Raw genomic sequence first — 57,671 nt, 5'->3', positions numbered from 1 at the left:
TAAAAAGAATTTTAGTAATATTTTTTAGTACAACTAAATAAATTGGAACAATTCTAAAAATAATTGAATATTTTTAAAGTACTAATTGACAGCATCATCCAATGTGGTCTACTATATTACTAACAAAAAGTTTACCTTAGGAAACTTTTTAAACTTAAACTAACAATATAGAGATGAGGTAACTTTTATGGTATCGGCTAATACAAAACCACTTTCTGAATTTAAAACAGGAGAGTTTGTACAAATCGAGAAGATACAATTAGAAGGAACTATGAAACGACGTTTATTAGACTTAGGATTTATCCCTGGGGCAACGATTAAAGTATTACAACGCAGCCCACTTGGAGATCCGGTCGCTTATCAAGTAAGCAACACAACTATTGCACTACGTAAGGAAGAAAGTTCCCTTATTTTCGGGGTATTAATAGGAGATGATTTCAGATGAGCAAACATCGCATTGCTTTAGCTGGCAACCCGAATACCGGGAAAAGTACATTATTTAATACTTTAACAGGCTTAAAACAACATACTGGAAACTGGACGGGAAAAACTGTTTTAAAAGCTGAAGGGGAATATGAACATAACGGAAGTAAATATACATTAATAGATTTACCTGGAACCTACTCACTGTATTCAAATTCTGCGGATGAGGAAGTAGCAAGAGATTATATTATATTTGAAAAGCCCGAAGTAACTGTAGTTGTTATAGACGCAACTGCCATGGAAAGAAATTTAAATTTAGCACTCCAAGTAATGGAAATGACAAATGATGTAGTCATTTGTATTAACTTAATTGATGAAGCGGAGAAAAAAGGCATTGTTATCGACGAAAAGAAATTAGCAAAATCACTTGGTGTACCGGTAGTTAAAATTTCAGCCCGAAACCGAGTTGGTATCGGACATTTACTAAGCGTCATTGCTAAAGTAGCAACTAAAAAACTCATTCCAACACCAATTAAAATTACTTACAGCGAAAAAATTGAAAGTATGATTCAGGAATTAGAACCACAAATTTATAAAGTGTTCGGTGATACGTATCCAGCACGTTGGATTGCGTTACGTATATTAGATGGAGATAAAAATTTCTTAACTACACTTCAAAAACACCATAATGAACCACTTGTAAGGGAGGTCGTAATTAATGGAATCTCACTCAGCCAGTAAAGCTCTTCCATTAGACTATATTATTCAACATGCACAAACACTCTCAAAAGAAGATATACGAGATGATATTGTCGGAGATATTTATCGAACATCTGCAAGCATATGTAAAGAATCCGTTCAATATACAAATACAGACAAATTGTATCGTTCCGAAAAGCTAGATAAAATTTTCACATCTCCCATCTGGGGATTCCCAATTATGCTCGGTATTTTATCTATCATTTTTTATCTTACAATTGCAGGCGCTAACGTACCGTCTGATATGATTGCTGAATTCTTCGGATGGACCGAAGGATATTTAACATCTTGGTTCCAAGCAGCGCATGCACCTGAATGGTTACATGGCATTTTAATACTTGGTTTATTCCGTGGTATCGGTGCTGTTATTAGCGTTATGTTACCACCTATGGCAATCTTCTTCCCTATGTTCGCACTATTAGAAAACTACGGATACTTACCACGTGTTGCATTTAATATGGACCGCTTATTCAAACGCTCCGGTGCACATGGCAAACAATCTTTAACAATGGCAATGGGCTTTGGTTGTAATGCAGCCGCTATTATGTCAACACGTATTATTGAATCACCACGTGAACGTATGCTTGCAATCTTAACAAACAACTTCGTTCCTTGTAATGGTCGTTGGCCTATGTTAATTTTAATGGCTTCATTATTTATGGCTGCTGGTTATACAGGTAGTATGCAAACATTAGTTACTGCTGGCGTTGTAGTTGGGATGGTTGTAATTGGTGTTATTATGACATTAACTGTTTCTTGGGTACTATCAAAAACAGCTTTAAAAGGTGTGCCAACTCACTACACCCTTGAGTTACCACCGTACCGTAAGCCAAAAGTTTGGAATACAATTGTACGTGCAACACTCGATAAATCTATTTATGTTTTAAAACGAGCTGTCGTTGTAGCTGCCCCTGCGGCTGCATTAACTTGGTTACTTGCTAACATTTTCATCGGTGACACAAGCTTACTTATGTATTTTGTAAACTTCCTAGATCCATTCGCTAAAATGTTAGGGCTTGACGGCTTTATTCTAGCTGCATTCATTCTTGGACTACCAGCTAATGAAATTGTTATACCTATTTTATTAATGTCTTACTTATCAACTGGTGCTTTAACTGAAATAGATGATTTTAATCAAATTAAAAATCTATTCTTAGAACACGGTTGGACTTGGTTAACTGCGTTAAATACAATGTTGTTCTCACTTCTTCATTTCCCGTGCGGTACAACACTAGTTAACATATATAAAGAAACCAAAAGTGCAAAATGGACATTCTTATCGTTTGCAATCCCTACCGTTATCGCCATTGTTGTTACATTCCTCTCTACACAATTAGTACATTGGTTAGGGCTTGTATAAAGTGAAAATTTACTCAGTAGAGGGCTCTTTCCTACTGAGTACACGCCCTCACCAATCGGGCGTGTACGGGCAGTTGACTTCCTATCTAACTACCTTGTTTTCACCGAATTTTTTAGGTAGGATTCTTACTGCCCGTTAACGTGGGATAAAAACAAAGCATACATAGAAGGTATCCTCCTTCACATATGCTTTGCGCGAAAGAAACCTTAAATTATTCAGGTTTCTTTTTTTCTTTCCATGGCTGCGCTCCATACGTCGTAATTTTTTTATGGATAAAGTATATAACTCCTGGAAGAACCGCCATTAATATCGTGCAACTAATTCCTAGTCCAGTAAACAACTTAAATCACCTTATTTCACTCTCTTTGGTAAAGCTGAACCTGAATGCTCAATTGTCGGATGAACATGAACAGTAACCTCAGCATCACTAAAATAATTTTCACCTTGATCCCAATTCTTATCTATCTTCTTCCATTCTTTATAATTATGCCGCTTATATACTTCTCCTAATGCTAATACATCTACCTTATATTTTTTTTGAACAAGCTTAATCGATTTTTGGATACGCTTCTCCATTTCCTCCGCAATGGTTTTCTTTAATCGCTTTTCATTCATAATTTGTTTATGATCACTAAAATGCAACTCTGCTAAGGTCCCTTCCAAATATAAATGGATATCAAACTTCGGTTTTGTAGCATTTTCCGTAGATACTTTAATCTTTCGGCGCATCTTATGAATTTCGTATGTAACAAGCTGACCTTGTTTACGGATAGTATAGAACCCTCCAATTTTTTTACCTATTACATAATTCATTCCTAATGTTTCTTCTCCATTCAAACTGCCTACACACTTATTATCTTTTCCACGAAACAACGCTGCCCCGTTCATTTGTACCCCCTGCTTTGTTAGTTCGAGAATAGGTAATACGAAACTTTGGTTAGAAATCATCTTTTCCTGTACTTCACCAATTCTTGCAGCCTCAATCATTTGGGCATTTTTCGGTGGGTGTTCAGCTAACATATCTATATACTGCGCCGGCAAATTTTCAGGCTTGGCACTCTGCTTTAAAATAGCTTCTGCATTTTTCTTAGAAACGAACAAACGAATATTTCTTCTCATCTCGTGATCACGAATATATACATCTAACGTATTTTGTAAAACATATGGATTCGCTAGTAAATCTTTAGAAAAAATTATCACTTGTATATGTGGAAAGAATAATGAGCGACTAACTTTTTTAGCAATAATTCGTATTTGCTCAAAGACACTATCTGCTTTCGCACTAACATTAATATAATTTTCACTATCTCCACCGCCTTGGCCACCTTGTTGCGCTAACTTACTAGGAAGTACCATCTGATACGTCCCTTTCATAATTGGATTTGATTTCTTTGCCTTCACAATATCGTAAGCTGCGCCTACTACAAATCCTCTTTCTTCTATTTCTTCTAGCTCAGAGCACCCACTTATAGATCCAGCTAAAACCATCACCATTATAATTTTAAGAAGGTGTTTCATTTCTACCATTCCTTCTTTTTATTTTATATACAATAAAAACTAACAAAGGTGCTAGCACGACAAACCCCATATCTATCCAAGCTAAATAAGTCCCATAACTTGACAAAGTATTCAAATTACTGGGTATCATATTCACCATAAAAATAATCGGGGCACTTACAAAAATGAAAATATGTTTCTTCACTTTCGGAAACATAGCACAAAATAATAAAGATGCGACGTCATAATACATTGCTGTAGTGTTATAAATAGTAATAATCCAAGTAGTAAAAAAAATGGCATCAAATCTTTCTAAAAAACCTCCACCAATTTCAATTTCTTTACCCAATTCAATTGTTGGATACGTCAATCCACGGGTTGTCATATACGTAAAAACGCTAATACAAGTTACATAAATTAAAATGTATGACAACACATTTACCATCACTGCTTTTGCAACTGCCATTGGTGCTTTTTTCGCTGTCTTATCGTTCAACATCGCAGCATAAAACAGAGCTACCTCAAATCCGATAAATGTGAAAATAGAATTTTTAACTCCTACAGCATATTGACTTGCGTTCGTTTGAAAAGCCGGTAGTAAATTGTTTATTTCCATTAAATTCACATTCAATAAAGAAAGCAACACTATCGCAATGAACACGATAGGTAAGAATAGAATATTTAACCTTACTAAAGCCGCTCTCGATCCCGCTACTCCATAAATAACAACTAATAAGAAGAAGAAAGAGAGTAGCTGTATTGGTGTATCACTAAATAAATATGTTTGTGAAATAATTGCAATCATTCGCGATTCATATGCGGTCAAAGCAGCAAATGTTAATACTAAAATGCTACTAATTGTGTATGCAACAGGTTTCGTCAAATGTGCACTTGTATATTGAACAAAGTTTTGTTTTGGGAATAAAATAGCTACCCTCGTTACAAACCAACCTAAAACCGCACATATCAATCCACCCAAAAGCAAAATAATCCAACCGTCTGAAAATAAAGTTTGCATAGCGATATCTCGAGGCATAGATAATGCACCTATACCGATAATTGTTGACGATACCGCAAAACCAAGTTCCCGAGATCCAATTTCTTCATCCCCATACTCAAATGGTTTCAATTATTTTCGCTCCTTTGGACGTAATGTAGAGTCTTCCGTTTGTAAATATTCCGGTCTCTCTTTCAACATCGATTTTGGCATACGAATAAGTTCTTCTTTCCAATCTTTATAAAATGCAGGAGCAATAGGCGTTGTATATGGCACACCAACACTCTTCAAATTCGTAATATGAATCGCAAGTGCAATAAGAGCTAAAATAATTCCATACAGCCCAAAAGCAGTTGCCGCTAACACAAAGACGAAAAGTAAAATCCGAAACGTAATCGTAATACTATATACAGGCAGTGAGAATGTAGCAATTGCAGTAACTGCAATAATAATTACTAAAAACGGATTTACAATCCCTGCATTTACTGCCGCTTCTCCAATTACAAGACCACCTACAATGCCAATTGTTTGTCCCATTGGTTTCGGAAGCCTAATCCCGGCTTCTCGTATTAATTCCATCGTTAATGCCATCATTAACGTTTCAATATAAGCAGGAAACGGCACCCCTTCTCTCGCTCCCGCAATGGAATAGGCTAGTTTAGATGGAATAAGCCCTTGATGATACGATACAAGCGCTACGTACATGGCAGGTAATAAAACAGCAGCGATACCTGATCCCATACGTAAAATTCTTAGTAACGTTCCAATTACCCAACGCTCATAATGATCTTCTACAGATTGAAAAATATCAACAAACACTAGTGGAGCTATAAGAGCAAATGGTGACCCATCTACTAAAATGGCCGCTTTCCCTTTCGCCAATGCAGCCACTATATTATCTGGTCTTTCCGTATTTAAAAACTGCGGAAACGGCGATAAATTATTATCTTGAATTAATTGCTCAATCGTTCCTGTCTCAAAAATGACATCTGTCACTATTGATTGAAGACGCCGATCTAGCTCTTTTACGATGTAAGGGTTAATAATATCCTCTATATATACTAGGGTTACTTCTTTCTGCGATCGCTCCCCCATAATATAAGATTGAAACCGTAACTTCGGATCACGTAAACCACGGCGAATTAACATTTTATTCACATTAACATCTTCATTTAATCCAACCCTCGGTCCACGAATTAAATCTTCTGTCACTGGCGGTTCTAGACTTCTTTTCTCCCAAGCCCTACTGTTAACAACAATAGCCGTTTGAATATTATCAATTAATATAACTGTGTCTCCCGCTAGAATCGCATTTATAATATCCGGAAACGTTGTCTTCATGCCGACTTCTGCGATAGAAATAAAACGATCCAATAACGTTTGAACAACAGCCGCTTCTTTTTCTATTTCTTCATATTGAAGCGTACGAACTACATATTTATAAACATTATCCTTATCTGTTAACCCACATAAAAAAATGACAGCGCAGCGTGTAAAACTACCAGCAAGAGCAACTTCTCTAATTGTTAAATCATTAGGTGAACCTAACTCATCTCTAATTTCCTTCATAACTTCAAACAAGTTACCTTTTAGCTCTAACAATTTCCCCACCTAACTTCCTTTTCAACAAGTTTTTAGTTAGATTCCGCTAATAGAAGAAAATATATACAAAAAAAGAGCTATCTCTTTTCGAAGATAGCTCTAACACACGAATTACTTTTCTACTATTATATTGTCGGTCTTTACAGATACATTTCTTGTGAATCCACTAACTACAAACATCACAATAATGTTAACTAACAACGCGACTATACCTACATTCAAATCTTTCATATACTGCGGGACACCCGGGAACATCGTAGCTATAGTAGAACCAGATAAGGTGATATATGCGACAATTAACAACCCAATCCCCATCCCCGCAATCGCACCTTGTTTCGTAATAATTTGACGAGGAAACAAACTACATACAAGCGCAGGGAAAAGTTGCGTAACTATACTGTATCCCATTAAAAGAAGAGCCCCTATCGTTTCTCCCCCTTTAAATGTAAACAATACTGCAACAAGCGTTACAACAGGTACAAATAACTTAGCTACTTTTGCAACTTGTCTATCTGAAGCAGATGGCACCATTGTTCGGTAAATATTTTTTGCTAACAACGTAGATGCCGCCATAACAAGCATGGAACCTGGAACTAATGCCGTTAACACTCCTGCACTACCAATAATACCAATAAACCACGGATCAAACGTTTGAAGAGCCAGACGGAATAATGAAAGATCTACATCCGCTCCCTTTAACCCTGGAACTTGCAAGATAGCAGCAAACCCTGCAAAGAATACGAAAAGCAACACTAAAGAATAAAGAGGCATAATCGCCGCGTTTTTCCTAAATACTTTTTCATTTTTTGCAGAGAAGGCCGAGGCGAATGTATGGGGCCACATATAGAAACCAAGAGCCGTTAATATAATAGTAGAAACAAACCAAGAAATACTCATTCCTTCTTCAGGTAAAAATAAAAAACCTGGTTTCGCTGCTTCTACAGCTTCAAACATCGGCTGAAACCCTCCGTAATAATGGTACGGTAAATATATACCTAAAAACATAACGATAAATAGTATCATAATATCCTTCAAAGCAGCTGTCCAAGCCGATCCATGTATACCTGAAACCATTACATATATAGTTATAACAATAGCACCAATCCATACCGCAATAACTGGCGATACTCTTCCATAAGATGCTTCCGAAACGATGATCCCTAATCCCTTTAGCTGCAAAACGAGATATGGGATGATAGAAATTACACCAATAATTGAAACAATTATCCCAAGCGTCTTACTACTATATTTTTTCGCAAAAAAATCGGACTGCGAAACGAGGTTATGCTCTTTTGCATATTTCCAAATTGGAGGCAATAAGAAATACGATAAAATATAAGCTAATGCACCATACCCTAAAATATAAAAAGTAGGGGCTCCTTTACTATACGCCCAGCCACTTCCTCCTAAAAATGTGAATGTCGTATAAATTTCGCCTGCCATAAGGAGAAAAACGAAAATAGTTCCAAACCCTCTTCCTCCAACTGACCATTGCTCTAAATTCATATCTTTTCCACGTTGTGCTCGAATCCCTAAAAATAGTGCTGAAAATAAGAATAAAATAATAATAAGTAATGCTATCATTTCACATCCCCCTTATTAGCAGGGTCGAATACGTACACAAGCCCCATACAAAGAGACGTAATGAGCACTGATAATAATATCCAAAATAATAGAAATGGCATCCCAAGTACGTAAGGAGTGACCGAATTTGCAAATACTGGTCCAATCACTAAACAAAGAACTGGAATAAGTGCTAGCACGTGTATTTTCTTCATCTCATTCTCCTTTACTTATAAAATTCATAATGGATGATACAAAGACTTCCATTCCAATTGGTAATGCATCTTCGTCAATTGTAAAACGAGGATGGTGATGCGGATATATAATTCCCTTCTCTTCATTGCCTGCCCCTATAAAAAAGAACGTCCCTGGTGCCTTTTGTAAAAATGCCGAAAAATCTTCTCCTGCCATCGTCGGTTGTAAACGAACAACTCTTTCTCTTCCATACAGCTGTAATGCTGTATGTTCAATAAGCTCTGTAACTTCATAATCATTTACAACTGGTCGATATCCATACTCATAAGAAAATGTATACTTAGCACCGTAGGATTCTGTAATATGTTTGACAATCCGTTCAAGCTTCTTCTTTGTTTCCTCTCTTAATTCATGCCTTAAACTTCTCACTGTCCCCTCAATCTCCGCCTGTTCCGGTATAACATTATGGGTTGTCCCAGAATGAAATTGCGTAACAGATACTACGAGAGAATCTAACGGGTTCGTGAGGCGAGATACAATTTGCTGGATTTGCGAAACAACTTGCGCACCAATGGCGATACTATCAACTGTTTCGTGCGGAATTCCAGCATGCCCACCTTTTCCCTCTATCATAATTTTAAAAACGTCCGGTGCCGCCATCGCCGGACCATAAATTACACCTATTTTCCCAACCTCTAATGACGCCCAAAGATGAGCACCAATAATGTAATCCACACCTTCCATCACTCCCGCTGCGACCATTTCTTCTGCACCACCCGGAAAGTTTTCTTCTGCATGTTGAAATAAAAAGCGAATCTCTCCTTTAACTTTCTCTCTTTCCTCTACCAACTTATGTACTACACCAAGCAATATTGCCATGTGACCATCGTGACCACACGCATGCATCACACCTGGATATGTAGAAATAAAATCAAACTTATTTTCTTCGTGAATAGGAAGAGCATCCATATCAGCACGAACCGCGATGGTTTTACCAGGCTGCTTACCAATTAACCTTGCCATTACACTATATTTAGTAGGTCGCGAAACTTCTAAATACGGGATTTTCCGAAGTATGTCGAATACAAATTGAGATGTTTTTTCCTCCTGAAAAGATAACTCTGGATACTTATGAAAATGCCTTCTCCACTCAATCAACTGATTCTTTAATAAAATAAGTTCCTTTGCGACATCCATTTCTCTTCTCCCCTTCTTCACCAAGTTAAATGTTATTATAGCGTGAACTGTTAACTTTTAAAAGAATATTCCGAATTTTCTATCTCTGCAATTTAAAAATAAAAAGCCATCAAAAAGATGACTTTTTCATTATTATAAAATAGTAATTGCTTGTTTCCCCATTTGCTCCCAAGCTTTCTCAAACTCTGCTCGCGGAACAGCGAAACGTGGATTGTTTTTTAGAGGATCATTTACATATACAAAGTTTTGATCGTATCCAACCACTACTACACTATGCTCAAAATATGTAATTTTCACTTCGCCAGAGCTTGTATTCCATGTTTCAAAACTACTCTCAGCTAGTGGCTTAAACGTTGTATTAATAATAACCCATACTGGCGAACCGGAACTAACTACTTTATATGTATCTTGCACGTCTCTACCTGTTAAATTAACTACTTTTTCAGGAGCATATTTTTCTGCTAAATTAAAAATGGGTTGATTATATACACCATAGCCTCGCTCTGCCTTAGTATAAATATTTCCAACGAACCCCTCATAAGGATTTCCACGTAAACCATTTTGTTCAAATGGAACACGATGAATTTCGCTAGCAAGTTGCATCTTATCTACTTGTATACCTTTGTATTGCAGCAACATAGCCAAACTTGTAACTTCACATCCACGAGGTAATTCTGGTAACTGCTTTATAAACGGAACATTTTCAATCATAGCCGCTTCTTTCATTTCAGATAGAAACTCTAAACGGAACACTTGCGCCTTTTGTATAATTTTATCTTTCCCTATAAAAAACGCGGCAGCAAATATAATTCCAAAAACAAAAAGATATTTTAACTTTTTCATTTTAAACAAAACTCCATTAATTATTATTTTACAGATATACCTCCTATCATTGTACCTTTCTTCTTACTAGTTTGCTAGAAAGATTCGGTGAATTATTATTCATCGATATCGTTTTAAAATTCTAATTATTTTTAATAAAAAGAAAAAACAATATACTTTTTCAGAATATTTTGCTAAAATCAAAATTATTAACATGGTGAAGATATCACCTTGTTAATAAACATTCTTAGAGTATTTAGTCATAGTTCGTTTTTACATACTCCATTCATTTCACAACAAATAAACTGAGTATGTGTCACATCCCCCACTAATGATTAAAACTCAGAATGAAAACCAGTTAACACATACAAGAAACTAACGGGGTGAGGGCATATGAATCAACAAGTAGAACAAACAGATTTAAAACGAACAATGAAAAGTAGACACCTATTCATGATCGCACTTGGTGGAGTCATTGGAACGGGATTATTTATGGGTTCTGGGCAGATCGTCCATAATGCAGGACCAGGCGGAGCTATTCTCGCATTTTTAGTCGGTGGTTTCGTTATGTATTTAACAATGTTATGTCTTGGCGAATTGTCAGTAGCTATGCCAGAAGCGGGTTCCTTCCAAAGTTACGCAAGCAAATTTATTTCACCTGGTTTTGGATTTGTTGTCGGTTGGATGTATTGGTTAAATTGGGCTGTTACAGTTGGAGTAGAGTTAACGACTGTTAGCATTTTAATGAAACGTTGGTTTCCAGACGTTTCTTCTTGGATTTGGTGTGTTACTTTTGCAATAGTACTCTTTCTTGTGAACGCTTTATCAGCAAAAGCATATGCAGAAGCTGAATTTTGGTTCGCTAGCGTAAAAGTGGCAACAATTGTTATCTTTATCGTTCTTGGAGGAGCGGTTATGTTCGGTCTCCTCGATTTTAATGGAAAGCCAGCTCCAATGCTTCACAATTTCACTGAAAATGGCGGGCTATTTCCAAACGGTGCATTAGCTGTTCTTCTTACGATGATCACAGTTAATTACTCATTCCAAGGAACAGAATTAATCGGAATTGCTTCAGGAGAAAGTGAAAATCCTGAAAAAACAATTCCAAAAGCAATCAAAAATACCATTTGGCGAACTCTATTCTTTTTCGTCCTAGCGATATCAGTTGTTGTAGGTTTACTCCCGTGGCAAGAGGCTAATCTAGTTGAAAGTCCATTTGTACTTGTATTTGATGTGGCTGGTATCCCTTATGCAGCGGACATTATGAACTTTGTTATTATTACAGCTGTATTATCCGTAGCTAACTCTGGTCTATACGCAAATTCTCGTATGCTTTGGGCGATGGCAAAACAAGGAATGGCTAGTCCAGCTTTTACGAAGTTAACTAAAAGAGGTGTACCATTAAATGCGTTAATTTTCAGTCTAATCTTCGCAAGCCTTTCTTTATTAACAAGTATATTTGCAGCAGATACTGTCTTTTTAATTTTAACTTCTATTGCAGCAATGGCTGCTGTTGTTGTTTGGATGTCGATTGCAGCTTCACAGTTTTTCTTCCGTAGAAATTTCGTGAAAAACGGCGGCGACATAAATGATTTAAAATACCGTACACCACTTTATCCAATAGTTCCAATTGTAGCTTTCTCACTCAATTTCATTACATTTGTTAGTTTAGCTTTCATTCCAGATCAGAGAATTGCTCTTTATTGCGGGATTCCATTCATGATCATTTGTTATATTTTATACCAAGTTAAATATAACAAAGTTGTCACATCTGAGCAGAAAATAAATATAATTCAGGAAATAAACTAAATATATAAAATATTCAGCTATCTTTCTTATGATAAGATAGCTTTTTTCTATTTCTTGGATATGTTGGTATAACTTTATTTATCTTAAAATTCCCACAATCACGTTTTCATCTGGAAAATAGTTTACAATGTTATCAAGTTACAAATGATATTCACCTTAAAAAGTGTGCATTTGTGTCTATTTTTTAACAATATGACAAAAACTATTGCCTTCTATAAATTAATAGGTTTATATTGTTTTATTGGCATAGTTTCAATCCAAGGAGAAAGGAGATTTTCAATCGTGCAACTAAAGAAAACGTTTTGGAAGTTGGCTTCACTTCTTCCGTTATCATTACTTCTGTTCCTCGGTGGCTGTGATAAAAAACTCGCAGTATTAAATCCGCAAGGACCTGTTGCAAAAGCACAGTATGATTTAATTGTTTGGTCATTCTTGCTTATGTCATTAATTATCGCAATTGTATTCATCTTGTTTACAGTCATCTTGATTCGTTATCGTGAAAAACCAGAGAATATGGACTATGAGCCACCTGATCAACACGGTAACACATTATTAGAAATCATTTGGACGGTTATTCCTGTTATTATCGTTATCGCATTATCGATTCCAACAGTTAAGGCAACTTATGCTTCGGAAGAGGTTCCGCAAGAGTCCAAACATATTAAACCAGTTGAAATTTATGTTACATCTGCGAACTGGAAATGGTTATTTAGTTACCCGGAGGAAAAAATTGAAACCGTTAACTATTTAAACATCCCAGCTGGTGTACCAATTCAATTTAAGCTTACTTCTGTAGGTCCAATGAATGCATTCTGGGTTCCAGAACTTGGTGGTATGAAGTACACTATGGATGGCATGATTATGGATTTATATTTACAAGCTGATAAGCCTGGTTCTTACCTAGGCCGTAGTGCGAACTTCTCTGGTGAAGGATTCACTCATATGGAGTTCGAAGTTGAAGCAAAAACAAAAGAAAAGTATGACAAGTGGGTAAAAGAAGTACAAGAAACTGCTCCTAAACTAACAGAAGATAAGTACAACGAAATTGTTAAACCTGGTGTAGTTGGTCGTATGACATTCTCTAGTCATCACTTAAGTTATGTAGATCCAAAATCACTTGAATATTGTGATTACAACTACTACAAAAATAAAAAATAATAGCTATTATTCCAACAGATTGGAGTGAACACAGTGAAGCTTGATGAATTCTTTGTCACAGGTGACCCGATAATTTACGGTGCAGACGCTTCTATCGTTCTTGTGACATTAGCAATCATTTTCGTACTAACAAAGTATAAAAAATGGAAGTGGCTTTGGGACGAATGGTTGACAACTGTTGACCATAAAAAAATCGGAGCCATGTATATTATTTCTGCGGTTATAATGTTATTCCGTGGTGGTATGGATGGTTTAATGATCCGTGCACAGTTAACATTCCCAGAAACAACTTATTTAAACGCTGAACACTATAACGGAATCTTTACAACACATGGTACAGTAATGATTCTTTTCATGGCAATGCCATTCGTTATGGGATTAATGAACCTTGTAGTACCATTACAAATCGGTGCTCGTGACGTTGCATATCCGTTCTTAAATGCTTTAAGTTTCTGGTTATTCTTTGTCGGAGCAATGTTATTCAACATCGCTTTCGTAATCGGTGGTTCTCCAGACGCTGGGTGGACTTCTTACTTCCCAATGGCAGGTACAGAGTTTACTTCTGGTGTAGGAAATAACTACTACGCAATTGCATTACAGATTTCAGGTCTCGGTACGCTAATGACCGGTATTAACTTCCTTGTTACTATCTTAAAAATGCGTACACCTGGTATGACGTTAATGAGAATGCCAATGTTTACTTGGTCAATCTTAATTACAACAGTTATCATTATTTTCGCTTTCCCAGTATTAACAGTTGCTCTTGCATTAATGACATTTGACCGTCTATTCGATGCTCACTTCTTTACGATGGCGAGCGGCGGTATGCCGATGTTATGGGCCAACCTATTCTGGGTATGGGGTCACCCTGAAGTATATATCGTTATTTTACCGGCATTCGGTATTTTCTCTGAAATCATTAGTACATTCTCACGTAAACGTCTATTCGGTTACAGTGCGATGGTGTACTCGATGGTTGCAATTTCTTTACTAAGTTTCGTCGTATGGCTTCACCATTTCTTCACTATGGGTGCAGGTCCAGCGGTTAACTCATTCTTCTCGATTTCGACAATGGCGATTTCGATTCCAACCGGTGTTAAGATCTTTAACTGGTTGTTTACACTGTATAAAGGACGTATTCGTTTTACAGTTCCAATGCTTTGGTCATTGGCATTTATTCCAAACTTCGTAGTTGGTGGAGTTACAGGGGTTATGCTTGGAATGGCAGCAGCTGATTATCAATACCATAACAGCTACTTCCTAATTGCTCACTTCCACTACGTATTAATCGCAGGTACAGTCTTCGCTATGCTTGCTGGATTCACATACTGGTATCCAAAAATGACAGGTCATATGTTAAATGAACGCCTAGGTAAATGGACATTCTGGATCTTTATGAGCGGATTTAACATCTGTTTCTTCCCAATGTACTTCTTAGGTTTAGACGGTATGACTCGTCGTATGTACACTTACTCTGAAAGTCTTGGATGGGGCTGGCTAAACCAAATCGCATCTGTTGGTGCTGTAATGATGGGTATTGGCTTCCTAATCCTTTGCTATAACGTAATTTGGAGTGCACGTCACGGTGAGCGTGACACAACTGGAGATCCATGGGACGGCCGTACACTTGAATGGGCAACTCAATCTCCTGTACAACATTACAACTTCGCGAAACTTCCTGAAATTAAAGAAGCTGATGCTTTCTGGTTCATGAAAAAACGCGGAGAAACAGTTACACCAGCTGCAGAAGAAATAAAACCAATTCACATGCCAAGTAACTCTGGTGTGCCTATTATTGCGTCTTTATTCTTCGGTCTTGCAGGTTTTGCATTAGTATTTAGTTGGTTCTGGCTTGCAGCAATCGGCGGAGTTGGTATTTTAAGTTGCTTAATCTATCGTTCATTCGATTATGACGATGGTTACTACGTAAGTGTTGATGAAATTAAAGAAACAGAACATATAGCATGAGAGGTGAAATGACATGGCGGCTTTAGATAAAAGCTTACCTTTGGAATATCAATCCGAGCAAAGCAGATTGAATATCCTAGGATTCTGGATTTTTCTTGGGGCTGAAATTATGCTGTTCGCAACACTTTTCGCCTCTTATCTAGTCCTTGCTGGTCGTACGGCAGATGGCCCAACACCAGCGCAACTGTTTGAACTTAAAACGCTTTTAATTCAAACACTACTACTTTTAACAAGTAGTTTCACATGTGGTATCGCAATTCATGAAATGCGTAAACACAATCAAAAAGGGATGTTAGCTTGGTTTATCCTAACTTTACTTTTAGGTGCAGGCTTCCTATTCTTCGAGATTGAAGAATTCATTTTATACGTTGGTGAAGGCGCAACGATTCAAACAAGTGCTTTCCTATCTGCATTCTTCGTTCTTCTTGGAACGCATGGTGCCCACGTAACAGGTGGTATCATTTGGGCAACTTGTGTTATTATCCAGATTTTAAAACGAGGTTTAACACCAGTTACAGCTCGTAAAGTATTTATTATCAGCTTATACTGGCATTTCCTTGATCTTGTTTGGGTCTTTATTTACACACTAGTTTACTTGAACGGGATGGTGGCGTAAATGGGTCAAAATAACAATCAAGCAAATGGGCATGCACATAGCGGATTCCCATGGTCACACGTTTTTGGATTTATTTTATCGCTTGCACTAACGTTTCTAGCTTTATACGTGGCACTTTATACAACCCTGCCACTTTCAACGATTTTAACAACTATTATCATAATGGCTGTTGCGCAAGCGTTGTTACAATTAATTATGTTCATGCATTTAAAAGAAGGAGAAGGAAGAGTTCAAATTCTTACAATGATATACAGTTTCTTCGTTGCAACTGCAACAGTTGGTTTAACTGTATGGATCTTCTTCTCAATGTAATTTGCATGAAAAAGACTGCTGAGATTCCTCAGCAGTCTTTTTTTATGCCCCTCCCCTATTACATCCACATTACGGAATTCACAACAGAATCATGAAAAATATACTTATTATGACAAATGTTAAGAAAACTCTTTCTTTATGAAATCGAATCCATATGCGTTGATTTTCTTCCTATTATATGGCTAAATAGGTACTATATTTATTCGAAGGGAGAGAACGCAATGGAACATCATACTTCTGTTCTATCACTTATGGTTGTCGTTGCAATCGCGTTTTTCGTTCCCCTTTTGTTACAACGCTTTAAATTAAAAGCACTTCCTGTCGTTGTTGCAGAAATTATTGCAGGAATCTTTGTAGGTAAAAGTGGGTTTAACATCATTGAGCCAGATATGTGGCTTCAAGTCTTATCGACACTAGGATTTATCTTCCTAATGTTTTTAAGTGGGTTAGAAATTGATTTTTCGATTTTTAAACAAAAAGGGAAAAAGAATACGACAAACGAACCAAACACATTCCAAGCAGCAAGCATTATCTTCTTATTTATTTTCATATTATCTTATGCCCTATCATTAATATTCGTATGGCTAGGATTTGTAGACAATGCAATGTTCATGACTTTAATTATTTCAACTATTTCTTTAGGTGTTGTCGTACCAACATTAAAAGAAAATAACTTAGGAAAGACTGCAATCGGGCAAATCATTTTATTGGTCGCTGTTATCGCAGACTTAGTTACAATGATTTTACTCGCTGTATTCGTCGGATTAAATTCCGAAAGTGGCCAAAGCATGTGGCTTCTACTTCTTCTATTCGGTGCTGGTATTGTAATTTACTTTGTCGCAAGACGCTTTAAAAATATTCCATACCTAGAAAGCTTAAAAGCCGGTAGTGTACAAATTGATACACGAGCTGTTTTCGCACTCATCTTAATATTAGTTGGATTATCTGAATCTGTTGGGGCAGAAAACATTTTAGGAGCCTTTTTAGCAGGTGTACTCGTATCTTTATTATCACCAAATGAAGATATGGTTGAAAAACTTGATTCCATCGGATATGGTTTCTTCATCCCTATTTTCTTCGTAATGGTTGGTGTAAATCTAGAAGTATGGTCTATTTTTAAAGAGCCTTCTAGCATGCTAATGATCCCAATTTTAATTGTGGGACTATTTATCTCAAAACTGTTACCATCACTCGTCTTACGAAAATGGTACCCACACAATATCGTACTCGGAAGTGCTATTTTGTTAACATCAACACTTTCTTTAGTTATTGCGGCTGCACAAATCGGTGAAAAGCTAGGCATCATTAGCCCAAGTTTATCAGCATCTCTTATTTTAAGTGCAGTTATTACTTGTATTTTTGCACCTATATTATTTAACAAGATGTTTCCAAAAGTGGAAACACCAAAACCTAGAGTATCTATTATTGGCGCAAGCAGAATTACCCTTCCGTTATCACTTGATTTAAAACGTGAAGATTATGACGTAACACTATATATGATGCGTCAAAATAAAATAAATGATGATGAAGCGAAATCTCATGACTTTCCTATTGTAAAATTAGATGAGATTACTATTCAATCTTTAATGGAACAAAAAGCTTTCGAAGCAGACCGTGTTGTTGTTGCGACAAGTGATGATGAACAAAACTTATCATTAGCAGAACACGCCAAAGAATTCGGTGTTGAACACGTCATCGCAAGTGTAGAAGATCCACTTCTACAAGAAAAAGCGACTCAAGAACATATCGCTGTATTCTCGACTATTAACTCTACACGTATTTTATTACGTGCACTTATTGATAAACCAAGTCTCGTTCGCTTAATTACAACAGCAAATGAAACGGTACGTGAAGTTGAACTACGAAGCAATAAATATAACGGCTTAGCACTACGGCGCCTTCCGTTTTTAGGTGATGTACTTGTTATTCAAATTTACCGTGGTAATAAAGCATTAATTCCACATGGTGATACGAAGTTACAGCATGGCGATACTTTACTTGTAACAGGTTCAAAAGAACATATTGATACAATGAAAAGCATATTAGAATAGAAAATGCCCCTCACATAATTGAGGGGCATTTTTTCATTTCCATATGGTAAAATGTTACTATCATATATTATGGGGATGAATCACATTATGTCTATTGTAACTTTAGCTCTCTTATTATTAGCGGAAGTACTCATTGCCATTATTCTTATCGGTGTTAGCATTGAAATTTGTAGTTATGGCTGGAAAAAATCAAATGGAGTCAAATACACTTGTCTCTTACTTTCGCTTCTTCTCGGAACTGCTAGCATACTAGGCCTTCTCATTGCACCCGCATATTTCTTCTTACAACTTATAGAAAAGGGCCTATAAGAAAGGATGATATTATGAATACAGTGAAACATATTGATGCATCTGAAACATACTTATTACGCCAAAAAATTTTACGTCCTAATCAGTCATTAAAAAATTGTAAATACCTTTCCGACTACGAAATAGACTCCTTCCACTTAGGTGCATTTCTAAACGATAAACTTATTAGTATCGCTTCCTTTTCAAAAGAACTATACCCAGACTTACAAACTGGTATCCATTATCGCCTACGAGGAATGGCAACATTACCTAACTTCCGAAACCAGCGTGCTGGCACTTCTTTAATCCGTAAAGCCGAACAAATCCTCCAAGAAAGTGGTGCAAGTACTTTATGGTGTAATGGCCGAATCACTGTAACAGACTATTACAAACGATTAGGTTTCCATGAGCATGGTGAAATCTTTGAAATTGATACACTTGGACTACATAAAGTAATGTATAAAGAAATATAAGAAAGGCTTTTCCTAATATGGGAAAGCCTTTCTTATATTTCAATCTTCACTTTTTATCTTTTTCATATATATGTATATAAACAAACTAGGAACTAAAAAACAAGCAAACATAATAAGTGCTGTCAAACTAATTTCCTTTATCGAAATATCAGGTGTTGCCACGATACAAATAGCTAAAATTCCAATAACAATACCTACTGGAATTAATAATAGCTTCATAAAATAACTACGCGATACTCCCCCTGTATGTTCATACACTTCCACCGAATTTTTTAAGTTTAAAAAGTTAATAACTACTATCCCGCCCATAAATACCATTAATAAATCTGAAACACTTTCATATCCTGCACCTTGCAAAACATAGCGATAAAAAACAATACCTAGTATGACGATATTTTGTAAGATGAAAGCTAGTCTAATATGTTTTAACCCCTCAATCATTAAACGTTCATCTTTCACGATTTTCACCCTATCACTCCTTTTTCTCCCAGAACAAATCATTCAATGTTTTATCTACTGCATAACAAATTTTCAAACATAAATCTAAAGACGGATTGTATTTCCCCTTCTCAATTAAACTAATCGTTTGCCTTGTAACGCCTACTTTTTCTGCTAATTGTTGCTGTGTTAAATCTAACTGAACACGCGCGACTTTTATTTTACTTACAGCCATTCATGTTCCTCCTCTACCTTTATTGTAACATATATATTCCATTAAGTAATTTATATTTTACATAACTGATTTAATTTTCACCTTACCCTACATTAACGGATAGTAAAACACCCGATTGGTAAGGGCTGATAAGCAGTGGGAATGAACAAAAGCCCCACCGTTTATAGTTTCACTTTATTATACACAAAAAGGGGCCTCTCATGAGAAGCCCCCTTTCTATATCTATATTATAAGAATAAATGACATCCAAATAAAATTGTAAATAAGTATAGTAACGGATGTACTTCCATCCCTTTTCCCTTCGCAATTTTTAAAATTGGATACACTAAAAATCCGATTGCAATTCCATTCGCAATACTAGATGTTAACGGAATACCAACGAAAATTAAAAATGCCGGTAATGCATCTTCGAATTCATTCCAATTAATATCACGAATGCTTTGTGCCATTAAACTACCTACTATAATTAAAGAAGGAGCTGTAATAGCTGCTACACTTGATAAAGAGGCAATAACAGGGCTAAAGAATGCCGTTATAATCGTTAAACAAACGACTACAATACCTGTCAATCCAGTTTTACCACCTGCAGCAATTCCTGCTGACGATTCAATTGTCGCTGCTGTCGGGCTTGTCCCAAAGATAGAACCTGTCGTCCCGCCAATTGCATCCGCAATGAACGCCTTACCAAAGCGCTTTTCGGTGTTATCTGTATTTAAACCTGCTTGTTTAATTAAACCGAGTAAAGCACCTGTTGTATCAAATAAAAGTACAAGTAAGAATGAAAAAATAACTCCATATAACCCGTATTGAATTACATCCGAAAATGCATTGATAGGGTTTGAAACAATGATGCCTTCTGGCAAATGTGGCATTGCGACAATGTTATTTTCAAACTTTAATTGCCCTGTAAAGAAAGCAATAATCCCTGTCACAATCATACTAATAAACAATGCTCCACTAACACGTAATACCATTAATACCGCCGCTAATATTAAACCAATTAGAGTTAAAATAACGGCTGGAGAATGGAAGTCACCAATCGTAACTAAGTTAGATGGATGATCAACGATAATTCCAGATAGACGTAATCCAATAAAAGCAATAAATAACCCAATTCCACCTGCAATCGCATGTTTTAAACTGTCAGGAATTGCGACAATTAGCTTTTGCCTAAATGAAGTGAACGATAATAAAAGAAAAATGATACCTGTTACAAATACTGCCGAAAACGCAATGACATATGTAATCCCCTCTGCCTGTTGAACAACAGAATAAGCAAAATACGCATTCATTCCCATAGCTGGAGCAATAACAATTGGATAGTTAGCTAAAAACGCCATACATAGCGTTCCAACAACTGTCGCAATAATAGTTGCCGTAAATGCTTGATCAAATGGTACACCTGCATCAGATAATATTTTCGGATTGATGACAAGAATATACGCAAATGTAAAAAAAGTTGTGATGCCAGCCAAAATTTCTTGCTTCACAGAAGTGTTATACTTTTGTAATTGAAACATACTTATGTACCCTTCCTACACCTGAATTATTATCACACATTCTTTTCTTATTAGTATGTGAGAAAATGTAATACTTAATCTTAACAATCAATAAAAAGAAGAGTCAATATATTCTCTAATAGTTAGAATTTTAAGTTTAAGTCTGACAAACTCAGATGTAGTACAGTGTATTATGATTATTTTTGTAGCATAACAGATAGAAATGTTTTATAATTTGAAATAGTTAAATATTTAGTAAACGCATTCAAATATCGTTCACTCTACAGGGGGTATTCTTCTTATGCAGCAAACAAACAAATCTGAAACTTTAAACCGCGGTTTAAAACAGCGCCATATTACTTTAATGTCTCTCGGTTCAGCAATTGGCGTTGGACTATTTTTAGGATCAGCTTCCGCTATTAAACTAGCTGGACCATCCATTTTACTAGGTTACATGATTGCCGGACTCGTTATTTTTTTCATTATGCGTGCACTCGGAGAAATGGCAATTGAACAACCGGTTGCTGGCTCTTTTAGTAAATATGCAAATGATTACATCAGCCCACTAGCCGGGTATATTACAGGCTGGAATTATTGGTTTTTATGGGTTGTTACTTGTATGGCGGAAATTACAGCGGCAGGAATTTACATGCAGTACTGGTTCCCAGATATCCCGCGTTGGATCTGGGCGTTACTAGCTCTTTTATTAATGAGTGCTTTCAACTTCTTATCTGTAAAAGTATTTGGAGAACTTGAGTTTTGGTTTGCTCTCATTAAAATTGTCACAATTATCTGTATGATAGTAGTCGGTGCTGGGATTATTTTATTCGGATTTGGAAACGGAGGCGTTGCCACTGGCATTTCAAATCTTTGGGAGCACGGAGGCTGGTTCCCAAATGGATTCTCTGGATTACTACTTTCCTTACAGATGGTATTATTCGCTTATTTAGGAGTCGAACTTATCGGGGTTACAGCTGGTGAAGCTCAAAATCCGAAAAAAACACTTGCAAAAGCAATTGATAACGTATTTTGGAGAATCTTATTATTCTACGTTGGAGCTCTATTCGTTATGATGGCAATTTATCCATGGAACGAATTTGGTGAGAAAGGAAGCCCATTCGTATTAACATTCGAGCAAATCGGTATTGCAAAGGCAGCAGGTATTATTAACTTTGTCGTTTTAACAGCTGCTCTTTCTTCTTGTAACGGTGGTTTGTTTAGTACAGGCCGTATGCTATTTACATTAGCACAACAAAAGAAAGCTCCTGAACGATTCGGCCGTTTAAATAAAAATGGTATTCCAAGTCAAGGAATCGTCGCAACAGCAATCGTTTTACTCGTTGGCGTTATATTAAACTATCTTGTTCCTGCAAAAGTGTTTACATGGCTAACTAGTATTTCAACTTTCGGTGCAATTTGGACTTGGGGAATTATATTAGTCGCGCAAATTAAATTCCGTAAAGGATTACAGACTAATAAAAAGGATAAACTAGCATATAAAATGCCTTTACACCCATTAAGTTCATATTTCTCACTCGGCTTCCTTGTACTTGTACTAGGTATTATGGCCTATTCAGAAGATACACGAATCGCATTAATCGTCGGTCCAATTTGGCTTATCGGCTTGGCTATCGTGTATTATATGAAAGGTTTTCATAAGATTGATCAATCATCTAATTCAAAAATTAGTTAAGTCCACGATCTCTTCCTAATTTACTAGGGAGAGATTTTTTCATTATTCGCGCAAATATTTCTCAATTTAATTAACGTTATCTTTGCACTATTTAATATTTTCTATCTTTATTTTCATAGAAAAATCAATTACATTATTAAAGCACATATATTTATTTTTAGGGGGATTCTTCTATGAAGAATAAAAAATGGATTCAATTTTCTTTAGCAACAGCAATCACACTTAGTATAGGGAGTTCCTACATTCCGTCTACTTATGCCGAAAGCTCCGTAGACCCAGCTCCTGAAATTGCTGCAAAAGTTGTAAACCAAAACAATGGGAAGAAAGTATTATTCGATAATACGCACGGTCAAACGGCTGGGACAGCTGACTGGGTTATTGATGGCGGTTTTTCTGATTTCGGAAACGGCATTGCCCAAAACGGATATTATGTAAAAGAACTTCGTAAATCAACATCTATTACATACGACGATTTAAAAAATTACAATGTATTTATCGTTCCAGAAGCAAATATTCCTTATAAAAAATCTGAGCAAGATGCGATGTTACAATACGTGAAAAACGGTGGCAGTATTTTCTTCATTGCCGATCATTATAATGCAGATCGTAATAAAAACCGCTGGGACTCCTCAGAGGTGTTCAATGGATATAGGCGCGGGGCATGGGATAATCCAGCAAAGGGTATGTCTAATGAAGAAACAACATCACAAGCTATGCAAGGAGTAGAAAGCTCTGATTGGCTATCCGATAATTTTGGCATTCGCTTCCGTTACAATGCACTTGGTGATGTTTCAGCTAAAAATATCGTCTCACCTGCACAATCATTCGGAATTACAGAGGGCGTTTCATCTGTAGCAATGCATGCTGGCTCTACTCTTGCGATTACAAATCCAAAACTAGCGAAAGGTCTTGTGTATCTTCCAGAAAATCCATCAAAATGGAATAACGCTGTTGATAGCGGCGTTTATAACGGCGGTGGTGTTGCAGAGGGGCCTTATGCTGCTATTTCAAAAGTTGGTCTTGGAAAAGCAGCCTTTATTGGTGATTCTTCCCCTGTTGAAGATGCATCGCCAAAATATGTTCGTGAAGACTCCGGTCAAACGAAGAAAACTTATGATGGTTATAAAGAAGAAAACGATGCTGTTCTATTAAAAAACATAGTGAATTGGTTAGCGAAGCAAGAAACATTTACAAGCTTAGATCAAGTAAGTGGTTTACAGCTTGATGCACCTACAGCTCTACAAACATTTGAACAGCCAAGTTTATCAACAGAACCACAACCAGAACCTTGGAGCGCACCAAATCAAGGTTACCAGTGGTTCAATACAAATACTTTTAAACCAGGTTCATATGGCTATAACGGTGCAGTGACAACGAGTGATTACGTAATTACACACCCTAGCACTCTACCAAACAATGAAGTGTTCCAAATGAAGATTCAAGTAAATAACTTATTACCAAATACAACGTACAATAATTATTCTTTAGGTATTTTCACAACTGGCGGAACACAGGTAGCAAAAGTTCAAAATACAAATGGCACTTGGCCGTCTTCTTTCGGATATAGCAGTACATTCTCTTTCATAACAAATAACCAAGGATCTGCTGAAAAAATTGTGAACGTACAACTTGATCCAAATACAACTGGACAAGCAACACTTCGTCTACGTCAAAACACGACAGCGAAATATAGTGAAACTGTAACGATTAATAAAAAATAATGAAAAAGGCAATCCACATATGGATTGCCTTCTTCTCACTTCTCTTCTTTTGAGAAAAACATTCTTGAGATAACAATGCCTATACTACCGACAATTAAGAATAATACTGCCCTAATCATCATAGACACCTCTGGTAAGTCGAGAAGGAATAACTTCCCTACTGTTACTACTAACACGACTAATCCCGCATATAATATTTCATTCATCTGTCTATAACGGCCAAACCAAACTGCAAATAAAGCATATACCATCCATAATAATGATACAGATACGCTAATGATACTTCCATCTGTAGAAAGAACTTCACCGATTCTAGTAATTGTAATAAATACAATGATCATTAACGAGTAGAGCGCTATAGAATAAACATATTTACCTAAACTCACTAACACTTCTTTCGCTTGTCTCATGCAATAATAGAACGTTCCTATTAATATAATATGAGCAACAAACCCTGCTGAAATGAACTCATCAAATGTGCTAAAAATCGTCTGTACCATTCCAATCGCATAAATCGTTGCACTTACATACAATTTAATATTTTGCTTTACTTTAATAGCAGTCACCATACCGAGGAAACCTTGTAACAATAATACGATCGCTGCATTCACCAAACTATACTCATATAAAATCGCTAAACTAAATGATCCCATTGCAAAACCAAATAACAAATCTGTAAAGATATATTGCTTATTCTTCCTATATTCAAGTACGAACATAACAGCATGCACAAATGCACTTATAACTAATCCCCACGTTGTAAATTCAGGAATTTGGGAGATGGCTAAAATAAAGAAAACTGCATTCGCACTAAATATCGCCGATCTTGCTTCTTGTATGAATGTTCTTTCCGAAAACATATGCCAAAATAACAGTAAATGAATGGCACCGTATACAACTGTTAACTGCACTTGCACGTTTCCTACTAATATTGACATAACAGCAAAGAAGACAAATAGGACAATTGCCGCAACCACATAAGAAATCATATACAGGTACTTATAACGGTTTCTCAATGCATACCATAATAAACTAATTGTTAATATCGTCTCATAACTAAAGAAAATATACGTATTAGGAGTCGTACTATTTAACAAGAAAGGTACGAAGAAAGCTCCTACCGCGACGAAAATAGCGAGGTATTCCGATCTATACCTTTTCGCTAAATAAATCCCTAAAATAACCCATACAATATTACAGATAAACGCAATACTTGCAGGAATAAATTCATATAAATAATGTGCCGCAAACGTTGTTAAAACAATTCCCGTAATACTTCCTCCAGCTAATACTAACCCTAACGCTTGCCGCTCTCTTTTAATTTGTATATCTCCTACGTAATACAAACCGGCAGATAGTACTATACCAAACACAACCCGTATCGCTGGTGTTAATAATCCAGCATCTACTCCTGCTTTAAATAACCAAATAACGCCGAGTAACATAATACCGACAAATATGCGTGGTAACCATGTTTGACAAAACTTTATAATATTAAATGGTTCCGGCTTAAATGCAGATATATCTACTTGTTTCACCTTTGGCTCTAGTATGGACTCCCTCGTCTTAACTACATCTTCTTGTAACTTTTTATTACTTACCGTCTCAATGTATTCTTTCTTTTCCTTATTAACATTTTGCTGAACCTTTTCAATTTCCCTTTGCTTCGCTTTCAAATCATAAAGTGTCTCTTGCATCGTTTCAATTGCCGTTTCGAGTGCTTCTATTTTCTTATTTAAATCTCCCTTCATACGCTCCCCCCTCATTACCGATCATTATTAAACCTATATATTACCAATTATCCTTATCATACTATTAGTCTATTCATGTTCGATACCATTTTTCCAAAAAAAGAAAGGTGTTTTCCGAAATAGGAAAACACCTCTTACTTATTTCTTCTTATTTATAGCAATACTAACAATAACACCAATACAAACACCGAAAATAGCTGGAACAATCCATCCAACACCTTCTGTATAAAACGGAATGTATTTCAATACTGGTGTCCACTTATTCATCATCACATTTTTATTTAAAATATCAATCGCACTAAATAACGCTACGATTCCAATCGATACCGAATATACATATACATACTTTCCAATATACTTATGGAATAACCCTAAAATAATAAGGGTTAGTGCAACGGGATAAATAAATCCGAGAATTGGTACTGATACTTTTAAAATTTGTGTTAATCCTAAATTAGCTAAGATCATACTAACAAGACTTAATATAAACGCCCAAACTTTATAAGATACTTTCGTAAATACACTAGCGAAAAATTGACTACAAGACGTAACGAGTCCAATCGAAACACATAAACACGCGATAGTAAAAATAAGACCTAATAAAACTACTCCACCTTGTCCAAATAATGCCGTCATAACTTGCGCTAACACTTGCGCACCGTTATCAAATGTCCCCAACGAGCCACTAATTGAACCAACATATCCGAGGACGACATAAATAACAGATAGTAATAGTCCTGCCCCGATTCCAGCAATACTCATATATTTCGCTAAACCTTTATCATCTTCAACACCTTTTGCACGTAGGGCATTTGCAATCACAATCCCAAAGATTAAAGCCGCTAGTGCATCCATCGTTAAATACCCATCTAAAAAACCTTGGAACATAGGAGCTTGTCCATAATTTCCTGCAGACTCTTTCAAACTGCCTACTGATGTAAACATACTTTTTATAAATATAATGGCAATCATACATAATAATAAAGGGGTTAAAACCTTTCCAAACAAGCCCATTAATTTAGATGGTGATAAACTTAACCAATATACAATACTAAAGAAAATAACTGTGTAAAACAATAATACAACGCTTCCCGCTTCTGGGAGTAACTGCCCTGGACCCATTTCAAAAGCTAAACTTCCTGCACGCGGTATACCAAGACCAGGTCCAATAAATACATATACAATACACGGAAAAATAATGGCAAATGAAGAATGAACTCTACCCGCTAACGTTTGAAAGCTTCCTGCCTTCGCAATAGCAATAACACCTAATATCGGAAGCCCTGTTGCTGATATAATAAAACCTAGCAATGCAATCCACACATGTTCTCCCGCTTCGTATCCGAGGAAAGGTGGGAATATAAGATTCCCCGCTCCAAAGAACATCGAGAATAACATAAGACTAATAAGTAAAATTTCTTTTTTCTGTAACAATTTCATTTCTTTCTCCTTCTTCAATTTCATCATGTATGAAATCTATTCCACACGTAGGAAAAACGCAATAATCCGCTCCCTTACAAAGAAAACATAGTCCATAGTCTACCACAAAAGAAACACCCATTCTATAGACATTTCCCTTTTCCAATTTCTTCTGAAAAATCAACCTTCATTGACTTTCAATAGTTAATAAAGTAAAATATTAAATATACAAAACTATTAACTTTGTTTTTTGTTTGTGTCAGGAGGAAAAATCACATGGAATCAACGATACAACTAGAAAGAGAACAACAAAGAAAAAAGAAACATCCTCCCGGTTTATACTTACTCTTCTTTACAGAAATGTGGGAAAGATTTAGTTACTATGGATTACGAGGATTATTAACATTATATTTAACAACAGCTTTAGTAAGTGGTGGTCTTGGGTTTAGTCCCGCTTGGGCACTCTCTATTTACGGATTTTATACTGGAGCTTGTTATTTCACACCATTGATCGGTGGATACTTAACAGACCGTTTTCTAGGTAAACGAAAAGCCATCACAATTGGTGGTATAACAATGGCAATCGGTAACCTTACACTATTTGCCTTGCAAAACCAAGTCGGCCTATACCTCGGATTAGCGCTTATTATTATCGGTAATGGATTCTTCAAACCGAATATCTCTACACTTGTTGGAGAATTATACGAAGAGCACGATCCAAAACGTGATAGTGCATTTACAATTTTCTATATGGGTATTAACGTCGGTTCATTTTTAGCTCCACTTGTTTGCGGATTTTTATCAGAAAATTTATTCAAAACAACAGTAGATGGCGTTGTTCATTACGGATTCCGTTACGGTTTCTTAGCGGCTTCAATCGGAATGATCATTGGACAAATTTTATTTACAACACTATCTAATCGCTTCCTTGGTGATATCGGTAAAAAACCAACTCGCGATTTACAAACGGCTGCTGGACAACCAACAGTAGGAGATACACCGTTAACAAAAAAAGAAAAACAACGTACCGCAGTTATCGTCATTTTAACATGCTTCGTTGTCTTCTTCTGGGCTGGCTTCGAACAAGCTGGTAGCTCGTTAACATTATATACAAACAAATTTGTAGACCGCTCTGTGTTCGGATGGGAAGTTCCAACATCTTGGTTCCAATCGGTCAATCCGTTATTTATTATTTTACTTGCTCCAATCATTTCAGCATTATGGGCAAAACTTGCAACTAGAAAAAAAGGTGATTTAAAAATCCCAACAAAAATGGGACTTGGTATGATCCTACTCGGTATCGGTTATATCATTCTCGTTATCGCTACATTAAAAACAGGTAGCGATGAACATAACATTACAGAAAAAGCAAACCTACTATTTATCGTCTTTACGTATCTTTTCCATACGTTAGGTGAGCTATTCTTATCACCTGTTGGACTATCAATGGTTAGTGCACTTGCTCCAGTAAAACTTGCTTCTTTATTAATGGGAGTATGGCTAGCAAGCTCAGGAATCGCCAACATTTTAGGCGGACAACTTGCGAGCTTTACAACTTCACTTGGATATTCTGAAGTATTTACAGTAATCGGAGCTGCAGCGATTGTTTTAGGTTGTGTTTTATTATTAATTTCTAAGAAATTAGTGAAATGGATGGATTAAAAAGATGAGGAATTTCTCCTCATCTTTTTTTATGCTTTCTCGCCCTTTTCTATTGCTTGTTCATACAGATTTTTGTGCTCTTTATATTCACTTGGTACGAAGTTTTTATAGAAGAATGACAGCCAGCTATCTCCTTTTTTATATCCTTCTTCTCGGATTTCTGCTGCCTTTTTATTTGATTTAAATCCTTCCGTAAACCATTCCTTTAATGATTCGTGTTTTTCATACTTAGCAGGAACTTTCAAATCATAATTTTCAAATGCATATGTATATCCGGCTTTTTCCGTCATTTTTTTGGCAGACTTATATCCTGTTTCATACGCGGTTTCATATGCTTTCACATATGTATCCTTTTCAGTATTTCCAGGTTTCTTTTCAGCTAATTCTTTACCAGCCTTTTCACCAAGTTCCGCTTGTTCTTTTTCAATCTTTTCGGTTCTCTCTTTATTACCTACTTGGAAACCTTCTGCAAAGTTCACCTTAAACTCAGGAGTAATTTGACTATCGTCCATTGCTTCTTGTGCTAACCCTTGCTCTTTACCTTTTTCAAAATGCGCTTTTTTCTGTTCTTCTAAAGACCATACCGTAGCATACGCAGTTGTAAATGCTTGTTTATATGCATCTGACTTTCCAGCTACATGTCCTTCTGCATTATTCTTTCCTGCATTATTCTTTCCTGCTTTAAAATCTATCTCTCCGCTTTTTTGCCCTTCAGCTTGTCCCTTTTCAGATTCTGCTTTGCGTTGTTCTTCTGCTTTGCGTTGTTCTTCTGCAACTCGCTGTCTCTCTTCCTCTGCTTTGCGCTGTTCTTCTGCAGCACGCTGTCTCTCTTCCTCTGCTTTGCGCTGTTCTTCTGCAGCACGCTGTCTCTCTTCCTCTGCTTTACGTGCTTCTTCTGCTTTACGTTGTTTTTCAGCCTCAGCATTGCGCTGCACTTCCGCTTGTCTTTCAGCTTCTACGGCACCATTATTATTTTGACTAGGAGCTGGATCCGTTGCACCACTACTAGAAGCTGGTTTATTGTGATAATGATATTCCCCGTACTGTAATCCCCATTTTTCACAATTTGTACGACACGTATGTCCACCGTTAGCATCCGTACGTCCTGGATGTGCATAAGCAGAAATTGGTGCTACCAATAACGCTACACTTGTTGTTAAAAGAAGTTTCTTCACCTGTTGTCTCACTCTTGTTCCTCCCAAAATCTAGAATTCTAACTTTATTATACATAAATAGAAGGATTTTTAAATACGAACTAAAATATTCTATTATTTCTCAACAATAGTAAAAAAGAAGGTCAACTCTTTAAAGAGTTGACCTTCTTTCTTACTTCTTCGCCTTCGTTCCTACTAAATCACCAGCTACAACATAACGCTTAGAATTATCTTTTACAGATACACATGTAATAAGCGTTATCTCATCTTTCCCATGATCTTCTACAACTTCCCATTTATCCGGAGTTACTTCAGATACACCAGTAACAGCGTACTCATATTCATTTTCATTATCATATAAATAAATTTTATCGCCTGTTTTCAAAGATGCTATATCACTAAATAAAACACCTTTTTTAGACATATTATGTCCTGCTAGCGCGTAATTCCCTTTTCCCATTACTTGATTTTCTTTTACTGTCGCTGCACCTGACAATAGGTTTTTCTCAGTAGAAGCTTTTAAAACGGGAAGTTCTACTGAAACACTTGGAATCGAAATACGACCGATTACTTGTGTCTTATCTAACGATGCATTCGCTACCTCTGCCAAGTCTGGTTGATTAATTTTTGAAGCATCTACAAATTCCGTTTCATGCTTTTCATATGCCATCTTTTGAACTGCTTGCACATTTTCTGTCTGTTTCGTTTCTGCCTTATATCCATCATAGAATGGCTTTCCAATTAACACACCACCTACAACAAATAGCAGGATTGCTACTATACTATAAATTCTTTGCTTGTTCATATACGATTCCTTTCCGTTACAAAATCTTACTCTATATAAAATGATAAGACAATATTGCTATATGTACAAGTGTAAGCTGAAAAGAAACCTTCTCGCTTCAGCAAGAAGGTTTCTTTTTTAGACTAATTTATTTCTGTACAGGGATACGTAAAAAACTGTCATTTGAATAAAAAGCATGAAAAATAAAATATATAATGGGTATCCAGGAATATATAAATTAGCTACAGGAGAAAGTGTTAAAAATCCAATAGCAATAACTATTCCATACCAGAATGAAACAAATGTTGTCCGGCATGCCTTTTGTGTAATTGCTTTTTCCCGCTCGTCTTCTTGTGGAAATAATAACGGGTACATCCAATAAGAAAGTGCTTTATGTTTCTTCTTTTGAATTTTATAAAAAACCGTCGTTATAATAGCTACAATTGTTAACACTCCTAATGGCATCATATTGATTGTTACTTCAAACGGTAATTTCTCAGTTTCAATAATATTTGCTAGCTCTATCCAAGCATAATAGAGCTCAATAAACGCCCAAAAAGCTATCATAAATCTCAGCACATTTAAGATATAAGAAACCCCAATTCTATTCATTCTCTTCCCCCTCCTTATTTAAAACAAACACATCTTCCATCTTTAACCCGAATACATCACAAATCATCAATGCTAGTAACAATGAAGGAACGTAATCTCCTTTTTCAATTGCCGCGATTGTTTGTCTCGTTACTCCAACCTTTTCTGCTAATACACTTTGCGAAAAATTAAAGCGAGCTCTTAATTCCTTCACTCTGTTTAAAATGGTCAAATTTACCACCTCTTACCATCATTGTATGCAACTCTTAACAAAATGTAAACTCAACTTAACATTATTTTTGTAAAAAAATCCAACTTCACGTATTGTAAAGTTGGATTTCGTTTTAGTTTAAAATTGTAACTTTAACACTTCTTCTGCCCCAATTATTAGCTGTAGCTGAATCCGGCATTAATAAATCAATTATATGACCTTTAATCGCACTACCAGTATCTCCAGCAATCGCTGTTCCATAGCCTTCTACATAAACAGTAGAACCTAATGGAATCACAGCTGGATCTACTGCAATTAGTTTCATGTTTGGATTTGCAGTCAAATTATGTCCTAACTTAGATTTTACAGCTTCACCCGGTTTATAGCCATTTTCAGATGGATCAGCTGTATAAGCAGTTGCTGTTACATAAAATTCTTTTCCACCTTGAGCTGGTTTAGGGTCTGGCTTAGACTCTGGTGTTGTATTTTTTGCTACAGGCTCTGCCGGCTTAGCTGCCTGTTCTTCTTTTTGCTTAGCTGCTGCTGCCTTCGCTTTTGCTAACTCTTCTTGCTCAGCCTTTGCAGCTGCTTCCGCTTTTGCGCGCTCTTCTGCTGCAATTCTTGCTGCTTCTTGTTCACGAGCAATTGTTTCTTGTACTGCTTTCATATTTGCTTCAACTTTTGCTTTTTCTTCTGCTGCTAAATTAATTTGATTTGCAATCGCATTATATTTAGCTTGAACCGTTTGTAAGTTATCTTGACGTTTTTTCAGGTTATCTTGCAAATCAGCTTGTGCTTTTGCTAATTTTTGCTTATCTACTACTAAAGATGCTTCTTTTTCGTCAATCGCTTTTTTATCTTCTTCAATTTGACGAAGATCTTGTTCTTGTAGACGTAAAATTTCTTTATCTGCATCTAAAATTGTAGATACCGCGTTCATACGTTGTATGAAATCAGCAAAGTTTTTTGATTCTACAACAACTTCTACTACTAAACTCGTATTTGAGCTATTTTGAACAGAAACCATACGTTTTTTCATAATATCCTTACGAGCAAGGACTTTATCTTCTAAAACGATAATATCTGCTTTTTTTTGTTCAATCTGCTTATGTGTTTCATCGATTTTACGTTGAATAGCAGATTGATCCTCTTTATTTTTTGCAATTGTATTATTTAAATTATGTAGTTCGTTTTCGATACCTTTAATTTCTTTACTAACAGCTTGCTTCTCTTGCTCTTTCTTTTGCATTTCTGCATCGTTTTGTTGCAATTGCTGTTGCATGTTGTTAAGTTTCTCGTCGTTTGACTCTGCTTTTACAGCGACTGTACTAGAAAGACCGATAATTCCTGCTAATACTAGACTACTGATTCGCTTAAAATAGTTCATAATCCGACTCCCTTCTTATACAGTTATACATGATTTATTTTACAGTTTGTTTACAAAACCATTAAATACAGTTTATTTTTCATGACAAAAAAGAGAGAATTATGAATAAAATGTAATAGATTCTTAAATATTTAAAAAATACTATATTTAAATGTTACAAAAGATGCTAGAATCCAAATATAGAAAAATTAAAAACCCTAAAGGCGGTTGAATTAAATAAAATGTTTACTCAAAAGAAATCACTCCAACATAAAATTGATCAACTAGAAACTCATATACATGAACTAGAAACAGAATTAAAACAAAAAGATGTGGAAAAACAAGAAATTATATCTTATATCCATAATCGTGTAAAAAACGTTATGCAAGAGCACGAACTTGTAAATAACCAACATCATACACTCCAAAATTTAATTCAACAATTGAACGCATGCTTTGAAAATGTTTCTATGCGTACTACACATTCCAACGAATTAAATAACGAAATGCTACAAAAAGAGAAAAACTTAATTCAAGCTATTGAGGAAATTATCGATTGCTCTAATGAAGGAAAAGAATCCGTTCATCGCTTACTCATTGTAATTAATAAGTTAGGTGAACAATCTCAACGTACTTCTAATAGTATGAATCATTTAAGTGAACGCTCTAAAGAAATTGAACAAATTGTAGAAGTGATTCAAAACATTGCAGCACAAACAAATTTACTAGCGTTAAATGCAAGTATTGAAGCTGCACGTGCTGGAGAACACGGTAAAGGATTCGCTGTTGTTGCTAATGAAGTAAGAAAACTAGCAGAAAGCACAGCTGAAAGTACAAAAAACATCGGTAACTTAACGAAAAAAATTCAAGAAGAAATTGAAAAAGCATATGAAAATACAAAAGATAATTTACATTTAGTTGATGAAGGTGTAGAAATGAGCGCTGATACTAACGCTAGAATCGAAAATATTTTAATTATGATTCAAACATTACAAAATGGCGCTACAAATGTTATTAAAGCTATCGAGAACCAAAAATCTTGTAATGATGATATATTACGAGAATTTGAAAATACACAACTACTGTTCCAAAAGTTAAATACTACTATTATGAATCATATTAATGATGCTGAAAAAGTTGATGTCCAATTATCAAAAAGTATTCAAGAAATAGTTATTTCTCAGTAATATAAAAAATCCCCTATGACGTAGTAGGGGATTTTTTATATATTTCGAATATTATTTTCTTCTCAATATTCGCTCTCTCTTTTGTTATAATAAAAAAGTTGTTTCTTTCGACTAATACACAAGGAGGATGTTATGGAACAATTTTATTACATTTTAAAATATTTAATTCTTGGTCTATTCCAAGGACTAACAGAGCCAATTCCGATTTCTTCAAGCTAAACCCTTCTATTTTTAGCACAGCATTTGCTAGGACTAAAAATAGAAGGGTTTAGCTTTGAGCTACTTGTTAATTCAGCTTCATTATTAGCTGTATTACTTATTTATAGAAATGACTTAATTCGTCTAACAAAGAATGGTCTATCTTATATATTTACAAGAGCAGAAGATGCAAAATCAGATTTCTTCTTTATTATTTACCTCGTTATTGCAACCATTCCAGCAGGTGTAATTGGAGTTTTATTTAAAGATTATATCGACCAATATTTAAAAGGTGTTAAAATGGTTGGGATTTCTCTTCTTATTACTGCTATCGGTCTTTGGATTATTCGAAACTTGCGTGGACGTAAAAATGATGGCGATCTTTCTATGAAAGATGCAATCATTGTCGGTCTAGCACAAGCTTGCGCACTAATTCCTGGTATAAGCCGATCAGGTGCTACAATCGTAGCAGCAATGTTACTTGGTATGAAGCAAGAAACAGCTCTTCGCTTCTCATTCTTACTATACATTCCTGTTAGCTTAGGTGGTTTATTGTTAAGTATTACAGACATTGCAAACGATCCAAATTTAGATACATTATTTGTACCTTATATTGTTGCTTTCATCGCAACATTCATCATGACATATATTTCATTAAAATGGTTTATGAACATTATGGCAAAAGGAAATTTAAAATATTTCTCTTTCTACTGTATTATCGTAGGTGTACTAACTATCATTTTCTTATAAAATGATAGTTAACACTCTTTAAAGCAAATCATTCTATTCAAATGAGATGACTTGCTTTTTTCTATTTCGAACTATTTTAACTTTGTTTTCAATTCTTTTTAGCGCTATAATGATAAACGAAATTTCATTGAAAGGAGCTTCATTTTGACTGCATATTTATTTCCAGTAAAAACAGCATTTATTTTATTTCCTATTTTAGCAATGTTTCTCTTAATTCCTTTTTTAATATTTAATTATCGAAAATACGGTTACTTAAATAAATGGCGCTCATTTATTTTATACTCATTATTACTCTACTTATTAAATGCCTATTTCCTTGTTATTTTGCCGTTACCACAAACGTACGATACTTGTAGCCTACAACCTGCTAATACACAGCACATGCAACTATCACCATTTTATTTCATACAAGAGATTAGTAATCATACATCGGCAATTTTAACAAAACCAGCTACTTATTTCTTGCTATTAAAAGAATCTGCATTTTTACAAGTTGCTTTTAACGTTCTACTAACCGTTCCATTCGGTATTTACTTACGTTATTATTTCCGACGTAGTTTCTTACAGACTATTTTTATTTCTTTTTGTCTTTCACTATTTTTCGAGCTAACACAGGTGACTGGATTGTACGGTATATATAATTGTGCCTATCGCTTATTCGATATCGATGATCTATTTTTAAACACATTAGGCGGCGTAATTGGTTTTATCATTGCTCCAATATTTACGTACTTCCTTCCGAAAACAAGCGAATTAGATAGTCATATTGATTTAGAAACGAAACCAGTCGGATTCGTTCGTCGTCTTATCGCTATGCAAATTGATTGGCTGTTCTTATCTATCGTCGTTCCTGTCATTAAAAATAAAGGAAACTCTCTATTTATTTCTAATATCCAATCTTACACAAATATATACGAACTCCTTTTCATTACATGTTCAATCTTTATTTACTTTATTATCATTCCATACTTTACAAATGGAAGAACGATAGGAAAAGCGTTGCTTCGTATTTACATTAAAGGAAAATCAGATCGTATTACGATAAAGGAACTATTCATCCGTTACGGTATATTCTATTTCATTTTAGGTGGAATCAATTATATTCTTTCTAGTAGCTCTATCTTAAATATTACAGAGCCTTTAGTATTGCTGGTTACATTGTTGTTCCAATTCGTAATTAACGGCCTATTCATTATTCATGTTTTATTGCATGTATTTAGCCAGGATAAATTACTATTTTACGAGCATATCAGTCATACAAGAAATGCAATTCTACTAAAAAAAGCTGACAAATGATTATTTGTCAGCTTTTTTCATACTCATGAATAACTTTTCTGCATAAGGATTTAAAAACATTCCCGTTTCATCTAGTGACTTCCTCACTTGTAAAAACAAATGAAACTCTGGATATATATCTTGTAATTGCTCATACGATAAAGTATGCATTTTCCCCCAATGCGGGCGTCCTTCATACTTTCGAAAGATTTGCTCCACCTCACCAAAATAAGCGGCATACTTCATACCTTTATACATATGAACGGCAATATACGCTGAATCTCTTCCGTACGCTGGACTGAGCCATATATCATCACCTCTCACATACCGGCATTCAATCGGGAAGTGTACCTTATACTTTTTCTTTTCAATAAGATTTGAAATTTCTTCTACAACAGCCCTCATATACTTTGAAGGGACACTATACTCCATTTCATAAAATGGAACCGTACGTGATGTAGCGAACACTTCATAGCTCGGGCCTATTATTTTTGTGTTTGGTACAGCCTTAGCTGATAATCGACTTACTGCTTTACTTATAGACGGAAACCATTTACACCCTTTAGATAACAAAGAGAACATCCTATTTTCAAGTAACTCCACCTTTAGTTTATGCCATTTCAAATCACTTTCTTTACTCATTGTTTCATTTGTAAATTTCACTTGCACCTCATCTGAATAAGGAAAAACGAAAAATTCAAAATGACGATTCTTCTTATATTCTTCTAGCTTGTTCATTACAGCAGATAATGACTGCTTTTCACTTTCATAAACGAGCGAATACGCTGGGATAACTTTCAATTTTATCTTTACAATAATGCCTAGCATTCCAAGCGACACCTGAAATGCTTTCCAATATTCAACGTTTTCGGTTTCTGAACAAACTATACTCTCACCTGTTGATAAAACTGCCGTAATCTCTATAACTTGTGTTGATAAACTCCCAAATGTAACACCCGTCCCATGAGTGCCCGTACTAATCGCTCCAGCAATAGATTGTGAATCAATATCTCCTAAATTCTCTTGTGCATAACCTTTTTCCTCAAGTAACTTCCCTAAATCATATAACTTTGTTCCTGCCCATACTTCGGCAACCATCTTCTCTGCATCGATATTTGCAATGCCCTTCAATTCATCTAAAGAAACTAAAATTTCTTCCGTTTGCACGAGAGGTGTAAAAGAGTGCCCTGAACCGACAACACGAATTTTCTTTCCCTTTTTTCGTGCAAGCCCTACAACTTCCACTACATCTTGTATACTTTTTGGATACATCGTATAATGTGGCGTTCCTTCTACATTCCCTGTCCAATTTCTCCATTTTTGTCCCTTTATAGAAAGCATTGTCCATCCCCCCGATATGTTGAATACTCCCCAGCAATCTCTCCTTTTTTAACGCGATACAAAACAGGAAAGCGTTCACATAACTCTCCAGCTTTACTATGGCGAAACAAGATAGAATCTCCTATATCCACCCGTTCCTCACCGTTATAAAAAATTGGTGTTTGCACTTCACCAGCACCTTCTAACGCTAATAGTCTTGCACCACCCGGCCTCCAAATCTCAGGCTCTTTATCTTTACCAACTGCGCCTGAAGCAATATATCCACCACCGAGGCAAGTATAAATAAACGGAGCTGGTTTACGCACAACGGGTAAAGCAAATCCGACAGCTGGCTGAAATTGTACTTCTTTATAATAATCAAATAGTTTTGGGGAATAAAAAGCAGAACCTATTGTAATCTCTGAAACTGAGTTATCTTGCTCAGTTGTTTTTATACTTCCTGTTCCTCCCCCATTTACAAATCTTAGTTTAATACCAAGGTTTTGTATTTCTTTTACGATACGTCCTCTTCTTTCTTTAACCTCTAATACTGATTTCTTCTTTAAATACGAAACCACTTTACTTTTCATCCATTGATTCGGTATATGATCCCCCACCCCAGCAATTTGGGCCTCATATCCCATTACACCATCTAGTATTAAATATGATGAGCCCTTCACCTTTCCTACTATTTTCAAAGCACTCTGTACGTCTTTTACCGGGGATCTTTTTACACCAAAATGAAATTTTAAAAAACGACTACTCATATCAATATCCAAACAAACGCGAAAACAACCTTTAGACTTCTCAGCAATTTTTTCTAAATAAACAATATGTTCTTCACAATCCACCATGCAAGTTATACTGAGTCCTTGCTTTGTTAGCAAACTAATTTCATATAAAGCTCTTTCATCATAAGCAGGATATCCGAGCAATAAATCATTAAATCCTTGTTCAATTAAAAACAAAGCTTCTCTAGGGGAAAAACACATAATACCTTGAAACCGATCATTTGTAGCCAAAATCTTTTTCATAATTGGAACAGAGCGTAATGATTTACTCGCTATACGAATCTTCTTATCTCCACTTAACTCTATAATCGATTGAATATTTCTCTCTAAAGCCAGTTCATCTAAAAATGCACACGGTAATGGAACTTCCTTAAAAATTCCTCTATCCACATTTTTCTCTCCTCTTCTATATATGTCTTATACATATTGGAAAGAAAAAATGATTTTCCTGTTTTCAAATAAAAAAAGTTTCTTCTTCACGAAGAAACTTTTTTAAGACTACTCTACTTCATAGAAATAGTGGCCTCTACTGGATAATGATCAGAGTAATCATTATATGTATATTTTTTGAACCATGACGTAACAGTCCATTGTGGCGATTTCGGCTGTAACACCTTATTCTCTATATACGATGGATTCGCATGGTCCTTACTTGTAATAATATAATCTAAATACTCGGCAGGGCTATCGGGGAAGTTATATTTCGCAATACTGTTTGTCGCCGCATCCCAAGTCGTAGTATGCCCAGTATAAGATGGAATAGAAGCGTGCAATGTTTTGAACATGAATGCGTACTCTGAGTCACTATTGTTCTCAGCATTTATTTTATTCACATTCATATCACCACCAATTAACACATACTCGTTATTTGGTATATTTTTATTTTTAATAAAATCTTGAATTTCTTGTAGCTGTTTTGTACGTACAGATGCTGGCGAAGTGTTTCCACACATACTATCTTCAGCTTGTAAATGAGTCCCAATCACATGCACGAAACGATCATTTTTCTTAACTTTTGTGTATACAAATCCTTTATTTGATAAGTTATCTGGTCCACAACCTTTTTCGAATACATATTGAATCTTTTCAACAATTGGCCATTTACTCACAATCGCTACACCTCCATCTTCAGGAGTCGAAGATGAATAGTTTCCTAACGTCTTATCCCACTCGCTTCCACTACTACGACCTAATACTGCCGTTTGATTTGGATATTCTTTCTTCAAATTTCCTAATAAGCGATTTGAAGCACTATTATCAAACACTTCATTTAATATAACAACATCTTGATTCTTTATATAATCTGCCGCTCCAATTAAATCAGCACGCTGAATTTGTCCCCAGTTGGGATATAGATTTTTTGATAACATGTACACATTATGCGTCATAACTTTTAACGTATCATTTTGATTTGTGGACATTTCTGCTTGAACGGAAGATCCGCTATATAAAGCTGCTAGACTTATTCCAAAGCTAAGTACAACTTTTAACAATTTACTTTTCACGAGTCATACCTCCATGTATTGTATAGTGATAAAAAGGCCAAATACTCTATTCTGAGATTTGACCTTTCTCCAATACTTAACGATTTCCGTACGTATCAAACCAAAGCTGAATATATCCAGCTGTTACACGTTGCGCTTCCGTTAATCGCTTACCGGTCATTGGTGTAACTTCAGCACGCCATTTGTCCGCATAACTTTGTGATACAGCAGCTTTTACAAACCAACTTTTCGTATTACTATTTACAATGCCAGGGTAATCTTGCTTCGCAGCCACTGCCGCCCCATGAATCCAATCTTCAGGGTTCGTACCTTTCCAGTTCCAATATCCATTTCCGTCCATTACTTTGTAATTATCTTTAATTGTATCTACAAAGTTTTCATATTTAGAATGGAACCCTTGTGGATAAGAAATATTCGTAAAGTTTGCTGCATGCATCGGTTGATTTACATCTCCTAAATAATGAAGAGATAACCCTAAATAGAAGAATGCTTGTTTCATATCTTTATTTTTATAAGATTCACCAGCTAATTTAAAATACTTAGCTCCAGTTTCCTTCGCTTGCTTTGCAAGTGGAATGTATGTACTTCCATTGTCTGGATCATAGAAATGCGACGCAAATGTACTATTGTCATAATAAGGATTTTCATAATCAGCAGAATAAATGCCATTTTCTAAATCTGTGCGCCATTCATTTAATAGTGCAACTTGATCTTGTTTTACAATTGTCGTATTACGGGACATAATATCAATTGCACGATTCACGATCCATAAATGAGAGTTTACACCTTCTGAGTGTTTATCTTCAGCGGACCAATATTGAATAATCTGTACTCTATTCCCTCCATCATTTTCATGTGCAAAAGCTACATTTTGTAACGGAGCTGCTAACGTAATAGCTGCTGCTAAAGCAAGCACTTTCTTTTTCATATGAAATCCTCCATTTTATAGTTGAGTTATTGTAAATATTTTGTTTGGATCCTACGATGCCTTTCGGTTAACCTATGATTAGAATATCCCACCTTCCACCGAATTTCTATTATTTAATCGAAATATGCAAATGTTCATATCACTATAACTTTATACATAGTGAACGTAATGAATGAATGCACTTACATTGTAATAAATTATTGTTAAGCTACTGCAAATACTTGTCTAAACTAATGTAAAAAAAGAGTAAAGCGATTAACCGCTTTACTCTTTTTTTCTTTTCGATAATATACTTGGCAGTTGCACATTAACTGCCAATTTATGAATAAATCCAAACACTAATCCAATCCCGATAAATATGTATAAGATCGTAAACACCTTTCCAAAATCAGTTTGCGGACTAAAATTTCCATCACCGACAGTCGTCAACGTAACCACACTAAAATATAGAGCGTCAAGAGGACGTAATCCTTCAACTGTACTATAAAAAATCGTCCCCGATGTTAATGTCAACATTGTTAATACGAACAACACTTGAAACTCTTTATCTTTCCATGCTCGTAAACAGGCTCTTAACATCCGTTTCAATGTCAACATAAATGAAAGCATTGGACTTCCCCTTCCAAACAAAAATACCTTTAGTTAAAGGAAAGTCTATCACCTTTCAGTATAGAAAAAAAGTAGCCCTTTTCTATTTCTAGAAAAGAGCTACTTTCTTCTATTGTATATTATTTAGGTGAAACAAGAATTTTCACTTGTGTTTTATCTTTTACAAGTGCTTCAAATCCTTCTTCAACAACTTGGTCCACTGTAATTTTTTTCGTAATTAATTTCTCTGCTTGAATTTGGCCAGAGCTAATTAATTTAATAACAGCTGGGAATATATGACGATATCCAAGAATACCGATAACTTCTTTTTCTTTTAATACAAGGTTGTTCGGAGTAATTGTCGCATCTTTTTCCCACACACTAACAATTACTGTTTGGCCTTCAAAGCTTGTACTTTCAATCGCTTGACGAAGTACAACTTCAACACCTGTTACTTCAAAGCTCACATTTACACCTAAACCATTGGTTAAGTTGCGAATTTCTGCTAGTACATCTTGAGTTGCTGGGTTTAATACGTAATCCGCACCCGCTAATTTCGCTAACTCTTGACGTTCTTTAGAAAGTTCAACTGCGATAACAGGAGTTGCTCCTGCTGCTTTTGCTGCTTGGATTACAAGAAGTCCAATCGGACCACAACCAAATACCGCTACAGCTTCTCCCTCTTTTAATTTACTTTGACGTACTGCATGAACTGCTACTGCTGCTGGTTCTACAAGCGCACCTTGTTCATACGTCATTTCGTCTGGTATATGATGAACCATATCTTCTGGTACTACTGTATATTCAGAGAAACCACCACCGTCTCCACCAAGACCGTGGAAAACAAGTTGTTCACAAACATTGTAATGTCCATGTTTACAAGCTTCACATTTACCACAAGAATAAATTGGTTCTACAACAACGCGGTCTCCCACTTTATGAGATGTAACTCCTTCACCAATTTCTACTACCTCACCACTAAACTCATGTCCTAAAATAACCGGTGCTTTTACGTGTGTTAATGGATGTTCTTCTGTCGGAATAAAAATAGGTCCCGCTAAATATTCATGCAGGTCTGTCCCACAGATACCACACCATTTAACTTTAATCTTAACTGCTCCTGGTCTTACAGTTGGTTCTGGTACTTCTTCTACTCTTACATCACGTTGATTATGCCAAAGTAATGCTTTCATTTTATACATCCCTCTCTATGTATATATTTAACCTGGTGAAGTTTACAAATCTATTATAGTACTTCTATCCATATATTTCAAAAAAACAATATCATTTCCACTAATTTTTAACAAATAAAGTTCAATATTTTGTCACTTTGTACTTTTTTCCACATCTGTTAATTCAATTTCATTGCAGTTGAAATTAGCATTATGCCATAATAGCATAGGAGAGGTGAATATCGCTTGAAATATTTTATTTACTTTATTGTTATCGTAGCGTTTTTAGATACATTTTCACAATTACCTATTATGAGTACTTTCGCTCAAAGTCTTGGAGGAACCCCTCTTGTTATCGGACTAGTTGTCGGTATGTACTCATTCGCTAATATGATCGGTAATATTATTGCTGGAGCCGCTGTCGATAAATTCGGTGCAAAAAAAATCCTTTATATAAGCATGGGAATTACGAGTTTCATAGTCTTGTTATACACCGTTGTTCAAAGTGGTGAACAACTATTAGTTGTGCGTTTTATGCACGGTTTTAGTGACGGATTTTTAATTCCTGCTGCCTTTACGTTTTTATCAAAGCAAACGAATTCAGCAAGGCAAGGTAAGGCAATGGCTCTATCTGGTGCTGCTGTTGGAACAGCTGCAATCGTAGGACCTGCTTTCAGCGGCATTATGAAAGCAACAGCTGGTATAGAGTGGGTGTTCATTACTATTTCTATTTTAATGGTCCTTGGTACAATCGTATCTCTATTCTTCTTACCAAATAACGTATCAAGAAAAGATACATCAAGAACTCAAATGATGAACAAAGAAGATATGATTGAACTATTGAAATCAGAACCGTTATTACAAGCATATATTGGTGCTTTCACACTAATGTTTTCACAAGGGATTGTCACTTATATGTTACCAGTAAAAGTTGAGGCGTTAGCACTTAAAGCATCTACAACAGGCATGATGTTAAGTATATTCGGAATTACCGCTATCCTCTTCTTCTTACTGCCAACAAATCGCATTTACGATCGATTTAATCGTTCAAAACTAATGCTAATCGGGATTGCAGTAATGGCACTAGCATTATCTTTACTCGGATTATTTGCAACAAAAGGCATGCTCTTTATCGTTATGATGATTTATGGAATTGGGTTCGCTATCCTCTTCCCAGCAATTAATGCTTTACTTGTTGAAAATACGACAGATAATAATCGCGGGAAAGCATTCGGGTTGTTTTATGCATTCTTCTCGTTAGGAGTTGTTGCTGGATCCTTTACAGTTGGAGCAATCGGAGCATCACCTAGCGCTAGCTTCGTTATCGGAACTGCATTCTTGTTAACATTTGCTGGAATGATTTTTGTAAGAAGCAAAGTAAAAAAGACAATGATGGGTTAATTCCATCATTGTCTTTTTTTTAAAATGCGTATTGATATAACCCGTAATATAACGGAAGCGTTGGAATAATCCCAATTAATTTAAATACAAAAGGCAACGATTCATTCTTCTCTTCATATAAGCGTAAAATAAAAACTGCACTCAAAGTCCAAATAATGCTAAACACAAAGATGCATTTCCAAACGATTGGGGTTAATATTTCTACATCGAAGACAAAACCAAATAGCCCTATCCACGTAATAATGGACACTACAAAATCAAACTTTTGAATTGGTGTTTGAAACATCCCTCTTATTAATGAAGTAATAGCTAATATCGCTACAATGACTAAATAAATTTTCCACAACATAATGATAAGCTCCTGTTCAATTTTTCACTTTCAATAAACCATACTTAATAAACAATCTGGCATTATATTTTTCATAGAAATAATACAACGGATAACAAAATAAGAAGAAAATAAGTACGGTTGGTACATTGTCTATAATAGAAAAATATTTTCCTAGCAATTCTTTAATACTCTCACCAATAATAATAAACAGTGGAATTATACAAATTGCCGCTAATATTAAACATGGTGTTATCCTTATTTCTTTCAGCTTCACCTTACAATGTGGACACCTTAATGAAAAAAGATGTGGGATATCGATAATATGTTGTGCAGTAATATTTCCTTCACACTGTGGGCAGACAATTGTTTCTTTCATTTATAACTCCTCCTTTCTACTCAAAAAAAAAAGCTCTATCGAATAGAGCTTTTTTCCGCCTAATATATATTACTTTTGCATATAACCAAGTAATACTGTAAATAAACTTATGTATAAAAGCAATACTACTTTCTCCCTTTAAAAAATAAACTAAATAAATACTGAAGATACTTCGACAATTTCCTCGGAAATATTTCCTTTCCCCACATAATTTGATACACTATACATGAATTAACAGTTGTATTACACGAGCTAAAATAATAACTTACTGTACAAATTAAAAAGCACACTCTTCATATGAAGAATGTGCTTTTATTTTATTAACGCTTAATCCAAACAGCGCCTGCTGACTTATCCTCTGCTTGTCCAACAACTTGGAATTTAAGTCCAAGGTTTGGAACTTTTCGTCCCGCATCAGCAATTTGCTTATTACTGTATACCTTTGAATCATCAAACGTTGTAATACCTTGTAATCCAGTATAATTAAACTGTCCTCGTGTAAATGAATTTACACTCCATGAAGGTGTTTGATCAAATGAAAATGCAGCATCTGCAATTTGAATTCCAGTATTACCGTATGCTGGTTTCCCGCCTAAATTTCCAACAATCGCTTCTGGATGAGAATCTACAACACCAAGGAAGCCTTCACCTGGATGTAACCCAACCCAGTTATCTTTGAAGCTATCATCTGCATACCAAACGACAAGACCTGTATTATACACTGGACCTCTTCCCGCTTTTAATCCATTATCTGATCCGGCATAGTTTCTCCACTCTAGATAATAATAATGAGGTTTCTGTTCTGTCCCATCAGAAACAACGAATCCATTTAACTTCATTTTAGACTGTCCTTCTGCGTCATCTGAAAATACTACTTGTCCATCAACTGTTACATTTACATTATCCATTGCAAAACCTTTATATGTTAAAGCTGGATCTGTAATATAGTCGAATTGTAGTTTAACTTTCTTCCCTTTAAATTGACTTAAATCGTATGATTTATCAATCCATTTTCCATCTGTTGTATCTTTATCTTCTTGGACTATGTTTTCTCCCAATCTATCAATTAATGTTTTCGTTCCATCTTCAGTTACAGCATGTACTTCGATGAAATCACACTCTGCTTCTAGTTCATAATTCGCTTTATAATCAAATTTTGCATTTGTTCCTTTTGTTAAATCGAAGAATGGTGTTTCTAATGTCGTATGAATATCATCGCCTCTTGTACTATAGTATGCATGCTTTCCAAATCCAGGCTTAATTGTTTCAATACTCTTACCTGGTAAGTTGACACGTACGACACCTGGACGATTTGATTTTGTAACACTTTGATCAATATATGTAGGAACGCCCACACCACGCTTAATTTTATCGTAATCTACTTCTAAAATTTTCGCCCAGTTTCCACCCATATTCTTTTGTAAGAAGTCTTTATTTTGTGGTGAAAAACTAGTTGGCTCTGTTCCTGCGATTTTTCCTGTCCAGCTACCTCCACTCATTAATGACCAAGCTTCGACAGGTGATCCCATTCCAGTATAATTCGTATCATACTCATCTGGTAAACCAAGGTCATGTCCAAATTCATGTGCAAACACACCTACTGCACCGTCTTCTGGTTCAATTGTGTAATCATGAGCCGCTATTTTTCCACCCCAATAAGGTACTTTGGATGTTGTTCCTTCAATCGCTACTGGATCCCTTGCTAATTTAGAACGATGTGACCAAATTGCATCATCTCCTAATTTACCACCGCCAGCTTCTTGACCAACACCAGCATGAATTACCATCAAATGATCAATTACACCGTCCGGTTCATTAAGATTGCCATCGCCATTTGTATCATAGCGGTCGAACTGATCAAATTGTGATAAATCTAATCCTTTATCCGCTGCAGCTTTTAATGCTTCTTTCACTAAATCACGCGCACCTTTTGGTCCTTTATTATCGTGACCGCTACTACCATCAGCACCGTAATCAGCAGCTTTACCTGGAACAGTTAACCACTCTGTTACATACCCATCTGTCGTATAACTGCCACCAGACTGTTCTTCATAATATTGCTTAAATGTTTTTACTTTTGAACCATCAAATAATGTGTAAGGCTCATTACCAAATAACATTTTTTGATAATGTTCCCTACTAAAATCTTTCGAGTACATATAACCCGGTGTTTGCTCAATATTATTATGTTTATAATCACTAAACTCAACGAGTAACACTAACACTTTATCATTACGGACAGGTCCACTATATGGAGCTTGTTTCGCCTTAGAAGTTGGAACTTTCCCATCTAATTGCTTTTTATTTGGCTCCGGCTTTTGATCAGGGCTCACATTTTTTTCAGCTTTCTTTACCTTCTCTTTTTCCTCCATCTTTTTCTCTTTTACCTTTTTTACGAAGTCAGATGCTTCTTTAGCAGTATCCTCTGGAAAAATTTCTTTATTTGCCTGATCCCCTTGTTTCTTTTCAATATATTGCTCTACAGCTTTTTTCGTCTCTTCTTTAGACGAAGCTGGATTAATTGTTCCTCTTTCTTTCAATGCTTCCGCTAAACGATCCTCTTGAATTAAATTATGATCAATTGGAGTTGTAGACATATTTTCTTTTGCTCCCGCTGGCGTTTCTGCATATGCTAACGGAGCACTCATTACAGCTGTGCATCCGATGATTGTCGCAATTGCTAATGACGACAACACTTTAAATGGTGTTTTTCTTCTCATTGTATTTCTCTCCTTTTACAAATCTTAAAATTCTGATAATTGAACATAAACTAACCGCTATCCTCCCTTATATAAAAAAGACATAATTCTATAAACGATAAACCTTCTGTTATAGAATCATGCCCTCCAGTTTTCTGGTCAGACCCTCTATTTTTTTATCCCTCTATTTGCTGGGCAGTAAGACTCCCATCTCAAAATTCAGCGAATGCAAGGAAGTTAAGAGGGAGATAACTGCCCGTAAAAGCCCGATTGGTGAGGGCTGATAATCGGTGGGGGATGAACAACCCCCCCACTGATTAAAGTTTCACTTTATGTCGAAATATGAAAAATAAAAAGTGATTTGATATATATTAAATAGCTTATATAACAAATTTAAAAGACAATATGCAAAATTGCATGAAAATTCTTTAAAACAAAAAGAATCCTAGTCAATTAAACTAGGATTCTCGATTTTCTATTATTTCTCTTGTGTTTTTTCCCAATCAGCTAAGAATTTCTCAATTCCTTGATCTGTTAATGGATGCTTCACTAATGAAGCGATTACGTTTGCTGGGATTGTTGCAATATGTGAACCGTTTAATGCTGCTTCTGTTACGTGAACACTGTGACGTACAGATGCTGCAATGATTTCTGTTTCAATGCCGTGAATTGCAAAGATTTCTGCGATTTGGCGAATTAAGTCCATACCGTTATGACCGATATCATCTAGGCGACCTAAGAACGGTGAAACGTATGTCGCACCAGCGCGAGCTGCAAGTAATGCTTGCACTGCTGAGAATACTAATGTAACGTTTGTACGAATTCCTAAATCTGAGAATGCTTTTACTGCTTTTAAGCCTTCTGTTGTCATTGGAACTTTTACGACTACATTTGGAGCGATTTTTGCTAATTCTTTTCCTTCTTCAATCATTTTATCAGCTTCTAAGCTAATTACTTCTGCGCTTACAGGTCCTTCAATAAAGCTGCAAATTTCACGAATACGCTCATGGAAATCTACGCCTTCTTTTGCTACAAGTGATGGATTTGTCGTTACTCCAGCTACTACACCTAATGCATTTGCCTCTTTAATTTCGTTAATGTTTGCTGTATCAATAAAAAATTTCATTTGTTATTCTTCCTTCCTAATTTTCATTTTATATTTATTTATTTTTTCTTAATAAGCTCTAATTCAATCGGAATAAATTTGTCCACCTTTTTACCTTGTGTTATCTCTTTCGCTGTTTCCATCGCCTTCTCTCCGATTAATTCCGGTTTTTGAGCGACTGTTGCTGCCATGCGCCCATCTTTAACCGCTTTTACAGCATCGTCCGTTGCATCAAATCCAACAACGACTACGTCCGTTTTGCCAGCAGATTTCAACGCCTCAAGTGCGCCTAATGCCATTTCGTCGTTATGAGCAAACACTGCTTTTATATCGCTATTTGCTTGCAAAATATTTTCCATAACGGATAACCCTTTTGCACGATCGAAATCAGCTGCTTGTTTTGCTACTACTTTTAAAGACTTATCAGCCACGTTATGGAATCCTTTCCCACGCTCACGAGCAGCAGACGATCCAGGGATTCCTTCTAACTCAGCAACATTTGTTCCTTCACCAACTAATTCCCGAATGTAATCACTAGCCATTTGGCCACCTTCTACATTGTTGGAAGCTATGTGAGAAACAACTTTACCTGAATTCGCAACTCGGTCTACTGTAATAACAGGAACATTGGCTGCATTGGCTGCACTTACCGCTGAAGCAACAGCATCTGAGTCGGTTGGATTAATAACAACTACATCGACACCTTTTTGAATTAAATCTTCAACATCGTTTGTTTGCTTCGCTGCATCATTTTGTGCATCAACAGCAATTAATTCAATGCCGCTATCTTTTGCTTTCTTTTCTGCACCTTTTTTCAACGTGACGAAAAATGGATTATTTAAAGTTGAAACAGAAAATCCAACTTTAATAGTTTTATTTCGACCTTTATCGCCAGAATCCTTTGCCCAATCTGGTGGTTCCATTGAACAACCAGCAGTAACTACCATGATGCATGCAACGAGTATCAGTAACCATTTTTTCATGAATTGCCCCTCCATTACGCTTCTTTTCGACGATCAATTAGTACAGCTAGTAAGATTACAAGTCCTTTTACAACTTGTTGGAAGAAAGAAGATACACCTAATAAATTTAAACCGTTATTTAGTACACCAATAATAAGCACACCGATGAATGTACCAACAATCCATCCTCTTCCGCCAGAAAGACTCGTTCCTCCTAACACAACTGCAGCAATTGCATCTAATTCGTAAGAAGTACCAGCAGTCGGCTGTGCAGAATCTAATCTTGATGTTAAGACAATACCTGCAAGCGCTGCCAAAATTCCGGAAAGACCGTAAATCATTACTTTAATTCTCGTAACATTAATACCAGATAAAGCTGCCGCTTCTTCATTTCCACCAATCGCAAACGTACGGCGACCAAACGTTGTTTTCTTTAAAATAAAGTACAATACTGCAAAAGCGATCATCATTGTAACGGCTGGCACAGGAATACCGAGGAAATAACCACGGCCAAACATTTGGAACATTAAATGATCACCAAGACCAGTGATCGGACGTCCGTCCATATAAACAAGCGTCAACCCGCGAAAAATAGTCATTGTTGCTAAAGTTGCAATAAACGGAGCTACTTTTCCCTTCGCAATAATGATACCGTTTATAATTCCCATTGCAAGACCTGCTAATAATCCAACTACCATTGCAAGGAACGGATCCATGCCACTTGCCATCATTCCGGCAACAAGTGCACTTGATAATGCTAAAATAGAACCTACCGATAAGTCAATACCCCCTGTTAAAATAACGAAGGTCATTCCAAATGCAATGAGTGCATTAATCGATACTTGGCGCAGTATATTAAATAAATTTGGAATTTCAATAAATGCTGGATTTAAAGCTGTAATTACTACGATAATTAATACTAATCCAATTAAAGAACCAAGTTGTTGTAATACATTCCCCTTCTTAGCCATATCTTACTCTCCCCCTGTAGCTAGTGCCATAATAGACTCTTGCGATGCCTGATCCTTCTCTAAAATACCACCGATTTTCCCCTCATGAATGACGAGAACACGATCACTCATTCCTAAAACTTCTGGAAGCTCAGACGATACCATAATAACGGAATCTCCTTGCTCGGTAAGCTTATTCATAATAGAGTAAATTTCTTTTTTAGCCCCAACATCTACACCTCTCGTTGGTTCATCTAAAATGAGTAACTGCGGATGAATACCTAACCATTTTGCAATTACAATCTTTTGCTGATTTCCACCAGAAAGAGATTTTACAGCTTGCTCTCCGTTTGCTGCTTTCACATTAAGAAGCTTCATCATATCCTCTGTAAATTGCTGTTCTAAACCTTTATTAACAACGCTTCCCTTTGAAAGACTTTCTAAATTTGGTAAAGCTAAATTTTCACGAATCGAAAAATCTAACACAAGCCCTTCAGATTTTCTATCCTCCGTAATAAAGGCAATTCGTTGTCTAATCGCATCAATTGGACTATCAATTTTCACTTCTTGTCCATTCATAAAAATTTGTCCTGAATCAAGCGGTTCATATCCAAATATCGCTTTCATAATATCCGTGCGACCAGCTCCCATCAAGCCCGCAACACCAAGGATTTCACCTTTTCTAACTTGAAACGAAACATTTTCAAATTTCCCCTTTTTCGTTCCGTTACGCATTTCAAAAATCACTTCGCCAATTTGACTATTTCGTTCTGGATAACGTTCACCAATACTACGACCCACCATCATGCTAACTACTTCATCAAATGATGTCTCCGGAATTAATCTTTTCCCTACATATTCTCCATCACGTAAAATCGTAATAGCATCACATATTGAAAAAATTTCTTCCATCCGGTGTGAAATATAAACGAACGAAACGCCCTCTTTACGCAATTTATTAATAACAATAAACAGTGTTTCAATTTCGCGATCTGTTAATGCTGCTGTAGGTTCATCCATAATAATAACGCTCGCATTTGTCATTAATGCTTTAGCAATTTCAATAATTTGCTGTTGTCCAACTGATAATTCACCTGCTAGCATAGCGCCTCTCACATGCAGACCAAGATCTGCCAATTGCTGCTGGGCAATCGCATTCATTTGACGCGTACGTAAAATGCCCGTTTTTCCATACATTAACTCTTTTCCAAGAAACATATTTTCAGCTACCGTTAAATTCGGTAATATGTTCAACTCTTGATGGATAAATGCAATACCGTACTCTTCCGCTTCTTTCGCATTTTTAAAAGTTCGTTCTTGTCCATCAATTGTGACTGCTCCACTGTCTTTTTTATATACACCTGTTAGAATCTTCATGAGCGTCGATTTCCCCGCTCCATTTTCCCCCATCAATGCATGGACTTCTCCTGTTTCAATCGTAAACTGTGCGTTTTTTAAAACAGGATTACCACTGAACGCTTTTGAAATATTTTTCATTTCAATGTGCATTCTCATCACATCCCTTTATTAAAAAATCACTCCTGCATGTAAAATAACATTCGCATAAGGCGTTGCTTCTCCTGTACGAATAATCGCCTTCGCTCTCTTTGTATGCTCTTTAAATTCCTTATGAGACACATATTCAAATGCTGGCTCTATTAATCGCATCTCAATTTCTTTATTTACCTCTGCATTATTCATAATAACTTCTTCTGCTAACGTCACTTTTTCAATTGCCATATCATCAGCAACAACTTGTAATACGTCTAAAAAACTAGGCTTTCCAATTTCAATTGCTAAATCAATTCGTTTTACTCCATCAGGAATAGGTAACCCGCAATCAGCAATTACAATCGTATCTGTATGTCCAAGTGAAGCAAGAACTGCCGCAATCTCACTGTTTAATACACCGTGTTTTTTCATCCAATAATCACCTGCACTTCTCGTACTCTATCTCTCGTTGGCATACCGCCTTGTGCACCAAGTTTCGTTACAGAAAGACCACCAGCAATGTTCGCAAAACGAATAGCTTTTTGAAGTGGTTCTCCTTCAGAAAGTGCAACTGCTAGCGCGCCGTTAAATGTATCACCAGCTCCAGTCGTATCTACTACATCTACGGCAATACTTGGAACTTGAACAACTTCCGTTCCGTTATGGAAACGAACACCATTAGAACCTTCTGTCATCAGTAGTTTGTTTGGATATTTAGCCAGTAAATCTTCAATTGGTGATGTGAAATCATCTAATACAATGCGGCACTCATGCTCATTCGGCGTAATATAAGTCGCTTTTTCTAAAATATCTTCTGATAAAAATTGTGCTGGAGCCGGATTCAACATAACTGGAATTTTATGCTCCTCACAAATAGACAGAACGTATTTTACTGTTTCAAGCGGAATCTCTAGTTGAAGAACAACCATATCAGCTTTTACAAGAAGGTCTTTTGAACGATCTACAATCGACTCATTTACAAGAGCATTTGCTCCTTGTACGACAACAATACTGTTATCCTCTTCTGCTAAAACGATATGAGCGATTCCTGTTGTTCTATCTGTAACCGGTACCACATAGTCGATAAAAACACGTTCATTCTCTAAATTTCTTCTAACTACTGTTCCGTAATCATCACTTCCTACTGCACCAACCATTGCTACATTTGCCCCTAATCTAGCTGCTGCAACTGCTTGATTGGCCCCTTTCCCTCCTGGAATCGTATGAAATGCTTCCCCGATTACTGTTTCGCCTGCTTTCGGCCGCTTTTTTGAAACAGCCACTAAGTCCATTGAAATACTACCTACTACTGCAATATTTGGCATCTGTCTCATCTCCTTACTTCGTTGTATTTCTTTCTATAATTTCAATCGGTAAACGATAATGTTTCTCTTCTAATGCATTTCCTTCCATCTGCTCTAACAACAATTCTGTTGCAATTTTCCCCATTTCATAAATTGGCTGTGCAACAGTCGTAATAGATGGATACATCATTTCAGTTAAAGAAATCCCATCAAATCCAATAATTTGTAAATCGTTTGGAATAGAAATTCCCATTTGAAGTGCAGCCTTTACAATACCAATTGCAATTAAATCATTTCCAGCAACAATTCCGTCAATATATGGATATTCTTCTAATAATTCCACCGCTACCCGTTCACTATTAGCTGGATCGAATGTACTCTCTGCAATCATATAAGAAAGATTATTTTGCGTAATAATGTCTACAAAACCTTCAAAACGTTCATTTGCTGTACTCACATCACGAGGTCCGCGAATATGTGCAATATGTTTACATCCTTTGTCTATTAATAACTTTGTCGCCGCCTGACTCCCTGCATAGTTATCTGCATATACAGTAGGAATGCGCTCATTAAACATACGGTCAATTGCAACAACTGGAATAGACAAATTCATGTAATTAACACTATTTTGTGGATTCGTTGCCACAATAAACCCATCCACATTATTTTGTCTAAGTACATCAATGTATTGTTTCTCTTTTTCTAAACTTTCATCAGAGTTACAAAGGACAACTGTGTAACCTTGCTTATGTGCTACATCTTCTACGGCACGTGCAACTTCTGGAAAGAATGGATTCACGATATTTGGAACAACTAAGCCAATTAAACGAGATTTTTTATTATACAGTGAACGCGCTACTGTACTCGGCTTATAATCTAACATTTCAATTGCACGCTCTACCTTTTTTAACGTATCTTCATGAACATATCCATTTTTATTTAACACTCTGGAAACGGTCGCAACAGATACTCCCGCTAATTTTGCAACGTCTTTAATCGTACTCATTCTCTTTTCTCTCCATTCCATGTAACCGTTTACAGAAAATAATATAACGTATTTCTAAAAATACGTCAATCATTTCTCATTAAAAAGCTTTTAAGGTTATACTCAAAAAAGCACCGCCATAAGGCGATGCTTCATCATTACGAATATGATGCAGTTCGTTCTTTCTCTTCTATAGCAGGCTCTTCAGCACCTTTTTTACGATCAGACAATTTAATTTTCTGTAAGAAAATCGTAAAGATAGCACCTACTACGATAAATACTAATCCTGTTAAGAATACAGTATGAAGTGAGTCTACTAAAGAACTTTTCAAAATTGGTACGATGCTATTAGAGAATGCTTCCGGCATTTGCTTTAATGCTTCTGGATTAAAGAGCATCGAATATAAACCTTGTGGGTCTGTATGAATCATATCTTTCAATTTAGTTACCATTTGTCCCGCTTCTTTCGGGAACGTATCTAATACAGGTATTAATTTATTTGTTAATGTTGTACCTGAAGTGTTATTCATAATTGATCCTAAAATTGTAATACCGAATGTTCCACCGATTTGACGGAAGAACTGACTTGATGATGTTACTACACCAAGATCTTTTTTCGGGAAACTTTCTTGTAATGCCAGTGTTAGTGTCGGCATAACAAGACCCATTCCTAAACCGATGATCATCATATAAAAAGTAGCGGTAAGCTTAGTTGTGTGCATATCCATCGTTGTTAATAACCAGAATCCACCAGCCATAACAAGCATACCTGTGATAATTTGTGGTTTCACACCGACTTTTAATACAAGTTGACCGCCGATAATACTCATAACAATCATTGTAATCATCATTGGTGTCATGATCGTTCCTGATTCAGCAGCACTTACTCCTACAATTCCTTGCATGAAGAACGGTACGAACATAATAGCTCCAAACATTCCGATACTCATAAAGAATCCAATCGCATTCAGTATTGTAAAGGTGCGATTTTTAAAGAAATGCATTGGTAAAATTGGTTCTTCAGCTTTCGTTTCAACAATAATAAAGCTAACGATACCAATTAAAGCTAATGCGAATAACCCGATAATTTGCCAAGAATCCCATGCGTAATCTTTCCCACCAAACGTTAACGCAAGTAATAAACTTACAACACCGAGAATCATCGTAAAGATTCCAGCGATGTCAATTTTAATTGGACCTGTTTGTTTATGCGATTTTAATCCCATTGCAATAAAGATCGTCGCTAAAATACCAACTGGTAAGTTAATGTAGAATACCCATCTCCAGTTCACGGCATCTACAATCCAACCACCAACTTGTGGCCCAATTACAGAAGCAAGACCGTATAGAGCTCCAAAAATACCTTGCCATTTCGCACGTTCTTTTCCTGTGAACATATCTCCGATAATAATCATAGCCATTGGCATCATAATACCGCCACCAAGACCTTGAATACCACGGAAAATAATTAATTCTGTCATACCATTTGCCATACCACATAACGCTGAACCAATCATAAAAATAACTAATCCTGTTATATATACATTACGACGCCCAAGTAAATCCGCTAATTTACCTGCAATTGGTACGACTGTCGTTGATGTTAACATGTAAGCAGTTGTTAACCATGTCATTAAGCTTAATCCGCCAAGTTCACCGACGATACGCGGCATTGCTGTACCAACGATTGTTCCGTCTAACGCAGCAAATAGCATCGCGATTACTAAACCGACTAACAACAACTTTCTATTCTGATTTTCTTGTTGCTCCATGTAATCTCCTCAATTCCTCTTATTTATTCTCTTTTTTCTCTTTTTTCTCTTTTTTCTCTTGTGTCCCGCAAATAATTGTTTCTAACTTTTCAAAGAGACGTAACAAATCTTCTCGCTCTTGTAATTCTAATTGTGAAAAGTATTTGCCGATATGCTCATTACGAGCTGCCATCGCCTCTTCTACTGTGTCTTTCCCCTTTTTGGTTAGCTCAATGACGACAACGCGGCGATCATTATCGTCGTGATAACGCTCTACTAGCCCATGATCAATTAAACGATCAATCATTACTGTAATCGCGCTCGGTTTCACGTACATTTTCTCCGCTAATTGTGTTGCTCTTGAGGCTCCGTGATGATCTAAAATCTTCAAAATATAAAACTGTGGTGGTGTAAGTCCTGATGCTTGCATTTGTTCCAGTAGCTCCGTTTGCATTTTCTTTCCTATAGCAAATGTAAGAGCTTGAATCTTATCAATATGAGTCATATCATTTGGCATGTTATCCACCTCTTATTTAAACAATAAAATATTTAACGTATTTAAATATTAATCCCACAAACAAATTACGTCAACAACTTTATTTATAAAAACGTTTACATTTTTGTCACAAAGTTGTATAATTTTCGTCGAAGTTAATATTGACAGTCACGGAGAATCGGAGTATACGGCTATGAATCATAAAAAAGGGGAACTTTTTTATATTTCATGGCCTTTTTGTATTCTCTCTGTCTTAAAACGCTTCGAATTAATTAGGGGAGGATTTTCATTTTATGTTTTTCACACAATTATTTAAACCTGCGCCCCACGCAGAACGCTTACCTACTGATCGCACTGATAGCGAATACCGTAAATTACGTTTACAAGTATTTTTAGGTATCTTCATCGGTTATGCGGGTTACTACTTTGTTCGAAAAAACTTTTCACTCGCAATGCCATACTTAATCGAACAAGGCTTTAGTAAAGCGGAAC

General features: G+C 36.0%; 54 protein-coding genes and 1 pseudogene (1 of these 55 cut by a window edge). 19 read left to right on the top strand and 36 right to left on the bottom strand.

Annotation, left to right across the window (positions count from 1 at the left end):
- Positions 1 to 187: 187 nt before the first annotated feature.
- From JDS80_RS15790 to JDS80_RS15780, 3 genes are read left to right on the top strand one after another with little or no spacing between them, the layout of a single operon-like run.
- Positions 188 to 445 carry a FeoA family protein gene (locus tag JDS80_RS15790; RefSeq protein ID WP_000252989.1) on the top strand — a complete coding sequence of 86 codons (258 nt, stop codon included), beginning with the start codon at positions 188 to 190 and terminating at the stop codon, positions 443 to 445.
- The gene (locus JDS80_RS15785; RefSeq protein ID WP_071772236.1) at positions 442 to 1,164 is read left to right on the top strand and encodes a FeoB small GTPase domain-containing protein; all 723 of its coding nucleotides are present in this window, start codon (positions 442 to 444) and stop codon (positions 1,162 to 1,164) included. The genes JDS80_RS15790 and JDS80_RS15785 overlap by 4 nt, the downstream gene beginning before the upstream one ends.
- Positions 1,142 to 2,542: a nucleoside recognition domain-containing protein gene (locus tag JDS80_RS15780; RefSeq protein ID WP_071743713.1), complete on the top strand. Its 1,401-nt coding sequence runs from the start codon at positions 1,142 to 1,144 to the stop codon at positions 2,540 to 2,542. The genes JDS80_RS15785 and JDS80_RS15780 overlap by 23 nt, the downstream gene beginning before the upstream one ends.
- Before the next feature lie 211 nt (positions 2,543 to 2,753).
- Here JDS80_RS15780 and JDS80_RS31945 read toward each other — a convergent pair whose 3' ends face one another.
- The 8 genes from JDS80_RS31945 to JDS80_RS15745 form a co-directional block, all read right to left on the bottom strand.
- Positions 2,754 to 2,882 (bottom strand): hypothetical protein, encoded by a 129-nt coding sequence (locus JDS80_RS31945; RefSeq protein ID WP_098888300.1) that lies wholly within the window; start codon positions 2,880 to 2,882, stop codon positions 2,754 to 2,756.
- An 11-nt stretch (positions 2,883 to 2,893) separates the two neighbouring features.
- Positions 2,894 to 4,060, bottom strand: a complete 1,167-nt coding sequence (locus JDS80_RS15775) for a Ger(x)C family spore germination protein (protein ID WP_199639210.1) — start codon at positions 4,058 to 4,060, stop codon at positions 2,894 to 2,896.
- A complete protein-coding gene (gene gerLB / locus JDS80_RS15770; protein ID WP_199639208.1) occupies positions 4,044 to 5,168 on the bottom strand; it encodes a spore germination protein GerLB in 1,125 nt (374 codons plus the stop codon). The genes JDS80_RS15775 and gerLB overlap by 17 nt, the downstream gene beginning before the upstream one ends.
- Positions 5,169 to 6,647, bottom strand: coding sequence for a spore germination protein GerLA (gene gerLA, locus JDS80_RS15765; protein ID WP_199639206.1), 1,479 nt, complete (start codon positions 6,645 to 6,647; stop codon positions 5,169 to 5,171).
- A 102-nt stretch (positions 6,648 to 6,749) separates the two neighbouring features.
- Entirely contained in the window at positions 6,750 to 8,222 is a 1,473-nt protein-coding gene (locus JDS80_RS15760) for a sodium:solute symporter family protein (RefSeq protein WP_199639204.1), read from the bottom strand.
- Positions 8,219 to 8,416: a DUF3311 domain-containing protein gene (locus tag JDS80_RS15755; protein ID WP_097811275.1), complete on the bottom strand. Its 198-nt coding sequence runs from the start codon at positions 8,414 to 8,416 to the stop codon at positions 8,219 to 8,221. Before JDS80_RS15755 ends, JDS80_RS15760 begins: the two co-directional genes overlap by 4 nt.
- A 1-nt stretch (position 8,417) precedes the next feature.
- Entirely contained in the window at positions 8,418 to 9,593 is a 1,176-nt protein-coding gene (locus JDS80_RS15750; RefSeq protein WP_199639202.1) for an amidohydrolase, read from the bottom strand.
- 132 nt (positions 9,594 to 9,725) lie between these two features.
- Positions 9,726 to 10,436, bottom strand: a complete 711-nt coding sequence (locus tag JDS80_RS15745) for a C39 family peptidase (protein WP_199639200.1) — start codon at positions 10,434 to 10,436, stop codon at positions 9,726 to 9,728.
- A gap of 372 nt (positions 10,437 to 10,808) precedes the next feature.
- Here JDS80_RS15745 and JDS80_RS15740 point away from each other — a divergent pair, with 372 nt between their 5' ends.
- The 8 genes from JDS80_RS15740 to JDS80_RS15705 all read left to right on the top strand — a co-directional run bounded on the left by JDS80_RS15740 (position 10,809) and on the right by JDS80_RS15705 (position 19,090).
- Positions 10,809 to 12,224 carry an amino acid permease gene (locus tag JDS80_RS15740; protein ID WP_199639198.1) on the top strand — a complete coding sequence of 472 codons (1,416 nt, stop codon included), beginning with the start codon at positions 10,809 to 10,811 and terminating at the stop codon, positions 12,222 to 12,224.
- A 282-nt stretch (positions 12,225 to 12,506) separates the two neighbouring features.
- The gene (locus JDS80_RS15735; protein WP_098888293.1) at positions 12,507 to 13,382 is read left to right on the top strand and encodes a cytochrome aa3 quinol oxidase subunit II; all 876 of its coding nucleotides are present in this window, start codon (positions 12,507 to 12,509) and stop codon (positions 13,380 to 13,382) included.
- 33 nt (positions 13,383 to 13,415) lie between these two features.
- The gene (gene qoxB, locus JDS80_RS15730) at positions 13,416 to 15,350 is read left to right on the top strand and encodes a cytochrome aa3 quinol oxidase subunit I (RefSeq protein ID WP_199639196.1); all 1,935 of its coding nucleotides are present in this window, start codon (positions 13,416 to 13,418) and stop codon (positions 15,348 to 15,350) included.
- 13 nt (positions 15,351 to 15,363) lie between these two features.
- Positions 15,364 to 15,966: a cytochrome aa3 quinol oxidase subunit III gene (gene qoxC, locus JDS80_RS15725; RefSeq protein ID WP_000729310.1), complete on the top strand. Its 603-nt coding sequence runs from the start codon at positions 15,364 to 15,366 to the stop codon at positions 15,964 to 15,966.
- A complete protein-coding gene (gene qoxD, locus JDS80_RS15720) occupies positions 15,967 to 16,278 on the top strand; it encodes a cytochrome aa3 quinol oxidase subunit IV (protein ID WP_000531385.1) in 312 nt (103 codons plus the stop codon).
- Between the two features lie 221 nt (positions 16,279 to 16,499).
- Positions 16,500 to 18,329, top strand: coding sequence for a monovalent cation:proton antiporter family protein (locus tag JDS80_RS15715; protein WP_199639194.1), 1,830 nt, complete (start codon positions 16,500 to 16,502; stop codon positions 18,327 to 18,329).
- Between the two features lie 51 nt (positions 18,330 to 18,380).
- Entirely contained in the window at positions 18,381 to 18,638 is a 258-nt protein-coding gene (locus JDS80_RS15710; RefSeq protein ID WP_071743725.1) for a DUF4022 family protein, read from the top strand.
- A gap of 14 nt (positions 18,639 to 18,652) precedes the next feature.
- Positions 18,653 to 19,090 (top strand): GNAT family N-acetyltransferase, encoded by a 438-nt coding sequence (locus JDS80_RS15705; RefSeq protein ID WP_199639192.1) that lies wholly within the window; start codon positions 18,653 to 18,655, stop codon positions 19,088 to 19,090.
- 39 nt (positions 19,091 to 19,129) lie between these two features.
- Here the strand turns inward: JDS80_RS15705 and JDS80_RS15700 are convergent, their stop codons facing one another.
- The 3 genes from JDS80_RS15700 to JDS80_RS15690 form a co-directional block, all read right to left on the bottom strand.
- Positions 19,130 to 19,558 (bottom strand): hypothetical protein, encoded by a 429-nt coding sequence (locus JDS80_RS15700; RefSeq protein WP_071743727.1) that lies wholly within the window; start codon positions 19,556 to 19,558, stop codon positions 19,130 to 19,132.
- 4 nt (positions 19,559 to 19,562) lie between these two features.
- Positions 19,563 to 19,763 carry a helix-turn-helix transcriptional regulator gene (locus tag JDS80_RS15695; RefSeq protein ID WP_199639188.1) on the bottom strand — a complete coding sequence of 67 codons (201 nt, stop codon included), beginning with the start codon at positions 19,761 to 19,763 and terminating at the stop codon, positions 19,563 to 19,565.
- A gap of 227 nt (positions 19,764 to 19,990) precedes the next feature.
- Positions 19,991 to 21,283 carry an NCS2 family permease gene (locus JDS80_RS15690; protein WP_071743728.1) on the bottom strand — a complete coding sequence of 431 codons (1,293 nt, stop codon included), beginning with the start codon at positions 21,281 to 21,283 and terminating at the stop codon, positions 19,991 to 19,993.
- 280 nt (positions 21,284 to 21,563) lie between these two features.
- Between JDS80_RS15690 and JDS80_RS15685 the strand changes: the two genes are divergently transcribed.
- Both JDS80_RS15685 and JDS80_RS15680 read left to right on the top strand, forming a co-directional pair.
- Positions 21,564 to 22,955 carry an amino acid permease gene (locus JDS80_RS15685; RefSeq protein ID WP_098888287.1) on the top strand — a complete coding sequence of 464 codons (1,392 nt, stop codon included), beginning with the start codon at positions 21,564 to 21,566 and terminating at the stop codon, positions 22,953 to 22,955.
- A gap of 173 nt (positions 22,956 to 23,128) precedes the next feature.
- Entirely contained in the window at positions 23,129 to 24,676 is a 1,548-nt protein-coding gene (locus JDS80_RS15680) for a DNA-binding protein (RefSeq protein WP_199639185.1), read from the top strand.
- A gap of 35 nt (positions 24,677 to 24,711) precedes the next feature.
- Here the strand turns inward: JDS80_RS15680 and JDS80_RS15675 are convergent, their stop codons facing one another.
- Together JDS80_RS15675 and brnQ1 are read right to left on the bottom strand one after the other, a co-directional pair.
- Entirely contained in the window at positions 24,712 to 26,427 is a 1,716-nt protein-coding gene (locus tag JDS80_RS15675; RefSeq protein ID WP_199639183.1) for a DUF2339 domain-containing protein, read from the bottom strand.
- Between the two features lie 138 nt (positions 26,428 to 26,565).
- Positions 26,566 to 27,867 carry a branched-chain amino acid transport system II carrier protein BrnQ1 gene (brnQ1, locus tag JDS80_RS15670; protein ID WP_242477363.1) on the bottom strand — a complete coding sequence of 434 codons (1,302 nt, stop codon included), beginning with the start codon at positions 27,865 to 27,867 and terminating at the stop codon, positions 26,566 to 26,568.
- 255 nt (positions 27,868 to 28,122) lie between these two features.
- On the opposite strand from brnQ1, the gene JDS80_RS15665 reads away from it, so the two are divergent.
- Entirely contained in the window at positions 28,123 to 29,508 is a 1,386-nt protein-coding gene (locus JDS80_RS15665) for a peptide MFS transporter (RefSeq protein ID WP_071772222.1), read from the top strand.
- A gap of 29 nt (positions 29,509 to 29,537) precedes the next feature.
- On the opposite strand, the gene JDS80_RS15660 is transcribed toward JDS80_RS15665, so the two are convergent.
- The 5 genes from JDS80_RS15660 to JDS80_RS15640 all read right to left on the bottom strand — a co-directional run bounded on the left by JDS80_RS15660 (position 29,538) and on the right by JDS80_RS15640 (position 33,635).
- Entirely contained in the window at positions 29,538 to 30,695 is a 1,158-nt protein-coding gene (locus JDS80_RS15660) for a YHYH domain-containing protein (protein ID WP_199639180.1), read from the bottom strand.
- A 139-nt stretch (positions 30,696 to 30,834) separates the two neighbouring features.
- The gene (locus JDS80_RS15655; RefSeq protein ID WP_199639176.1) at positions 30,835 to 31,467 is read right to left on the bottom strand and encodes a class A sortase; all 633 of its coding nucleotides are present in this window, start codon (positions 31,465 to 31,467) and stop codon (positions 30,835 to 30,837) included.
- A 117-nt stretch (positions 31,468 to 31,584) separates the two neighbouring features.
- Complete coding sequence (locus tag JDS80_RS15650; protein WP_098888282.1) at positions 31,585 to 32,058, bottom strand: DUF2178 domain-containing protein; 474 nt, start codon at positions 32,056 to 32,058, stop codon at positions 31,585 to 31,587.
- Complete coding sequence (locus JDS80_RS15645; protein WP_199639173.1) at positions 32,051 to 32,269, bottom strand: helix-turn-helix transcriptional regulator; 219 nt, start codon at positions 32,267 to 32,269, stop codon at positions 32,051 to 32,053. Before JDS80_RS15645 ends, JDS80_RS15650 begins: the two co-directional genes overlap by 8 nt.
- 112 nt (positions 32,270 to 32,381) lie before the next feature.
- Entirely contained in the window at positions 32,382 to 33,635 is a 1,254-nt protein-coding gene (locus JDS80_RS15640; protein ID WP_199639170.1) for a 3D domain-containing protein, read from the bottom strand.
- Between the two features lie 221 nt (positions 33,636 to 33,856).
- Here JDS80_RS15640 and JDS80_RS15635 point away from each other — a divergent pair, with 221 nt between their 5' ends.
- The 3 genes and pseudogenes from JDS80_RS15635 to JDS80_RS15625 all read left to right on the top strand — a co-directional run bounded on the left by JDS80_RS15635 (position 33,857) and on the right by JDS80_RS15625 (position 37,045).
- Positions 33,857 to 34,801: a methyl-accepting chemotaxis protein gene (locus tag JDS80_RS15635; RefSeq protein WP_199639167.1), complete on the top strand. Its 945-nt coding sequence runs from the start codon at positions 33,857 to 33,859 to the stop codon at positions 34,799 to 34,801.
- A 132-nt stretch (positions 34,802 to 34,933) separates the two neighbouring features.
- Positions 34,934 to 35,749: pseudogene (locus tag JDS80_RS15630) on the top strand (undecaprenyl-diphosphate phosphatase).
- A 144-nt stretch (positions 35,750 to 35,893) separates the two neighbouring features.
- On the top strand, positions 35,894 to 37,045 hold the full coding sequence (locus JDS80_RS15625) for a VanZ family protein (RefSeq protein WP_199639165.1): 1,152 nt from the start codon (positions 35,894 to 35,896) through the stop codon (positions 37,043 to 37,045).
- On the opposite strand, the gene JDS80_RS15620 is transcribed toward JDS80_RS15625, so the two are convergent.
- The 6 genes from JDS80_RS15620 to bdhA all read right to left on the bottom strand — a co-directional run bounded on the left by JDS80_RS15620 (position 37,046) and on the right by bdhA (position 43,349).
- Positions 37,046 to 38,365 (bottom strand): D-arabinono-1,4-lactone oxidase, encoded by a 1,320-nt coding sequence (locus tag JDS80_RS15620; protein ID WP_071743743.1) that lies wholly within the window; start codon positions 38,363 to 38,365, stop codon positions 37,046 to 37,048.
- Complete coding sequence (locus tag JDS80_RS15615) at positions 38,353 to 39,525, bottom strand: alanine racemase (RefSeq protein ID WP_199639163.1); 1,173 nt, start codon at positions 39,523 to 39,525, stop codon at positions 38,353 to 38,355. The genes JDS80_RS15620 and JDS80_RS15615 overlap by 13 nt, the downstream gene beginning before the upstream one ends.
- Positions 39,526 to 39,638: 113 nt before the next feature.
- The gene (gene sph, locus JDS80_RS15610; RefSeq protein ID WP_199639161.1) at positions 39,639 to 40,640 is read right to left on the bottom strand and encodes a sphingomyelinase C; all 1,002 of its coding nucleotides are present in this window, start codon (positions 40,638 to 40,640) and stop codon (positions 39,639 to 39,641) included.
- 76 nt (positions 40,641 to 40,716) lie between these two features.
- On the bottom strand, positions 40,717 to 41,568 hold the full coding sequence (gene cerA / locus JDS80_RS15605; RefSeq protein WP_199639159.1) for a phospholipase C: 852 nt from the start codon (positions 41,566 to 41,568) through the stop codon (positions 40,717 to 40,719).
- Between the two features lie 264 nt (positions 41,569 to 41,832).
- Positions 41,833 to 42,177 carry a potassium channel family protein gene (locus tag JDS80_RS15600; RefSeq protein WP_199639157.1) on the bottom strand — a complete coding sequence of 115 codons (345 nt, stop codon included), beginning with the start codon at positions 42,175 to 42,177 and terminating at the stop codon, positions 41,833 to 41,835.
- A gap of 119 nt (positions 42,178 to 42,296) precedes the next feature.
- Positions 42,297 to 43,349 (bottom strand): (R,R)-butanediol dehydrogenase, encoded by a 1,053-nt coding sequence (gene bdhA / locus JDS80_RS15595; protein WP_000645832.1) that lies wholly within the window; start codon positions 43,347 to 43,349, stop codon positions 42,297 to 42,299.
- Positions 43,350 to 43,574: 225 nt separating this feature from the next.
- On the opposite strand from bdhA, the gene JDS80_RS15590 reads away from it, so the two are divergent.
- Positions 43,575 to 44,729 carry an MFS transporter gene (locus JDS80_RS15590; RefSeq protein ID WP_199639155.1) on the top strand — a complete coding sequence of 385 codons (1,155 nt, stop codon included), beginning with the start codon at positions 43,575 to 43,577 and terminating at the stop codon, positions 44,727 to 44,729.
- 19 nt (positions 44,730 to 44,748) lie between these two features.
- On the opposite strand, the gene JDS80_RS15585 is transcribed toward JDS80_RS15590, so the two are convergent.
- The 12 genes from JDS80_RS15585 to JDS80_RS15530 form a co-directional block, all read right to left on the bottom strand.
- On the bottom strand, positions 44,749 to 45,078 hold the full coding sequence (locus JDS80_RS15585; RefSeq protein ID WP_098888273.1) for a hypothetical protein: 330 nt from the start codon (positions 45,076 to 45,078) through the stop codon (positions 44,749 to 44,751).
- 16 nt (positions 45,079 to 45,094) lie between these two features.
- The gene (locus tag JDS80_RS15580; RefSeq protein WP_071743750.1) at positions 45,095 to 45,436 is read right to left on the bottom strand and encodes a hypothetical protein; all 342 of its coding nucleotides are present in this window, start codon (positions 45,434 to 45,436) and stop codon (positions 45,095 to 45,097) included.
- A 320-nt stretch (positions 45,437 to 45,756) separates the two neighbouring features.
- Positions 45,757 to 48,156, bottom strand: a complete 2,400-nt coding sequence (gene inhA2 / locus JDS80_RS15575; protein WP_199639153.1) for a M6 family metalloprotease immune inhibitor InhA2 — start codon at positions 48,154 to 48,156, stop codon at positions 45,757 to 45,759.
- Between the two features lie 457 nt (positions 48,157 to 48,613).
- A complete protein-coding gene (gene fsa / locus JDS80_RS15570) occupies positions 48,614 to 49,261 on the bottom strand; it encodes a fructose-6-phosphate aldolase (protein ID WP_000667669.1) in 648 nt (215 codons plus the stop codon).
- A gap of 38 nt (positions 49,262 to 49,299) precedes the next feature.
- Entirely contained in the window at positions 49,300 to 50,223 is a 924-nt protein-coding gene (gene rbsB, locus JDS80_RS15565) for a ribose ABC transporter substrate-binding protein RbsB (RefSeq protein ID WP_002204435.1), read from the bottom strand.
- Positions 50,224 to 50,237: 14 nt separating this feature from the next.
- Complete coding sequence (locus JDS80_RS15560) at positions 50,238 to 51,173, bottom strand: ABC transporter permease subunit (RefSeq protein WP_002114125.1); 936 nt, start codon at positions 51,171 to 51,173, stop codon at positions 50,238 to 50,240.
- Positions 51,174 to 51,176: 3 nt separating this feature from the next.
- On the bottom strand, positions 51,177 to 52,661 hold the full coding sequence (rbsA, locus tag JDS80_RS15555) for a ribose ABC transporter ATP-binding protein RbsA (RefSeq protein WP_098888270.1): 1,485 nt from the start codon (positions 52,659 to 52,661) through the stop codon (positions 51,177 to 51,179).
- An 18-nt stretch (positions 52,662 to 52,679) separates the two neighbouring features.
- On the bottom strand, positions 52,680 to 53,075 hold the full coding sequence (gene rbsD / locus JDS80_RS15550; protein WP_199639151.1) for a D-ribose pyranase: 396 nt from the start codon (positions 53,073 to 53,075) through the stop codon (positions 52,680 to 52,682).
- Positions 53,072 to 53,968: a ribokinase gene (rbsK, locus tag JDS80_RS15545; RefSeq protein ID WP_199639149.1), complete on the bottom strand. Its 897-nt coding sequence runs from the start codon at positions 53,966 to 53,968 to the stop codon at positions 53,072 to 53,074. Before rbsK ends, rbsD begins: the two co-directional genes overlap by 4 nt.
- A 13-nt stretch (positions 53,969 to 53,981) precedes the next feature.
- Positions 53,982 to 54,974 carry a ribose operon transcriptional repressor RbsR gene (gene rbsR / locus JDS80_RS15540; RefSeq protein ID WP_199639147.1) on the bottom strand — a complete coding sequence of 331 codons (993 nt, stop codon included), beginning with the start codon at positions 54,972 to 54,974 and terminating at the stop codon, positions 53,982 to 53,984.
- 116 nt (positions 54,975 to 55,090) lie between these two features.
- Positions 55,091 to 56,704: an MDR family MFS transporter gene (locus tag JDS80_RS15535; protein WP_098888266.1), complete on the bottom strand. Its 1,614-nt coding sequence runs from the start codon at positions 56,702 to 56,704 to the stop codon at positions 55,091 to 55,093.
- 19 nt (positions 56,705 to 56,723) lie between these two features.
- Positions 56,724 to 57,200 carry a MarR family winged helix-turn-helix transcriptional regulator gene (locus JDS80_RS15530; protein WP_071772202.1) on the bottom strand — a complete coding sequence of 159 codons (477 nt, stop codon included), beginning with the start codon at positions 57,198 to 57,200 and terminating at the stop codon, positions 56,724 to 56,726.
- Positions 57,201 to 57,472: 272 nt separating this feature from the next.
- Between JDS80_RS15530 and glpT the strand changes: the two genes are divergently transcribed.
- Positions 57,473 to 57,671 carry the beginning of a glycerol-3-phosphate transporter gene (gene glpT / locus JDS80_RS15525; RefSeq protein WP_199639146.1) on the top strand. The gene runs 1,151 nt beyond the window's last position, so 199 of the gene's 1,350 nt are visible here — the first part of the coding sequence; it begins with the start codon at positions 57,473 to 57,475; its stop codon lies off the right edge, out of view.

It is taken from the genome of Bacillus cereus group sp. N8 (genome assembly GCF_016483685.1).
Classification (GTDB): domain Bacteria; phylum Bacillota; class Bacilli; order Bacillales; family Bacillaceae_G; genus Bacillus_A; species Bacillus_A proteolyticus.
Note: the sequence above shows the minus strand (reverse complement) of the source record. Positions and strands in the feature narration are given on the sequence as shown.

Bases quoted from the DNA above. Each gene is read 5' to 3' on its own strand.
- JDS80_RS15790 (WP_000252989.1), top strand. From the start codon at position 188: ATGGTATCGGCTAATACAAAACCACTTTCTGAATTTAAAACAGGAGAG.
- JDS80_RS15785 (WP_071772236.1), top strand. From the start codon at position 442: ATGAGCAAACATCGCATTGCTTTAGCTGGCAACCCGAATACCGGGAAA.
- JDS80_RS15780 (WP_071743713.1), top strand. From the start codon at position 1,142: ATGGAATCTCACTCAGCCAGTAAAGCTCTTCCATTAGACTATATTATT.
- JDS80_RS15775 (WP_199639210.1), bottom strand. From the start codon at position 4,060: ATGAAACACCTTCTTAAAATTATAATGGTGATGGTTTTAGCTGGATCT.
- JDS80_RS15760 (WP_199639204.1), bottom strand. From the start codon at position 8,222: ATGATAGCATTACTTATTATTATTTTATTCTTATTTTCAGCACTATTT.
- JDS80_RS15755 (WP_097811275.1), bottom strand. From the start codon at position 8,416: ATGAAGAAAATACACGTGCTAGCACTTATTCCAGTTCTTTGTTTAGTG.
- JDS80_RS15750 (WP_199639202.1), bottom strand. From the start codon at position 9,593: ATGGATGTCGCAAAGGAACTTATTTTATTAAAGAATCAGTTGATTGAG.
- JDS80_RS15745 (WP_199639200.1), bottom strand. From the start codon at position 10,436: ATGAAAAAGTTAAAATATCTTTTTGTTTTTGGAATTATATTTGCTGCC.
- JDS80_RS15740 (WP_199639198.1), top strand. From the start codon at position 10,809: ATGAATCAACAAGTAGAACAAACAGATTTAAAACGAACAATGAAAAGT.
- qoxC (WP_000729310.1), top strand. From the start codon at position 15,364: ATGGCGGCTTTAGATAAAAGCTTACCTTTGGAATATCAATCCGAGCAA.
- qoxD (WP_000531385.1), top strand. From the start codon at position 15,967: ATGGGTCAAAATAACAATCAAGCAAATGGGCATGCACATAGCGGATTC.
- JDS80_RS15715 (WP_199639194.1), top strand. From the start codon at position 16,500: ATGGAACATCATACTTCTGTTCTATCACTTATGGTTGTCGTTGCAATC.
- JDS80_RS15710 (WP_071743725.1), top strand. From the start codon at position 18,381: ATGTTACTATCATATATTATGGGGATGAATCACATTATGTCTATTGTA.
- JDS80_RS15705 (WP_199639192.1), top strand. From the start codon at position 18,653: ATGAATACAGTGAAACATATTGATGCATCTGAAACATACTTATTACGC.
- JDS80_RS15695 (WP_199639188.1), bottom strand. From the start codon at position 19,763: ATGGCTGTAAGTAAAATAAAAGTCGCGCGTGTTCAGTTAGATTTAACA.
- JDS80_RS15690 (WP_071743728.1), bottom strand. From the start codon at position 21,283: ATGTTTCAATTACAAAAGTATAACACTTCTGTGAAGCAAGAAATTTTG.
- JDS80_RS15685 (WP_098888287.1), top strand. From the start codon at position 21,564: ATGCAGCAAACAAACAAATCTGAAACTTTAAACCGCGGTTTAAAACAG.
- JDS80_RS15680 (WP_199639185.1), top strand. From the start codon at position 23,129: ATGAAGAATAAAAAATGGATTCAATTTTCTTTAGCAACAGCAATCACA.
- JDS80_RS15675 (WP_199639183.1), bottom strand. From the start codon at position 26,427: ATGAAGGGAGATTTAAATAAGAAAATAGAAGCACTCGAAACGGCAATT.
- brnQ1 (WP_242477363.1), bottom strand. From the start codon at position 27,867: ATGAAATTGTTACAGAAAAAAGAAATTTTACTTATTAGTCTTATGTTA.
- JDS80_RS15665 (WP_071772222.1), top strand. From the start codon at position 28,123: ATGGAATCAACGATACAACTAGAAAGAGAACAACAAAGAAAAAAGAAA.
- JDS80_RS15655 (WP_199639176.1), bottom strand. From the start codon at position 31,467: ATGAACAAGCAAAGAATTTATAGTATAGTAGCAATCCTGCTATTTGTT.
- JDS80_RS15650 (WP_098888282.1), bottom strand. From the start codon at position 32,058: ATGAATAGAATTGGGGTTTCTTATATCTTAAATGTGCTGAGATTTATG.
- JDS80_RS15640 (WP_199639170.1), bottom strand. From the start codon at position 33,635: ATGAACTATTTTAAGCGAATCAGTAGTCTAGTATTAGCAGGAATTATC.
- JDS80_RS15635 (WP_199639167.1), top strand. From the start codon at position 33,857: ATGTTTACTCAAAAGAAATCACTCCAACATAAAATTGATCAACTAGAA.
- JDS80_RS15620 (WP_071743743.1), bottom strand. From the start codon at position 38,365: ATGCTTTCTATAAAGGGACAAAAATGGAGAAATTGGACAGGGAATGTA.
- cerA (WP_199639159.1), bottom strand. From the start codon at position 41,568: ATGAAAAAGAAAGTGCTTGCTTTAGCAGCAGCTATTACGTTAGCAGCT.
- JDS80_RS15600 (WP_199639157.1), bottom strand. From the start codon at position 42,177: ATGCTTTCATTTATGTTGACATTGAAACGGATGTTAAGAGCCTGTTTA.
- bdhA (WP_000645832.1), bottom strand. From the start codon at position 43,349: ATGAAAGCATTACTTTGGCATAATCAACGTGATGTAAGAGTAGAAGAA.
- JDS80_RS15585 (WP_098888273.1), bottom strand. From the start codon at position 45,078: ATGTTGTGGAAAATTTATTTAGTCATTGTAGCGATATTAGCTATTACT.
- JDS80_RS15580 (WP_071743750.1), bottom strand. From the start codon at position 45,436: ATGAAAGAAACAATTGTCTGCCCACAGTGTGAAGGAAATATTACTGCA.
- inhA2 (WP_199639153.1), bottom strand. From the start codon at position 48,156: ATGAGAAGAAAAACACCATTTAAAGTGTTGTCGTCATTAGCAATTGCG.
- fsa (WP_000667669.1), bottom strand. From the start codon at position 49,261: ATGAAATTTTTTATTGATACAGCAAACATTAACGAAATTAAAGAGGCA.
- rbsB (WP_002204435.1), bottom strand. From the start codon at position 50,223: ATGAAAAAATGGTTACTGATACTCGTTGCATGCATCATGGTAGTTACT.
- JDS80_RS15560 (WP_002114125.1), bottom strand. From the start codon at position 51,173: ATGGCTAAGAAGGGGAATGTATTACAACAACTTGGTTCTTTAATTGGA.
- rbsA (WP_098888270.1), bottom strand. From the start codon at position 52,661: ATGCACATTGAAATGAAAAATATTTCAAAAGCGTTCAGTGGTAATCCT.
- rbsD (WP_199639151.1), bottom strand. From the start codon at position 53,075: ATGAAAAAACACGGTGTATTAAACAGTGAGATTGCGGCAGTTCTTGCT.
- rbsK (WP_199639149.1), bottom strand. From the start codon at position 53,968: ATGCCAAATATTGCAGTAGTAGGTAGTATTTCAATGGACTTAGTGGCT.
- rbsR (WP_199639147.1), bottom strand. From the start codon at position 54,974: ATGGAATGGAGAGAAAAGAGAATGAGTACGATTAAAGACGTTGCAAAA.
- JDS80_RS15535 (WP_098888266.1), bottom strand. From the start codon at position 56,704: ATGGAGCAACAAGAAAATCAGAATAGAAAGTTGTTGTTAGTCGGTTTA.
- JDS80_RS15530 (WP_071772202.1), bottom strand. From the start codon at position 57,200: ATGCCAAATGATATGACTCATATTGATAAGATTCAAGCTCTTACATTT.